Source organism: Isoptericola chiayiensis, from assembly GCF_013149805.1.
GTDB lineage: Bacteria > Actinomycetota > Actinomycetes > Actinomycetales > Cellulomonadaceae > Isoptericola > Isoptericola chiayiensis.
Map to the genome: position 1 here is coordinate 171,257 of NZ_JABEZT010000004.1, position 54,952 is coordinate 226,208.

Sequence of the window (54,952 nt, forward strand, 5' to 3'; positions counted from 1 at the left end):
GGCTCGCTCGGGCCGCTGCAGCGGCACGTGGACCCGCTGGACCTGGACGCGCTGGCGCTGTCCCACCTGCACCCGGACCACTGCTCGGACCTGAGCGGGCTGTACGTGTACCTGCGCTACCACCCCGAGCGGGGGGTGCACCGCACGGGTGCCGCGCGGGAGCTGCCGGTGCACGGGCCCTCGACCACGCGTGAGCGCGCCGCGGCCATGTACGGGCTGGACCCGGGCGAGACCATGGACGCCGAGTACGCGTTCCGCACCTGGGACCCGGCCGCTCCGGTGCAGGTCGGGCCGCTGCGGCTGGAGCCGTTCGCGGTGAACCACCCGGTGGAGGCGTACGGCATCCGCGTGACGGGGCCGTCATCGCAGCGTCCGGGCGAGACGGTCACGCTCGTGTTCTCCGGAGACACGGACGCGTGCGCGAACCTCGTCGAGGCGGCGCGCGGCGCCGACCTGCTGCTGTGCGAGGCGGCGTTCGTCGAGGGACGTGACGACGGCGTCCGCGACATCCACCTGACCGGGCGGCGGGCCGGCCGGGTCGCGGCGGAGGCGGGTGCGGGCCGGTTGCTGCTGACGCACCTGACCGCGTGGACAGACCCGCAGGTCCCGCTGGCCGAGGCGCGCGGCGAGTTCGACGGTCCGGTCGAGCTGGCCGTGGCGGACGGCGTCCACCTGCTCTGAAGGTAGCCTCGAGGGCGTGCAGAAGCTCCCCGCCTGGCCGGCCGCCGTGTGCGACCTGGTCTGCGTCCTGGTGTTCACGCTCGTCGGCACCGCCAGCCACGCCTCGGCCGGGTCGCCCGGCCACGTGCTGGCCGTCGCCGCGCCGTTCCTCGTCGGGCTGGCCGTCGGCTGGCTGGCGGCCCGGGCCTGGCGGGCGCCGGCGCAGCCGTGGCCGACCGGGGTGGCGGTCTGGTTCGCGACCGTCGTGCTCGGGGTGATGCTGCGGCCGCTGTTCACCGGCGGTTTCGCGTGGACGTTCACGCTGGTGACCGCCGGCTTCCTCGCGGTGACGATGATCGGCTGGCGGATGCTGGCGACGGTCGCGCGCCGCCGCGCCGCCTCCTGACGCGTCCGCGCCGCCGGGTTCAGAGCGCGGCGGCGACCGCCGGGGCGAGCGTGCGCAGCGCCTTGCCGCGGTGGCTGATCGCGTTCTTCTCGTCCGCCGAGAGCTCGGCCGACGTGCGCGTCCCCGGCGAGCCGTCCGGACCGGGCGGCTGCTCGGCCGGCACCAGGATCGGGTCGTAGCCGAACCCGCCGTCCCCGCGCGGGGAACGGACCAGCACGCCCGGCATCTCGCCGAGCGCGACCTCCTCGTGGCCGTCCGGGGTCACGAGGGCCGCCGCGCACACGAACGCGGCACCCCGGTGCTCGTCGCGCACGTCGCCGAGCTGGGCGAGCAGCAGCCCCAGGTTCGCGGTGTCGTCGCCGTGGCGCCCCGCCCAGCGGGCCGAGAAGATCCCCGGCGCCCCGCCGAGCACGTCGACGCTCAGGCCCGAGTCGTCCGCCACGGCGGGCAGCCCGGACGTCGCCGCGAGGGCGCGCGCCTTGATCAGCGCGTTCTCGGCGAACGTCACGCCGTCCTCGACGGGCTCGGGTGCGCCGAGGTCGCCGGCGGTGACGACGGCCTCGTCCGGCAGCGTGTCCAGACCGGGCCGGGTGCGCAGGATCGCCAGCAGCTCGACGAGCTTCTTGCGGTTGTGCGTGGCCAGCACCAGGCGGGCGCCGGCCGGGGCCGACGCCGTGGCCGGCACCTCAGGCCTCCTCGGCCAGCGCGGCCCGCTGGATCGCCGTGAGCTCGGTGGTGCCGACCACCGCGAGGTCCAGGAGCGCGTCGAGCTCGTCGCGCCGGAACGGCACGCCCTCCGCGGTGCCCTGCACCTCGACGAACTGCCCGCCACCGGTCGTGACGACGTTCATGTCGGTCTCGGCGCGCACGTCCTCGACGTAGGGCAGGTCCAGCATGGGGGTGCCGTCGATGATGCCGACGCTGATCGCGGCCACCGAGTCCGTGAGCACCTGCTTGCCGCCCTTGATCGCCCCGTGCCGCTCACCCCACGCGACGGCGTCGGCGAGGGCCACGTAGGCGCCCGTGATCGCGGCGGTGCGGGTGCCGCCGTCGGCCTGCAGCACGTCGCAGTCCAGCACGACCGTGTTCTCCCCGAGGGCCGTGACGTCGACGACGGCGCGCAGCGCCCGGCCGATGAGCCGCGAGATCTCGTGGGTGCGGCCGCCGATCTTGCCCTTGACGGACTCGCGCGGGCTGCGCTCGTTGGTGGCGCGGGGCAGCATCGCGTACTCGGCGGTGACCCAGCCCTCGCCGGAGCCCTTCTTCCAGCGCGGCACGCCCTCGGTCAGCGAGGCGGTGCACAGCACCCGGGTCTTGCCGAACTCGACGAGCACCGAGCCCTCGGCGTTCTCGCTCCAGTGGCGGGTGATGGTCACGGGGCGGAGCTGGTCAGGGGTACGGCCGTCAGCGCGAGTGGTCATGGGGCTCACCCTAACGGGGCGGGCCGGGCCCCCACCTGGCTGGCCTCACATGCCGAACCGTCGCCGCAGCTCGCGGGCGTGGCGCCGGGAGACCTCCACGCGGGATCGTTGCCGGTCGTCCATCACGACCACGAGCGAGCCCTGGAAGTCCGGCACGAGCTCGCGCACGTGGTCGAGGTTGACGAGGTAGGAGCGGTGGGCGCGGAAGAAGTGCCCGTGCAGGCGCCGCTCGAGCTCGTTGAGCGACATGGTCACCAGCAGCCGTTCGTCGGCCAGCTTGAGGTAGGAGTACCCGCGGGCTGCGCTGGCGTACACGATCGAGGCGCCGTCGACCAGCACCGTGCGTCCGTCCCGCTGCACGGGGATGCGCACCAGCGGCTCGACGTCGGGCGGCGAGGTGGACGACCGGGCGCCCGACGGCGTTCCCCGGTCGGCGCCGTCCGCCGAGGCGCTGCTGCCCGCCGCGTGCTCCGCCGTCGTGCCCGGCTGCTCCCCGGCGCCGCGCAGCGCCCGGTCCAGCGCGCGCCGCAGCCGCTCGGCGTCGAACGGCTTGAGCAGGTAGTCGACCGCCGCCAGGTCGAAGGCGTCCACGGCGTGGTCGGGGTAGGCGGTGGTGAAGATGACCTTCGGGGGCCGCGACCGCTCGCGCAGCGCCGCGGCGACCTCCAGGCCGGAACCGCCCGGCATGCGCACGTCGAGCAGCACCAGGTCGTAGTCGAGCGACCCGAGCAGCAGCAGGGCCTCCTCGCCGTTCGTGGCCTCGCCGACCACCTGCACCTGACCGTCCGCCTCCAGCAGGAAGCGCAGCTCGGCCCGGGCGGGGGCCTCGTCGTCCACGATCAGTGCCTTTGGTCGCACAGCGGTCACCTTAGCGGGATCCGCAGGTCGACCGTCGTGCCCCGGCCGGGCGTGGAGGCCACGTCGAACGTGTACCGGTCGCCGAACAGGGCGTCCAGGCGCTGGGAGATGTTCCACAGCCCCACGCCCGAGTGCTTCGAGGACTCCGGCAGCCCGGGACGCCCGCCGGCCAGCAGCCGGTCCAGCACCTCGGGCGTCATGCCCACGCCGTCGTCGGACACCCGGATCGACGTGGTGCGCGCCAACGGGTCCACCCGGGCGCGCAGGTGGATCGTCCCGCCCGCCACGGCGTCCGCGATCCCGTGCTTGACGGCGTTCTCCACCAGCGGCTGGATCACCAGCACCGGTACCCGCGTGGTCAGCACCTGCGGGTCGATGTCGTAGCGCACGCGCAGGCGGTCGCCGAACCGGGCCTGCTCCAGCGACAGGTAGGTCCGCACGAAGAAGTACTCCTGGCTGAACTCCGCGAAGTGCCCGTCCTGGCGCACCGCGTAGCGGAAGAAGTCGCTCAGGCGCAGCAGGAGCTGACGGGACTCCTCCGGGTCCGTGCGGGACTTGGACGCGATGGTGTTGAGGATGTTGAACAGGAAGTGCGGGTTGATCTGCGCGCGCAGGGCGTCGAGGCGGGCGTCGGCGGCGAGGTGGCGCTCGCGGTCCATCTCCGCCAGCTCCAGGTGCAGGGACAGCATGGAGGCCATGTCGTCGACCAGCACGCGGGGCGCGGGCTCGTCCTGGGTGCGGTAGACCTTCAGCGTGCCGACCACGCGGTCGCCGATCGCCAGCGGTGCGACGACGGCGGTGCGCAGCGGGCAGTCCGGCTCGGGGCAGCCGATGCCGTCGCGGGCGTGCACGACGACGGTGCGTCCCTTGCCGAGCGCGACGCGCGCGATGCGGGTCTGCAGCCCGCCGCCGACGCGGTGGTGGTCGGCGCCCGGGCCGACGAACGCGAGCACCTGCTCGGTGTCGGTGATCGCGACGGCGTCCCCGCCGAGCAGAGGCTTGATGAGCTGGGCGGTGCGGCGGGCGGCGTCGCGGGTCAGGCCGTTGCGCAGCGGCATCGACTGGCCGGCGGCGGCGATGGTGAGCCCGTCGCGCACCCCGCGGGGGTCCCGGGGGCGGCGGGCGGGACGCCAGCGCGTCCCGCCGCGGGTGGTGGGTGCGGCGCGCGGGCCGCGCAGCGCGGAGGGGTAGCCCAGCACGACGACGGTGCTCACGACGACGCCGGCGAGCACGGTGGCGGCGGCGTCGAGCGCCGGGTCGACGAGCACCTGGGTGACCAGGAAGACCAGTGCCCAGGCCGCGGCCAGCACGCCGGCCAGGAGTCCGCTACCGCCGCGCACGTCGCCACCTCCGGGCGGCCCGCCGTTCGGCGAGCATCAGCCGGGCGATCCGTTCGGCGCGCCGGTCCGCGGCGGTGCCGTGCATGGTCTGCCAGGAGCGTTCCACGTCCGCCGGCGGTGTGGTCCGCCGGGAGACGACGACGGCGGTCACCACGGCGACGGGTGCGGCCAGCAGCGTGGGGGTCACCAGGACCTCGCGCAGCAGCCCGCCGGAGGTGAGCGCCCCGGCGGTGAACATGCCGACCGCGACGACCAGGCCCGCGACCATGCCGGCCACGGCACCGGCCGCCGTCGTGCGCCGCCACCAGATGGCCAGGACGAACACCGGGGTCAGCGCCGACCCGGCCACCGCGAACGCCCACGTGACCATCGTGGCCACGATGGACGGCGTGGCGGCCGCGAACGACTCGGGTCGCATCGCCAGCCCGAGGCCCGCCGCGGCGCACGCCGTGACCAGCGTGGTGACGCGTCCGGCGAGCACCGCCTGGCGCTGGGTCGCGCGCGGGTTGATGTGGCGCTCGTAGACGTCGTGACCCCACGACGCCGCGGCGGCGAGCAGCAGGCCCGCGATCGTGGACAGCACGGCCACGAGCGCGCCGGCGGCGACGACGCCGAGGCCCGCGTCCTCGCCGAAGATGCGACCCAGCACGGGCAGGGCGTGCTCGGGGACCCGCAGGACGCCGTCGACGGTCAGCTCGGCGAGCCACGGCCGGTCCGCGACGGCGGCGGGGATCAGGTCGCGCGCCGCGGTGCCGAGCATGACCGCCAGGGAGTAGAAGATCCCCGCCAGGCACAGCACCCACACCGTGGTGGTGCGGGCGGCCGTGCCCGTGGGGGAGGTGAAGTAGCGGTTCATGACGTGCGGCAGTCCCGCGGTGCCCATGGCGAGGGTGACGATGAGGGCGAACTGGCCCAGGCCGCCGTACCGGGCGCCCGGCTCGCCGAACACCGCGGGCTCGCCGGGGTGCAGGGCGCTCTGCTCGGGCGTGAGTCCGTCGGTCGACCCGGCGGGGTTGTCCAGGGGGACGCTGGAGATGCTCTCGACCGCCTCGCCGTAGTGGAAGCCCTCGGCGACGACGGTCGCGGCCAGCCACACCAGGGCGCCGAGCAGCAGGAGGAACTGCACCGCCTGGGTCCAGGTGGTCCCGCGCATCCCGCCGAACGCGACCAGCACGGTGACGACGGCCGTGGAGGCCAGGATGCCGGTGGCGTACGGGTCCAGGCCCAGCACGCCCTCGCCGACCAGCAGCTCCCACGTGATGCCCGAGCCGACGGTCTGCGGGACCAGGTAGGACAGGATGACCAGCTGCACCACGCCGACGGCGACGAGCCGCACCGTCTCCGAGCCGAGCCGACGGCCCAGGAAGTCGGGGATGGAGAACTCCCCGAAGCGCCGCAGCGGAGCGGCGACGAACAGCAGCACCGGCACGAACCCGGCGGCGAAACCGACCGCGTACCAGGCGCCGTCGAGCCCTGTGGCGTACACGGCGGCGGCGACCCCGAGGAACGACGCCGCCGAGAAGTAGTCCCCGCAGATCGCGAACGCGTTGGTCGCGACCCCGACGCGCTGCCCGGCCAGGTAGAAGTCGACGGTGGAGGCGCCCCGCGGGCGCATCACCACGGCCACGGTCGCCACCAGCGCGAGCGCCGCGGCCAGGGCGAGGGCCGCCGACCCGGTCACGGGAGGTCCTCGCCCGAGCCCGGGGCGTCGTCGTCCACCGGCTCGCGGCTGGTGCCCAGCATCCGGTGCTCGACGGCGGAGGACAGGCTGGCCGCGGCGACGCCGAGCACCGCGAAGAAGACGTAGAGCCCGAACCCGGCCACGAGGAACCCGGGGGACATGCCCCCCACGAGCCGCGAGCTCGACCACCAGTCCAGGGTGAGCGACAGGACCGGGAAGGCGGCCACGGCGAGCAGGAACACGACGAAGTAGCCCACCGCGACCCGTCGCAGGGTGCGGAAGGTCGCGTCCACCTCCGCAGGGGTGTCGCTGGTGTCGACGCCGTCGTCCATGACGTCGCAGACTACGGAGCGACGGCGCCCGGGGGAAGTCCCGGACGCCGGCGCGGTCATCTCGCCTCAGGCGGGCACGGCGGGCGTGCGCAGCAGGCGGACCCCCGTGGCGAGCAGGACGACGGCGCCCCCGGCGGCCATGACCAGCCCGATGCCCGGCATCGCCTGCCCCCACGCGTCGGTGGCGCTGGAGACCTGGACCAGGCGCACGAGCTGCCAGCCGGCCACGAACGCCGTTCCCGTGCCGGCGACGAGGCTGTGGGAGACCGCGACCCAGCGGCGCGGGATCACCGCGCCGGCCACCCCGACGAACCCGGCGCACAGCGTCCACAGTCCGGGACCTCCGGTGCCCGACAGGGTGCCGACCGGCGTGACGACCCAGGGCAGCAGGCTGCCGACGATCACCAGCAGCGCACCCACCAGCATGCCGACGCTGCCCGGGTGCAGCACGCGCTTGCGCGGGGTGGCGGTGCGGCCCCCTGCACGCAGCAGGTTGCCGAGGGCGGAGCTCGTCGTCGAGGCCATGGACCGACTGTAGGCGTCGCGGTCGTCCCGGGGGACCCGCCGGGAGCCGCCGGCTGGACGAGCGGCGCGAACGGTCCCGCGAGCGGTCGGTGCGGGCGCGTGGACGGTCACCGCTGGTGCCCGGACCTCTCGAGGCGGCAGGGCGACCGTTCGCGAGACGGTCCGTACCGCCGGGCCGGTGGGGCCTTGTGACCAGCGACGACGGCGCGGTTCGCTCGGCACGTACGGGTTCCGTACGGCTGTGCCGGACGTGCCCCGGGCGACGGTGCTCGGGGTCCACGCGACGAAGGGAGCGTCCGATGACCGATGCGCGAGGGAGCGCACCCGATCCCGGGCCACCGCCCGGGGCCAACGGGTGGCGCCAGGAGTACTGGAAGAAGAACCTGCGGCTGATGGTCGTGCTGCTGTCGATCTGGTTCCTGGTCTCGTTCGTGTGCGGGATCCTGCTGATCGAACAGCTCAACACCATCGTGATCGCCGGGTTCCCGCTGGGTCTGTGGTTCGCCCAGCAGGGGTCGATCTACACGTTCATCATCCTGATCCTGGTCTACACGCTGCGCATGGACCGGCTCGACGACGAGTACGGGGTGGCCGAGCGCGACGAGGAGGGGAACCGGCTGTGAGCGAGATCCAGATCTGGACCCTCGTCTTCGTGGGTCTGTCCTTCGCCACCTACCTGACCATCGCCTGGCGCAGCCGCGTCAAGGAGACCAAGGGGTTCTACGTCGCCGGCCAGGGCATCCCTGCCGTGGCCAACGGCGCCGCCGTCGCGGCCGACTGGATGTCGGCGGCCTCGTTCATCTCCATGGCGGGCCTCATCGCGTTCCTCGGCTCGGACGGCTCCGTCTACCTCATGGGCTGGACGGGCGGCTACGTGCTGCTCGCCCTGCTGCTGGCGCCGTACCTGCGCAAGTGGGGCAAGTTCACCGTGCCCGAGTTCGTGGGCGACCGGTACTCGGAGTACGTGCGGCTCATCGCCGCGATCGCCGCGATCATCGTGTCCTTCACCTACGTGGTGGGCCAGATGCGCGGCGGCGGCATCGTCTTCAGCCGGTTCCTCAACCTGTCCATCGAGGGCGGCGTGGCCGTGGCGGCCGGGATCATCTTCCTGTACGCCGTGCTCGGCGGGATGAAGGGCATCACCTGGACCCAGGTGGCCCAGTACACCGTGATGATCGTCGCCTACCTCATCCCGGCGTGGACCATCGCCCAGAAGATGACGGGCTTCCCGGTCCCGCAGGTCACGTTCGGCCAGATCCTGGGCGAGCTGGACGCGCTGAGCCAGCAGTTCGGCCTGGAGCAGTACACCGAGGCGTTCGCGGCCCGTCCGCAGCTCGACGTGTTCCTGGTGACGATGTCGCTGATGATCGGTACCGCGGGCCTGCCGCACGTGATCATCCGCTTCTACACCACCAAGTCGGTCCGCGGTGCGCGGTTCTCCGCGTTCTGGGCGCTCGTGTTCATCGGCCTGCTCTACACGACGGCACCCGCCGTGGGGGCGTTTACCAAGCTCAACCTCATGCAGTCGGTCGACGGCGTGGCCGTCGCCTCGCTGCCCGCGTGGGTGAACAACTGGGCCGCGACCGGGCTGGTGTCGGTCTCCGACACCGCCGAGACGATCACGACGCTGAGCAACGACCCGGCCTCGGGTGCCGACCTCATCGTCAACAACGACATCCTGGTGCTGGCCACCCCGGAGATCGCGGGTCTGCCCGCACCGATCGTCGGGCTCGTGGCCGCTGGTGGTCTGGCGGCCGCGATGTCGACGGCGGCCGGCCTGCTGCTGGTCATCTCCTCGTCGGTGTCGCACGACCTGTACTTCCGGGTCGTCAAGCGGGAGGCCTCGGAGTCGCAGCGGCTCCTCGTCGGTCGTATCGCGATGGGCGCCGCGGTGCTGGTGGCCATCTACGGCGGCATCAACCCGCCCGCGTACGTGGCCCAGGTGGTCGCCTTCGCCTTCGGGCTGGCGGCGTCGACCTTCTTCCCGATCCTCGTCATGGGGATCTTCTGGAAGCGGGCCAACGCCGTCGGTGCGGCCTCGGGCATGATCGCCGGTCTGGCGTTCACCGCGACGTACATGATCTACACCCTCGAGGTGTTCGGGACGTCGGCGCACGACCACATCCTGGGGATCTCGCCGGAGGGCATCGGCGCCGTCGGCGCGGTCGTCAACGCGATCGTGACGATCGTCGTCTCGAAGCTGACGTCGCCACCGACGGAGCACGTCCAGGAGATGGTCGAGGGGCTGCGCTACCCCGCGGCGAAGCGGAAGGAGACCTCGGCCACCGAGTAGTCCTGCTCGGGTCGTCCTGCTCGAGCCGTCCTGCTCGCGTCGTCCTGTTCGCGCGTGGGAGGAAGATGTGTCGCGCGGTCGCGCTCACGGGCCCTGGGGGCCCTCCGCTTCCGGTCTGACGACCGCGCGACACATCTTCCTCCCACGCGCTCGTGCGTTCCTGTGCGTCTCGGTGCGGCGACGGTTCTCGCCGGCTCGGAAGTCGGCCGCAGGACCGCAGGGGGTGCTGGGGTGCTGGGATGCGATCAGAGGGTGCCGACGCCGAGGTTGACCGGGCTGCCGGTGATGTTGCCGACGATGCCGCGGATGATGCCGCTGCCGTCGGTGCCGCGCAGCGACTCGTACCAGGCGGCGGTCCGTGCGGGGTCGTACCCGTGGGTCTCCTCGCCGCGGTCGCGGGCCCGCTGGACCAGGTCGGCGGCGCGCTCGGTGCGGCTGCGCTCGTACCGGCGCAGGGAGTCCTCGACGCTCACGGTGTTCGTGGCCAGGCTGATGGCGAGCGCGAAGGAGTCCTCCAGGGCGAGGCAGGCGCCCTGGCCGATGTCCGGGGCCGTGTTGTGGGCGGCGTCGCCGAGGAGGGCGACGCGGCCGCGCACCCAGGTGTGGAACGGGTCGATGTCCCAGATCTCGACGCGGTTGAGCGACCGGGCGGGGTCGATCGCCGCCAGGAGCGCCTGCACGCCCGGCGCCCAGTGGCCGAACGCCTCGTGCAGCGGTGCCGTGCCGTCCGTGGCGGCGTCGTACGGCAGGCCCGAGGGCTGCGGCACGTCGAACCAGAAGTAGGAGCGGCCGTCGGCCACGGGCATGACGGCGGCGCGCTTGCCCTCGGCGACGTACGTGGTCCACTGGTTCTTCGGTCCGACGGCGGTGTCCGCGGCGACCAGGCCGTTGAAGTTCGTGTAGCCCGAGTAGGTGCGCTCGATGCGCTCACCGCCCTCGTCGGCAGCGGTGACGTGGTCGCGCACCACGGAGCGGGCGCCGTCGGCCCCCAGCAGCAGGTCGGCGGTGTCGGTGGAGCCGTCGGCGAACGTGGCCGTGACCTGCTGGCCGTCGTCGGCCACCGACACCAGCCGCATGCCCAGGTGGATGTGCTCGGCGCCCACGGTGTCCATGAGCAGGCGCTGCAGGTCCGCCCTGGCCACGGGGTAGGGGCGCTGGCCGGTGGCCTCAGTCACGGGGGCCAGGCTGAACCGGCACAGCGTCTCGCCGGAGTGCCCGTCGAGGTAGGCCATGTCGTCCATGGCGCCGCCGAGCGCGGCGACCTGCTCGCCCACGCCCAGCCAGTTGAGCACCTTGACGCCGTTGGACCACAGCGACAGCGCGGCCCCGACGGGCTTGTTCTCGCGCATGCGGTCGTAGACGACGACGTCGTGGCCGAGCCGCTGCAGGGCGATCGCGGCGCTCGTGCCGCCGACGCCGGCGCCGATGACGATGATCTTCACGCCGCTCAGCTCCCGCGGTAGGTCGAGTAGGCGAACGGGCTCAGCAGCAGCGGTACGTGGTAGTGGCGGCTGCTCGTGCCGTCGGCGTCGTCCGTGACGACGAACGCGACGGTGACCTGCGGGTAGAAGGTCTCGACGGCGCGGGCCGCGAAGTAGGAGCCCGTGGCGAACGTCAGCGTGTAGGTGCCCGCCGGCAGCCGGTCGGGCCCGACGGCGGCGCGGCCGTCGGCGTCGGTGGCGGCCGTCGCGAGGTCCTGGCCGTGGGCGTCGGTCAGCGTCACCTCGACGCCCGCGGCGGGGGTCCCGGCGGTGGTGTCCAGCACGTGGGTGGTCAGGTGGCTGCTCATGGGGCGGGCTCCCGGGTGTCGGCGCCGTCGGTGACCGCGCCGTGCAGGCGCAGCAGGGCGATCTGGGCGAGCTGGTCGCACGCCTCGGCCACCTCGGTGGCCTCGTCGTTGTCGAGCCGGCGGGCGAGCTCACCGAGCATCTGGTCGGGGGAGCGGCCCGCGGCCCGGATGAGGAACACCCGGCCGAACCGCTCCTCGTACGCCCGGTTGCCGGCGGTCATGAGCGCGGCGACGTCGTCGCCCGCGTCCGCCATGCTCGCCTGCTCCCGGCGGGACGCGGCCGCGTCGGCGCCGGTGCCGGACGGCTTCTCGCCGATCCGCGGGTGGTGGGCCAGCGCCGCGTCCAGCTCGGCCCGGCCCCACCCGGTCGCGAGCTCCTGCGCGCGGGCGGCCAGGGCGTCGGTGGACCCGTACGGTCGTCCGGAGACGACGGCGTCGACCCAGGTCGGCACCGCCGCCCAGACCGCGACCTGGGCCCGTGCGTCCTGAGGTGCCAGGGTGTCGAACTCGTCGATGTGCAACAGAGGCTCCTTCCGTGCGGCGACGGTACGACCGTGCCGGGGCGGCGGTGTTTCACCCGTGTGACGACCGTGTGACCGGGTGCGGGGCCCGGTCGGAGGGGTCCGGTCCGGCGTGCGGCTCGCATACGATGCGGGCAGCCCCCGCCTGACAGGAGACACCGTGGACGAGACCCTGCTGCCCGCGCAGATCGGCACCCGGCTGCGCCGGCTGCGCACCTCCCGGGGTCGGTCGCTGGCGTCGGTGGCGCGCGAGCTCGGGATCTCCTCGAGCGCGCTGTCGCAGCTCGAGAACGGGGTGATGAAGCCGTCGGTGCAGCGGCTGGTCGAGCTGGTGGGGATCCTGGGCGTGCCGGTCTCGGCGATCTTCGACGACGTCGGCGTCTCGGCACCGCGGGTGGACGAGGCCGACGGGGACGTGTCGGAGCCGTTGCCGGGCGTCCTCGTGGCGAGCCGGGCGCAGGACGTGTCGGCGCAGCTGGGGCAGGGGGTCACCTACCGGCGGCTCTCCCCGGCTCCGTTGCCGGGCGTCACCTGGTTCGAGTCGACCTACCCGCCGGGGGCGTCCTCCAGCGAGGACGGCGCGATGCTGGTCCACACCGGCTACGAGAGCGGGCACGTGGTCTCCGGCGAGCTGGTCTTCGAGTTCGCCGAGGGGTCGGTCCGCCTGGGTGCGGGGGACGCGCTGTCGTTCTCGGCAGCCCGGCCGCACCGGGTCGTCAACGACTCCGCGGGCGTCGCGGTGGCGCTGTGGCTCACGGTCGACCCGGCGGCCGTGGACGAGGGCCACGGGGCCTGAGGGCCGCAGCAGGTCCCGAGGTGTAACCGCCACGAAACCCCCGGGATGGCGTTAAGCAATAACTTCACGGCAGGATGGCGCACGACGCCGGACGGCACTCGTCCGGAGCCGTGACCGCCTGGAGGACGCATGCCCGTGAACCCGCACCGCAGCAGCAGCGCCCCGGCGGTGCGCTGATGGCCGCGCGCCAGGTCTTCCGGGCCGAGCGGGCCTACGTCGACGGAGCCTTCCGGCCGGCCGCCGTCGTGGTCGAGGCCGGACGCGTCGCGGACGTGCTGGCCGCAGGTGCGATCGTCGCCGGGTCGCGGGACGTCCCGGTGCCCGACGGCGCCGTCCTGCTGCCCGGCCTCGTCGACTCCCACGTGCACGTCAACGACCCCGGCCGCAGCGACTGGGAGGGTTTCGGCTCGGCGACCGCCGCGGCGGCCGCCGGCGGCGTCACCACCCTGGTCGACATGCCGCTGAACTCCCTGCCGCCGACCACCACCGTCGAGGCCCTGCGGACCAAGCAGACGGTCGCGGCACCCGCCGCGCACGTCGACGTCGGTTTCTGGGGCGGCGCGGTCCCCGAGAACCTCGGCACCCTCGGCGGCCTGCACGACGCCGGTGTCTACGGGTTCAAGTGCTTCCTCGCCCCCTCCGGCGTCGACGAGTTCGGGCACCTCGACGCCGCCGGACTCGACGCGGCCACGGCCGAGGTCGCCCGCCTCGGGTCGCGGCTCATCGTGCACGCCGAGGACCCGGACCTGCTCCACGCCGGCGGTGCGCTCGGCCGCGGCTACGACGCGTTCCTGCGCTCGCGGCCGCCGGCGAGCGAGGCCGCCGCGATCCAGGCCGTCGTGGACGCCGCCCGTCGCCACGGCGCCCGCGTCCACGTCCTGCACCTCAGCGACGCCGGCTCCCTGCCGGTGATCCGCGCGGCCCGCGCCGACGGCGTCGACCTGACCGTGGAGACCTGCCCGCACTACCTGACGATCACCGCCGAGGAGATCCCCGACGGCGCCTCGGAGTTCAAGTGCTGCCCCCCGATCCGCGAGGCCGCGAACCGCGACCTGCTGTGGGAGGGGCTGCTCGACGGGACGATCGACGCCGTCGTGTCCGACCACTCGCCCTCGACGGTCGAGCGCAAACGGGCCGGCGACGGTGACTTCGGGCTGGCCTGGGGCGGCATCTCCGGGCTGCAGGTCGGGCTGTCGGCGGTGTGGACCGAGGCGTCCGCCCGCGGCGTCGACCTGGCCGCCGTCCTTCCGTGGTTCACCACCGGGCCCGCCGCCGTCGCGGGCCTCGACGGCCTCGGCCGGATCGAGCCCGGCGCGCCCGCGCACCTGGCGGTCTTCGGGCCCGACGACCCGTTCCTCGTCGACGCCGGCGCGCTGCTGCACCGCAACCCCGTCTCCGCCTACGACGGCCGTGCCCTGCGCGGCCGGGTCCGCGGCACGTGGCTGCGCGGGGACCAGGTGTACGGCGCGGACGACGGCGGCACCGGCGTCGTCCGCGGCGCCCCGGCCGGACGGCTGCTGACCGCCCGGACGGAGGTGGCGGCATGACCCCGATCCTGCAGCCGGGCGTGGGCGACCTGCCCGGTGACCACTACCTCGCCGCCACGCCCGCCACGGTCACCTGGGGCCGCCTGCCCTGCGCCGCCGACACCCCGGTACTGACGGTCGCCCCCGGCGAGTCCGTCACCGTCGACACCGTCAGCCACGAGGGACTGCTGGAGGACCAGGGCTCCGACCCGCGGGCCTACTTCGGCCGGCACGGCGTCCCGCCCGCCCACGTCCTGGACGACGCCGTCACCATCGCCGCGGAGCTCGCCCGCGACCCGGACCGCGACGGCCCGCACGTGGTCACCGGGCCCGTCCGCGTCGAGGGCGCCGCACCCGGCGACCTGCTGCGGATCACCGTCGAACGGCTCGAGCCCCGCGTGCCCTACGGCGTCGTGTCCAACCGGCACGGCAAGGGGGCGCTCGCCGGCGAGCTGCCCCGCGGGGAGAGCAATGTCTCGGTCTTCTGCGCCGTCGAGGAGCGCGGCTCCGGGCTCGTCGGCACGATGCCCGTCACCGAGGGCGGCCCGCCGGTCGTCGAGTTCCCGCTCGCGCCCTTCCTGGGGATCCTGGGCGTCGCCGTGCCGGGCGACGACCGCCCCCACTCCGTGCCGCCCGGCCCGCACGGCGGCAACATCGACATCAACCTGCTCGTCGAGGGCACCGAGCTCTACCTGCCCGTCCAGGTCGACGGCGCGCTCGTCTACGCCGGCGACCCGCACTTCGCCCAGGGGGACGGCGAGGTCGCCCTCACCGCGCTCGAGGCGTCCCTGCGGGCCACGCTGCGCTTCGACGTCGTCCCGCGGGCCGAGGCGCTCGCCGCGTTCGGCGAGGTGACCGGTCCGCTGGCCCGCGCCGGCGGGTACCTCGTGCCCACGGGGATGCACGAGGACCTCGACGAGGCGATGCGCCGGGCCGTACGCGCCGCCATCGCGCTGCTGCGGGCGCGCTGGGGGATGGACGAGCACCTGGCCTACGCCTACCTCAGTGCCGCGACCGACTTCGACATCTCCCAGGTGGTCGACGTCGTGACCGGCGTGCACGCCCGCATCCGCGAGGCCGACCTGGCCCGGGTGCCCATCGGAGGTGACGCATGACCGAGATCCCCGGCGCCGACTCGGTGCCCGCCGAGCTGTACCAGGCGTTCACGCGCTACGAGGCCGCCGTCGTCGCGAACGACCTCGACCACCTCGACGCCGCGTTCGCGCCCGGCGAGGCCACGATGCGTGGGGACGCCGCCGGGCTGCTCGTCGGGCACGAGGCGATCTCGGCGTTCCGCGGGACACGGGGCGGCGTGGCGCCACGCGTCATCGAACGCGTCGAGCACCGTGCGCTGGGACCGGACGTGGCGCTGCTGGTCTCGGTCTCCCGGTACGACGCCGGCGGGACGGGCCTGCAGACCCAGGTGTGGCAGCGCGTCGAGGGGACGTGGCTGATCACGGCCGCGCACGTCACCCCACGCGCCGCGGCCCTCGACCGGCGGATCTGGCGCACGGTCGGCGACCCGCTGTACCAGGGTGCGTGGGAAGGGCCGCTGGCCGGCCTGACGGTGGCCGTCAAGGACCTCTTCGCGATCAAGGGCTACCGCATCGGGGCGGGCAACCCCACCTACCTGGACGGCGCCAGGCCCGAGCCCTCCACCGCGCCCGCCGTGTCCGACCTGCTCCGCGGCGGCGCGTCGCTGCGCGGCATCGCCCGCACCGACGAGTTCGCCTACTCGGTGGCGGGTGACAACCCCCACTACGGCACCCCGCCCAACGAGGCGCTCCCCGGGGCGCTGCCCGGCGGCTCGTCCAGCGGACCCGCCTCCGCGGTGGCCACCGGCCAGGCCGAGATCGGGCTGGCCACCGACACCGCCGGATCGGTCCGGGTGCCCGCGTCCTACCAGGGGCTGTGGGGCCTGCGCACCACGCACGGGCTCGTCCCGCGGCAGGGGATGCTGCCGCTCGCGCAGTCCTTCGACACCGTCGGCTGGCTCACCCGCGACGGGGGCACGCTGCAGCGGGTCGCCGACTGGTGCCTGAGCTACGACGGCTCGGAGTCCACCGAGTCCGTCTACGGCGCGTCGGACCAGGACCTGCCCTGGCGGTTCGCGGTGCCCACCGAGCTGCTGGCCGTGGTCGAGGCGGACACCCGGGCCGCGTTCGACCGGTTCCTGGCCGCGCTGGCCGGGCGTCCCGACGCGCCGAGGGTCGACCAGGTCTCGATCGGCGACCCCGAGGAGTTCCTGGCGGCCTTCCGCACCGTCCAGGCCGCCGAGGCGTGGCGCAACGACGGGCCCTGGGTCCGCGAGCACCCGGGCGCCCTGGGGCCCGCCGTCGCCGAGCGCTTCCGGTCTGCCGCCCGTATGACGGACGAGGACGAGGCCGCCGCCCGGGCCGCCCTGGCCCCGCTGGGCGACCGCGTGCGCCGCCTCGTGGGCGACGCCGTGCTGCTCCTGCCGACCGCACCCGGCCCGGCACCGCTGCGCACCAGCGGCGGCGAACGGGTCGACGCCGTGCGCACCGCGACGCTGCAGCTCACCACGCCGGCCGCCGTCGCCGGGCTGCCGGCCCTGTCGGCCCCCCTGCTCACCGTCGGCTCGCTGCTCGGCCCCGCGCCCGTCGGCGTGTGCCTCGTCTCGAGCGCCGACACCGACATCGCCCTCGTCCGCCTGGCGCGCCGGCTCGCGCGCGCCGTCGCGCCGGACCACGCCACCGCCCCGACCGGAGGAACGACCTGATGACCGCCGCCCAGCCCGGATCGAGCCTGCCCGGATCGAGCCTGCCCGGTCCCGAACTGCCCGGACCGATCGACCCGCCTACCCGTCTGCTCATGGGCCCCGGTCCCGTGTCGGCGTACCCGAGCGTGCTGCGCGCGATGTCGGCCCCCCTGGTGGGCCAGTACGACCCGTTCATGACGGCCTCCATGACCGAGACCCAGGAGCTCTACCGGCAGGTGTGGGGCACGGCCAACGAGGCGACGATGCTCGTGGACGGCACGTCCCGCGCGGGGATCGAGGCGGCGATCGTGTCGCTGGTGCGCCCCGGGGAGCGGGTGCTCGTGCCGGTCTTCGGCCGGTTCGGGCTGCTGCTCGCCGAGATCGCCGAACGGGCCATGGCCGAGGTGCACACCATCGAGGTGCCGTGGGGGCAGGTGGTGCCGGTCTCGACGATCGACGAGGCGATCCGGCGGGTGCGCCCCACGCTGCTCGCGCTGGTCCAGGGCGACACGTCGACCACGATGAACCAGCCGCTCGACGAGGTCGGGGCGCTCTGCGCCCAGCACGGCGTGCTTTTCTACTCCGACGCCACCGCCTCGCTCGGCGGCAACCCCTTCGAGGCCGACGCGTGGGGGCTGGACGCCGCCACCGCGGGTCTGCAGAAGTGCCTCGGCGGGCCGTCGGGCTCGGCGCCGATCACGCTCTCGGAACGCGCTGTGGAGGTCGTGCGCTCCCGGAAGCGTGTCGAGGCCGGCATCCGCGAGCCGGACGACCCCGAGGCGAGCGACTACGTGCGCTCCAACTACTTCGACCTCGGCATGATCCTCGACTACTGGGGGCCGCGCCGTCTCAACCACCACACCGAGGCCACGTCGATGCTGTACGCGGCGCGCGAGTGCGCGCGGGTGATCCTGGCCGAGGGACGTGACGCCGTCGTCGAGCGGCACCGCCTGGCCGGCGACGCCATGCTCGCCGGCGTGCGGGGGCTGGGCCTGGAGGTGTTCGGCGACGTCGCCCACAAGATGCACAACGTCGTCGCCGTCGAGATCCCCGAGGGCGTGCCCGGCGACGCCGCGCGCGCCGCGATGCTGACCGACTTCGGCATCGAGATCGGTACCTCGTTCGGCCCGCTGCACGGACGGGTCTGGCGCATCGGCACCATGGGCTACAACGCCCGCGAGGACGCCGTGCTCACCACGCTCGCCGCCCTCGAGGCGGTGCTGCGCCGCTTCGGCCGCGCCGTCCCGCCCGGGGGTGGGACCGAGGCCGCCGCCGACGTCTTCCGGGGCGCCTGATGGCGCTGCTGCAGACCGACCCCGGGACGGTGGCCGCGGCAGCACGGCGCGTCATGGCGCGCTGCGACGAGCTCGCCCGGGTCACCGCCGCCGACGACGGCATCGAACGGGTCTACCTCTCCCCGGAGCACGCACGCGTCAACCGCCTCGCGGCGCAGTGGATGCGCGAGATCGGCATGACCACCCGCACGGACGCCGCCGGGAACCAGGTCGGCCGGCTCGAGCGGTCCACGGCGTCCGGCACGCCCGACCCCGACGCACCCGCGCTGGTCATCGGCTCCCACCTGGACACCGTGCCCGACGCCGGACGCTACGACGGGATCGTCGGCGTCCTCATGGGGCTCGAGGTGGTGCGGATGCTGCGCGAACCGGCACCCGACCAGGCCGGCTGGCGCTCCCCGCTGCCCTTCGCGCTCGAGGTCGTCGCGTTCTCCGACGAGGAGGGCACACGGTTCGGCAAGGCGCTGCTGGGCTCCTCCGCCGTCGCCGGGACCTGGGACCCGCAGTGGTGGTCCCTGACCGATGCCGACGGCGTCTCCCTGCGGGAGGCCTTCGTCGAGTTCGGGCTCGACCCCGGCCGCGTGGCCGAGGCGGCCCGCCGGCCCGAGGAGCTGGTCGGCTACCTCGAGGCGCACATCGAGCAGGGTCCCGAGCTCGACGAACGCGGCGAGTCCCTGGCCGTGGTGTCCTCCATCGCCTCCGCGCGGCGGTTCCAGCTCGTCGTCGAGGGGGAGGCCCGGCACGCCGGCGGCACCCCCTACGACCGCCGTCGGGACGCGCTGCTCGGTGCCAGCGAGGCGGCGCTCGCGGTCGAACGCCTCTGCCGGGCCGAGCACCACATGATCGGCACGGTCGGCCGGCTCGAGACCTATCCCGGCGCCGTGAACGTGGTCCCCGGCGAGGCGCACCTCAGCCTGGACCTGCGCGGCGAGCTCGACGGCGAGCGGGACCGCGTGTGGGGTGCCATCGAGCGCGAGCTCGACGCCATCATGGGCCGTCGCGGGCTGCGCTGGCACGCGCGCGAGGTGCACAGCGCACCGGCCGTGTTCTGCGCCCCGCTGCTGCAGGACGTCGTGCGCGAGGGCATCGTCTCGACGCTCGACCGCGGCGTCGACGACCCGGCGACGATCTTCAGCAGGGCGGGCCACGACGCGATGGCGATCGGCTCCGTGACCGACGTCGGCATGCTGTTCCTGCGCAACCCCGACGGCATCAGCCACCATCCTGACGAGGCGGTCTCCGCCGGCGACGTGGCCTACGGCACGCGGGCGCTGGCGGAGTCGGTGCTCCAGCTGGCGGCCGACCGGGCCTGATCCACGGGGAGCGTCCGGGCCGCGTGCTCGGGGCTCCACCAGGTGGGGCCGGCCGCGAGGATCGTCCGGGCGAGCGCCGCGACGTCGGTCTGTGCGCCGTCGCCCACCCAGACGGTGATCGCGGCGACCGTCCCTGCGGCGCAGTGCGCGACGAGCACCCGGCGCGTCACCTCGGGGGGCGCCCCGCCGGGGATGCGCGGCACGGCGGCGGGCGCGGCCGCCAGGTAGGCGTCGAGGCGTGCCGCGACGACGTCGTGCAGGATCTCGCGGATGCGTCCCTCGGTGCTGTCGACGAGTGCCGCACGGTAGACGGGGGCGTGGCCGGCCACGTGCTCGAGCAGCAGGTGGAGCGCGGCGAGGAAGTCCTCGGCGTCGCCGTGCGCGGGCAGGTCGATCTGCTCGAGCTCGTCGGTGAGGACGTCGGCCAGCAGCTCGACCGGACCCGCCGCGTGCCGGTAGAAGGTGTCGCGGGTGACACCAGCGGCCCGGGCGACCTCGGCGACCGTCAGCGACCCGACGGGCTGCCGGGCCGCGAGATCGAGGATCGCCGAGCGGAGCTGCGTCCGGGTGCGCCGCTGTCGAGGGTCCATGGCGACATCGTGCCACGGGGAGTATCCAACACCTGTCAGATTGCGATACTCTCGTCGCGGCCTCCTGGAGGCCGGCGGCCGGCCGGGACCCCCGAGTCCGGCCGGCCGTCCCCTCAGCGCTGCGCGGACGTCATGGCCATGCGGGTCAGCACCACGTTCTCGACCACCTGGACCACGTTGTAGAGCAGCAGCGTGACGATCGTGATGAGCGCGACCGACGCCCACAGGTCGTCGAACCGGGCCGACGCCGTGAACTTCACGATGGACCCGCCGATGCCGGTACCGGTGGACAGCCACTCGGCGAGCAGCGCACCCGTGACCGCCCCCGGGACCGACACGCGTGCCGCGGCGAACAACGACGGCAGGGCGCCGGGGATGTTCACCTTGCGCATCGCCGTCAGGCGGGTGCCGCCGTAGACGTGCACGAGATCGAGGCTCTGCACGCTCGCGCGGTTCAGCCCGAACAGGATCGACGCCAGCGCCGGGAACAGCACCACGATCGAGCCGATGACGGCCACCGACGCCTGGGTGCCGCGGCCGGTGATGAGGATGATCACCGGCGCGATGGACACCAACGGGATGGCGCGCAGCAGCAGGGCCAGCGGCATGACGCCGGCCTCGACCGTCCGCGACAGGGAGAACAGGACGGCCAGCAGCCCGGCGACGGCCATGCCGACCACGAACCCGAGGGCGGCGTCCTGCAGGGTCTGCGCCAGCAGCGGGGTGAGCTCCGTCCGGTTCGCCGCCGCCTCCTGCCCGGAGACGAGGAACTCCCACACGTCGGCGGGGCCCTTGGCGACGTACGGAGACATGCCGGTGAGGTTGACCACGGCCCACCACAGGGCGAGCACGATCACCAGCGTCAGCAGGGCGTTGAGAGCGGCCCGGCCCACCGGGCGCCAGGAGACGGCGTTCATGACGCGCTCCGTCCTGCCACCCACGGCGTGGCCAGTCGCGAGAGGAGGCCGACGACGCCGTAGCCGATGAGGGCGACGGCGGCGGTCAGCAGGAACACGGCCCACACGCGGGCCGAGTCGAGCTCGCCCTGCAGGCGGATCAGGGTGATCCCGACGCCCTGGTCGATCCCGCCCATGTACTCGCCGAGGACCGCACCGAGGAACGCCGACGGCACGGCGATCTGCAGGGCGTTGAGGATCGCGGGCGTCGCGGCGATGAGCCGCACCTTGCGCAGCTGGGTGAACCGGGTGCCCCCGTAGACGCGCACGACGTCGAGGCTGGCGGCGTCCGCCGACTTGAAGCCGAGCAGTGCACCGACCACGGTCGTGAAGAACACGGCCAGCGCCGCCAGGAAGATCGCCGTCGCGCTCGGTTCCCCGGGGCGCGGAGCACCGCCGAGGACGACGATCGCGATGCCGCCGACCGCCACCACCGGCAGGCAGTAGCTCACCACGGCGATCTGCGTGACGACCGTCTCGATGCGCGGAGCCAGGAGCACGGTCGCGGCGAGCAGCAGGGCGATGCCGTTGCCCCAGGCGAACCCGATGAGCGCCTCGGTGATGGTCACGGAGAACACGGGCTGGTACGCCGCCAGGCCGTCCGAGGCGATCGTGGCGAACACGACCCACGGTGAGGGCACCGGCGTGAACGTGGTCCCCGGCGGCGGCTGGAAGATCGTGGCGGAGAAGACCCACCACGCGCCGACCAGCGCGACCGCACCGATCACCCCGGCGAGCCAGGTGGGGATGCGGGAGCGGCGGGACATCAGGCCTCCGCCGCGGCGCCGTGCGACCCGAACAGGATCTCGGAGGCTCGGTCGACGAGCGCGTGGAACTCCGGGGTCCGCATCATCTCGGGCGTGCGCGGCCGGGGGAGGTCGACCTCGATGATCTCCTTGATGCGTCCCGGCCGGGCAGACATCACCGCGACCCGGTCGGACAGGAAGATCGCCTCCGAGATGCCGTGCGTCACCAGCAGCGTGGTGGCCGGCTTCTCGGTCCAGATGCGCAGCAGCTCCAGGTTGAGGCTCTGGCGCGTCATGTCGTCCAGCGCGCCGAACGGCTCGTCGAGGAGCAGCACGGACGGCTTGAGGGCCAGGGCGCGGGCGATGGAGACCCGTTGGCGCATGCCGCCCGAGAGCTGGGCGGGCTTCGCCTTCTCGAACCCGGTCAGCCCGACGAGCTCGATGAGCTCGTCCACGTAGGCCTTGTCGACCTTGCGGCCGGCGACCTCGAAGACGAGGCGGATGTTGGTCAGCACGCTGCGCCACGGCAGCAGCGCGTGGTCCTGGAACGCGATGCCGAGCTCGCTGTCGCGACGCAGCTGCGCGGGCGTCTTGCCGTCGACGAAGACCTCGCCGGCGGTGGGGTGCTCGAGGTCCGCCAGCACGCGCAGGATCGTCGACTTGCCGCACCCCGAGGGGCCGAGGAGGGCCAGGAAGGAGCCCTTGTCGGTGTGCAGGTGGGCGTCCTGCAGCGCGGTGACGGTCTTGCGCCGCCCCGTCTGGAACGTCTTGGTCAGTCCGTCGATGTGGATGCCGGTGCCCCCCGGGGCTGCCGCAGCATCCTGCGGCAGCCCCGAGGGGCGGGCACCCGACGTGGTGTCGTGGCTCATGGGTCCCTACGGCAGGTAGTCGACGAGCTCGGGCTGCTCGGCGTAGATCTCGTCGATGATCGTGGTGTCGAAGAGGTCGTCGACGCTCACGTCCCAGCCGGCGGCGGCGAGGGAGTCGACGGTCTCCTGCTTGAGCTCGTCCGAGATGGTGAACAGGCCGTTCTCCTCGGTCTCCTCGGTGGAGATGAGCTCCTTCTCGGCCTCGAGACCCATCTGCGTCTTCTCGGGGTCCAGCGAGCCGAACGCGGCCTCCAGGCCGTCCTCCGACGACGCGGCGGCCTCGTTGTAGTACTGCTCGACCAGCGCGACCGTGTCCTCGGAGGACTCGGTGAAGACGTCCGTCCACCCCTTGATCTCGGCGGTGAGGAACGCCTTGAGCAGGTCGGGGTTCTCCTCGAGGTACTGGTCGGTGACGCTGAACGTCTCGGCCACGTACGGCACGCCGTTCTCGGCGTAGGCGAGGTTGGTGACGTCGTAGCCGGCGAGCTCGACGGTCAGGGCCTCGTTGGTGAGGTAGGCCATGAACCCGTCGACCTCCTCGTTCATCAGCGGCGTCGGGTCGAAGTCGACGGGCACGACGGTGACGTCGCTCTCGTCGATCCCGTTGGCCTGCAGCAGTGCCGCGAACACGGACGCGTTGGAGTCCTGCACGCCGATCGTCTTGCCGACCAGGTCCTCCGGCGAGGAGATGTCGGCGCCGTCGGCGAGCGACAGGATCGTGAACGGGTTCTTCTGGAACGTCGCGCCGATGATCTTCAGGGGGGCGTCCTGCTCCGCGATCGCCGCGCCGATCGAGGCGGCGTCGCTCAGGGCGACCTCGACCGTGCCGGACAGCAGCTTGGCGACGCCGGTGTCCGGGCCGGAGATGCCGATGACGTCGTCGAAACCGGCCTCGTCGTAGTAGCCGTTCTCGTAGGCGTAGAACTCGCCGGCGAACTCCTCGTTCTTGATCCAGGAGTACTGGACGCTGATCTCGCCGTACGAGGCGTCCTCGGACTCGCCGGAGGTGGTGGCCGGCTCCTCGCCGGCGCAGGCGCCGAGCGCGAGGGCGCCGGCGGCGATCGCGGCGACGGCGCCGACGCGGGCGCGGCGCGGGTGTGTGCTGTGGACTGCCATGGGGTGGGTCTCCGCTCGACCTGGTGCGATGGGAACGAACGGCAACGTAGCCATCGGAGGTTTCGGCGGGACGGTCGCGGCGTTTCAGGAGTGTGAAGCCATCACTTCACCCATGCTCAGGAGCGTTCTGTGACAGCCGCCACACGCGCTCGCGGGTGAAGGGCTGGCGGAACGGCCGCCGGCCGAGTGCGCGGGCGATCGCGTTGCCGACCGCGGGCGCCACCGGGTTGTACGGCGACTCGCTCATCGACTTCGCGCCGAACGGCCCGATCGTGTCGAAGGTGTCGGCGAAGTACACCTCGGTGTCGGGGACGTCGGCCGACTGCGGGACGCGGTAGGTGCGGAACACCGGGTTCGTCACGGCCCCGCGGTCGTCGACCAGCACCTCCTCGTACAGCGCGCTGCCCAGGCCCTGGGCCGCGCCGCCCTCGACCTGACCGCGGCACTGCGCCGGGTTCATGACGAACCCGGCGTCCGCGGCCTGCACCGACTGCAGCACGCGCACCGACCCGGTCTCCTCCTCGACGGTGACCCGCACCGCGTGCACGTTGAACGCCAGGCTGCGCTCCTTGCCGTCGTCGCTGCCGTGGGTCGTCAGCTCGCGGCTCTCCGGGTCCCCGGCGGCGGCGACGATCTCGTCGAAGCCGACGAGCCGGTCGCCGACGCGCACGCCGTCCGCGACGAGCTCTGCCTGCGGAACCGCACCTCCCGCCGGGGTTCCGCCGTCGGACACCTGCCGCGCGACGTCGATCATCAGGCCGCGCAGCGCCGTGCAGGCGCGCGCCAGCGCCTTGCCGGCCACCACCGTGCCCGCCGACGCGAACGCGCCCGTGTCGTGGTCCACCAGGTCCGTGTCCGAGGCCCGCAGCACGATCCGGTCCGGCGTCGCCGCCAGGGTCGAGGCGGCGATCTGCCGGTGCACCGTGCTGGTGCCGTTGCCGAACTCGGCCGTCCCGACCGACAGCGCGAACGTGCCGTCCCGGCGCAGCGAGGCGGCGGCGTGCGCGTGGTGGCCGCCCGGGGCCGCCCCCGCGATGAACGCGATCGCCATGCCCTCGCCGACCCGCCACCCGGACGGTGCCTCGACGCCGTTGCCGCGCCGCAGCGCGTCCTGGGCGAGGTCGAGGCACTGGTCAAGCCCGTAGCTGCCCCACCGCAGGTCCGGCTCGGGCTCGTCGTCGACCGTGAGCAGTGGGTCCCCGTCGCGCACCGCGTTGCGGCGGCGCAGCTCGAACGGGTCGATCCCGAGCCGCTGCGCCAGCATGTCCATCGCCGACTCCACCCCGAGGATCACCTGCCCCAGCCCGTACCCGCGGAACGCCCCCGACGGCACCGCGTTCGTGTACACCGACTCGGCGTCCACGCGCTTGACCGGGCAGCGGTAGACGTTGATCGACTCCGCCACCGAGTGGAACAGCACCCCGATGCCGTGGTTGCCGTACGCGCCGGTGTTGCTCAGCACGTCGACCTTCAGCGCCGTCAACGTCCCGTCCGCTGTCGCGCCGAGCGAGACCTCCACGCGGAACGGATGGCGCAGCGCCGCGCGGCGGAACTCGTCGGTACGGGAGAACTCGTAGGACACCGGGCGGCCGGTGCGCAGCACCGCGAGCGCCACCAGGTCCTCGACGAACATCTCTTGCTTGCCGCCGAACCCGCCGCCCACCCGGGCGGCGTGCACCCGCACGCGGTCCCGGGGCAGGTCGAAGACGTGCGCGAGCTCGTTGCGGGTGAGGAACGGCACCTGGGTGCTGGAGCGGATGACGAGCCGGCCGTCGTCGTCGAGCCGGCCGAGCGCGCCGTGCGTCTCGAGCTGGGCGTGCGCCACCCGCCCGGTCTGCCAGGTCCCGCCGACGGTGACGGCGCTCGCGGCGAGTGCCGCGTCGACGTCGCCTCCGATGCCGGCGTGCAGGCTGCCAAGCACGTTCGGGCGGTCCGGGTCGGCCTGGACGGCGACCGGCCGGTCCGGGTGGACGGCCGGGGCGTCCGGCTGCCGTGCCTCCTCGGCGTCGAGCACGAACGGCAGGGGTTCGTAGGTCACGTCGATCAGCCCGAGCGCGGCGTCGGCGATCTCGGCGGTCTCGGCGACGACGGCGGCGACGCGCTGGCCGACGAACCGGACCGTGTCGTCGAGCACGCGGGTGTCGTCCGGGTCGTCGGTGCGGTGCTCGTGGCGTGCGGTGGAGAACCGCTTCGTGGGGGCGTCGGCGTGGGTGAGGACGGTGACGACGCCGGGCAGCGCGCGGGCGGCGGCGGTGTCGATGGCGGTGATCCGGGCGTGCGCGTGCTTCGAGCCCAGGACGCGCAGCACGAGCGTGCCGGTGGCCTCCGGGGTGTCGAAGGTGTACGGCTCCAGGCCCTGGACCACGCGTCGGGCGGGTTCGGGGGAGACCGAGCGTCCGACGCCGGCCGGTGTGTCGCCGTCGTCCGTCCCGGCCCCCGGGGTCGAGCCCGCCGAGCCCGCCGCGGTCGGTGCGCCGTCGTCGAGGACCTTGCGGATCGCCGCGCGGATCGGACGGTAGCCGGTGCAGCGGCACAGCGAGCCCTTGAGCCGCCGGTCGAGGTCGGGCAGGTCGTCGGCGGTCAGGCAGGACGCGGTGACGCTCATCCCGGGGGTGCAGAACCCGCACTGGAAGCCGAACTCCTCGATGAGCGCCTCCTGCACCGGGTGCAGGTCGTCGCCGGGGGCGAGGCCCGCTGCCGTGGTGACCTGTGCGCCCTCGGCGCGCGGGGCGGGCACGATGCACGAGTGCACGGGCTTGCCGTCCAGCAGCACCGCGCAGGCCCCGCAGTCGCCCGCGTCGCACCCCTTCTTGACCTCGGTGTGCCCGTGCTCGCGCAGCAGGGTGCGCAGGCACTGCCCGGGGCGCGGGTCGGTGTCGTGGCCTGTGCCGTTGACGTGGATCTTCATGCGGGGTCCTCAGGGTCCTTCTCCGGGTCGCCGGCGAGATCCCGGCGCAGCCGTTCGGCGAGGACGACGCTCACGCCGCGCCGCCAGTCGGCCGCGCCGAGGGAGTCGGTGTACCAGCCGTCGAGGTCGCCGACGGCGGCCGCGAGCGTGGCGGCGTCGGGCAGCGCGGCGAACCGCAGCACGGCGGGGCGCTCGACGGCGGCCGTCACCGCGACGACGCACGTGCCGTCGGCGTCGCGGCGGCCCGAGACGACGGCGCCGGAGCGGCCGAGCTCGGCCAGGGCGATCTTGTGCAGCCCGGCGCGCGAGCGCAGGGCGCTCGCGGGCAGCTGGATCGCGCGCAGCACCTCGCCGTGGCGCAGGGCGGTCTCGCCGGGCCCGGTGACCAGGTCCGCGACGAGCGGTCGGCGCGTGCCGCCGTCGGGCGTCCACACCTCGGCGACGCCGTCGAGCGCGACGGCCAGGGAGACCATCGCGGCGGCGGGGAAGGCTCGGCAGACGTTGCCGCCGACGGTGGCGGTGTTCCAGATCTTGAAGGAGGCCAGCAGCGCGTCGGCGGCGTCGGGGATCATCGCGACCGCGGACCAGTCCGCCGGGACGGGGTCGGCGCCGCGGCCCTCGGCCCAGCCGCGCAGGGTCGCGATGGTGCAGGTCGCGGCGATGCGCAGGCCGTCGGCGCTCACCTCCAGGTCGGGCCAGCCGAGCGTGGTCAGGTCGACGAACCCGGTGGTGCCCGGCTGGGGTTCGCTCATCAGCCAGGTGCCCCCGCCCAGGAAGACCTCGCCGGGTTCCAGCGCGAGGTCGGCGCGCGTGCGGGCGGTGCGGAAGCCGGTGACGGACGTGACGTCCATCAGAGCCGCTCGGCGAGCTCGCGCGAGGCCAGGGTCACCTCGTGGGCGAGCTTGCGCTCGTCGGTGGTGGTCAGCGTCGCGTCCTCGACGACGGCGCGCCCGGCGACGTACAGCCGCTTCAGGGGCGGCAGCGCGCCGAGCCCGAGCGCGGCGACGGGGTCGAGGATGCCGGCGTGCTCGACGCCGTCGACCTGCCAGACGGCGACGTCGGCGAGCTTGCCGACCTCGAGGGAGCCGATCTCGTCGCCCCGCCCCAGGACCCGCGCGCCACCCATCGTGGCGGCCCGCAGCCCGTCGCGGACGCTCATCGAGTCCGCGCCGGTGCGCAGCCGGTTCATGAGCACGGACTCGCGGATCTCGACGCCGAGCTGACCGGACTCGTTGGAGGCGGCGCCGTCGACGCCGAGCCCCACCGCCACCCCGGCGTCCAGCAGGGCGCGCACGGGTGCGATCCCCGCGGCCAGCCGCCCGTTCGACGACGGGCAGTGCGCGACGCCGGTGCCGGTGGCGGCGTACCGCGCGATGGCCGGGTCGTCGAGGTGCACGCAGTGCGCCATCCAGACGTCGGGTCCGAGCCAGCCCTGGTCCTCCAGGTACTGCGTCGGGCTGGTGCCGAAGTGCTCGAGGCAGTAGGCGTCCTCCTCGGCGGTCTCCGAGGCGTGGGTGTGCAGGCGCACGTCGAGCGAGCGGGCCAGCGTGGCGGCCTCGCGCAGCAGGTCGGCGGTCACCGAGAACGGCGAGCACGGGGCGATCGCGACGCGCACCATCGCCTCGCGGGAGGCGTCGTGGTACTTCTCGACGGCCTCGGCCGACGCCGCGAGGGCCGCGTCCGTGGTCTCGACGGCGAAGTCCGGCGGCAGCCCGCCCGCCGAGGCGCCGAGGTCCATGGACCCGCGGGTGGCGTGCAGGCGGACGCCGACGCGGGACGCCGCCTCGACGATCCCGCCGACGATGTCGCCCGAACCCTGTGGGAACACGTAGTGGTGGTCGCCCACCGTGGTGCAGCCCGACCGCGCGAGGACCGCCATCGCGCCGGCCGACCCGGTGCTGGTCAGGCCGGCGTCGATCCGGGACCACAGCGGGTACAGCGCGGTCAGCCAGTCGAAGAGGATCGAGTCCTGGGCGTACCCGCGGGTGAGCCACTGGTACAGGTGGTGGTGGGTGTTGACCAGGCCGGGCGTGACCAGGCAGCCGGTCGCGTCGACGACGTCGGCCCCGGCACGCAGTTGCTCCGGCGCGCGGCCCGCTCCCACGGCCACGATGTCGCCGCCGTCGAGGACGACGTGCCCGGCCGTGTGCTCGGTGCCGGTGGCGTCGACGGTGGCGACGTGGCCGTTCTCGATGAGGGTGCGGGTCATGGTCGGGTGCCTCCGGGTCGGGCGAGGGACTGCGCGGGCGGTGCCGGGCACGTGGCGGCCCGGGGGTGGGGCACGACGGCGGAGCCCCGGTGGATCGGACCGCTCGCCTCGCGCAGGGGGCGGCCGGAGCCGCCGTGCCGTGAGGCGACGATCTCGGCCAGGACCGACAGCGCCGTCTCCTCGGGGGTCGAGCCCGCCAGGTCGAGCCCGAGGGGGGAGTGCAGCCGGGCGAGGTCGACGTCGTCCACGCCGGCGTCGCGCAACCGCTCGGCGCGGCGGGCGACGGTGGCCCGGGCGCCCATCGCTCCGACGAAGCCCACCGGCATCGACAGGGCCTGGCCGATCGCGGGCACGTCGAGCCGCTCGTCGTGCGTGAGCACGCACACGGCCGTCCGGGCGTCGGTCTCGTGGGCGGCCAGCCCGGCGAGGTACTCGTGGGGGAGCGCGACGACGAGCTCGTCGGCCGCCGGGAACCGCTCGCGGGTGACGAGCGTGGCCCACGGGTCGCACACGGTCACCGCGAAGCCCGCCGCGGCACCCACGTGGCACAGCGCGGCGGCGTGCTCACCGGCGCCGAGGACGATCAGGCGTGCGCGCGGTGCGCGCTGCAGGACCAGCAGGTCCGCGCCGTCGAGCGCACCGGGCAGGAGCCGGGTCTCGCGGTCGGCCAGGGAGGCCGTGGTCGCGGCGTCCAGCGTGGTCGCGTCCACGGTCAGGCCGGTGTGCGGGCCGGTCGTGACGACCGCGAGGACGGCTGGCCTGTCGGCAGCCGCGCCCTCCAGCGCCCGCATCGTGATCGTGTCCGCCGGGTCGAGGCGTTTCGCGAGGACGTCGACCTGCCCGCCGCAGGCCAGACCGGCGGCGTGGGCGGCGGCGTCGTCGAACCCGAACCGGGCCGACTGCGGACGCCCGGTGGCGAGCGCCGCGTGGGCGAGCACCACGGCATCGGCCTCGACGCAGCCGCCCGAGATCGAGCCGAGCACCGCGCCGTCGCCGGTGACCGCCATCGCGGCGCCGACACCCCGCGGCGCGCTGCTGGCGACGCGGGTCACGGTCACCACGGCGACCGGTGAACCCGACCGGGCCAGGGGCAGCAGGTCGCGGGCGATCTCAAGCATGGGCTTAAGTGTGCCGGGGGGATGTTTCGCGCGGGCTACGCTGCGATGACGCCGCAGCGAAGGGAGTGGCCGTGCGCACGACAGGGCTGGTCCTGGCCGCGGGAGCAGGTTCGCGGTTCGGCGGGCCCAAGGGACTCGCACGCACGACGGCGGGCGAACCGTGGGTGCAGCGGGCCGTGCAGATGCTGGTCGCGGCCGGGTGCGACGAGGTGCTGGTCGCCGTCGGCGCGCGGGGAGCCGAGGTCGCCGCGCTGGTCCCGCCGTCGGGCCGCGTGGTGGTGGTCGACGACTGGGCCGACGGGCTCGCGGCGACGCTGCGGGCCGGGCTCGACGCCGCTGCGCGTCGTAGGGCTGAGGTCTTGGTCGTGACGCCCGTCGACACCCCCGATGCGCCGGCGGAGGCTGTGCGGCGTGTGCTCCGGCGAGCCGGTGGCGAGCGTGCGGCGTCGGCCGGCCTCGCGCGCGCCGTCTACGCCGGACGGCCCGGGCACCCCGTGGTGCTGGGCCGTGCCCACTGGGCCGGGGTCCGGGAGACCCTGGCCGGCGATGCCGGTGCCGGGCGCTATCTCGCCGCCCACGGGGCGGTCGAGGTCGAGTGCGGCGACCTGTGGTCCGGTGCCGACGTGGACCACGGCCCGCGGTGACGGCCCCAGACCTGCGCGACCGTGCTCGGCGAGCCGACTACGGCGTCGTGTCGACGGCGCTCTCGCGGTGCAGCGACCGCGATCTGCGCGAGCTCGTGGAGGCCTCCCTTCCGGTCGGGTCCGGGATCGGCGGGCAGACGCTGCGAACAGAGATCGGCGGCGTACCCGTCTTCGTCAAGCAGGTGCGACTGACCGACCTGGAACGGCAGCCGGAGAACGTCGGTTCGACCGCGAACCTCTTCGGCCTGCCGATGTTCTGCCACGTCGGGGTCGGCAGCATCGGCGGCCCCGGCTTCGGTGCGTGGCGCGAGCTGGCCGTGCATGACCTGACCACCGACTGGGTGCTCGCGGGTGACCACGACGCGTTCCCCCTGACGTACCACTGGCGGGTGCTGGCGGACTCCGGGCGACCGCTGCCCGACGAGCTGGCCGACATCGACCGTGCCGTCGACTGCTGGGACGGAAGCGCCGCCGTCCGCCGTCGGATCGAGGCGCTGCGCGAGTCGACGGCGAGCCTGACGTTGTTCCTGGAGTTCATCCCGCAGACCCTGCACGACTGGTTCGGGCAGCAGGTCGCGGCGGGCGGCGCGGACGCCGAACGGGCCTGCGCGATGGTCGAACGCGAGCTGGAGGCCGGCGTCGCGTTCATGGGCTCTCGCGGTCTGCTGCACCTCGACGCCCACTTCGAGAACATCCTCACCGACGGTGAGCGGCTGTACTTCGCCGACTACGGCCCGGCGGTCTCGTCCGGGTTCGACCTCACCCCGGACGAGGTGGGTTTCGTCGATCGGTTCCGCGGCTACGACCGGGCTTACGCCGCAACGTGCCTCGTGAACTGGTTGGTCGTCGAGCTGTTCGGTCTCGGCCCGGACCGGCGCCCCGCGTTCGTGCGCGACTGCGCGACTGCGCGGCCGGAGAGGTGCCGGCCGGCGTCCCCCCCGGGTGTCGCGGCGGTCCTGCGTCGCCATGCAGCGGTCGCGGCCGAGACGGGGGAGTTCCTCCGTCGCTTCCGGCACGAGAGCCGGGCGACGCCGTACCCCGCCGGGGCGATGTGCGATTCCTTCGACGATGACCCGTCGTCGGGCGCTGACGCGGACCGGCCCGGCGCAGTCGCCGAGCGGCATACTGAGGTATGGCGATGACCACGATCAAGGTGCCGGCCGAGGTGCGTGACCGGCTTCGCGAGCGTGCCGAGGCGCAGGGGATCACTCAGGGCGAGGCTCTGGCCCGCCTGCTCGACGCCACGCCCGCCCCGGATATCGAGTCGTTCCTCGACGACGTCACCGAGCGGTGGGGACCGCTCCTGGACCGCCTCGCGTGACGGGGCTGCCCACGCAGGCCGACACCTTGGCGATCTGTCGGCGGTTCGGATGGCAGGAGCGCGAGCCAGGCGCCCTGGTCCACGCGTTGTCCCGGCCCGCCGGCGTCCGTTTCGGCGTCGAGCTGTACCCGGGAGTGCACGCCAAGGCCGCCGCCCTGATGGACACCGTCAACCGTCTTGATCCCTTGGTCGACGGCAACGAGCGCCTGTCCTGGATCCTCGTCCTGCGGACGTATCGACTGGCGGGTCTTCACGTGGAGGCCGGTGACGACGAGGCGGAGTCGTTCGTCCTGACCGTCGCGGGTCCGCACCTGCCGGTGGAGCAGATCGCGGAGTGGCTCGCGAGCCGCTCCCGTCCCGGTGCATCGATCCGGGGCTGAGGCACCAGGGAATCCACCTAGGCTGTTCCGGTGCATCTCGTTGCCACCGACCTCGCCTTCGCCTACCCGGGCCGGCACGTCCTGCAGGACGTGCAGGTCCGGGTGTCCGAGGGCGTCCGGCTCGGTGTGGTGGGGGAGAACGGGTCCGGCAAGTCGACGCTGCTGCACCTGCTCGCCGGCGACCTGACGCCCTCGGCCGGCGAGATCCGTCGCGCGGGGAGCGTCGCGCTCGTCACGCAGGAGCTCCACGTGACCCCCGGGCGGACCGTCGGCGACCTCGTCGAGGACACGCTCGCCCACCTGCGCGCACTGGTCACCGAGCTGGAGGCCGTGGCCGCCGGGTTCGACCACGACGGCGGGGACCTGGCCGAGCTGTCCGACGTGCTGGCGCGCGTCGAGCACCTGGCCGCCTGGGACGCGGACCGGCGCGTCGACGAGGCGCTGAGCCGGCTCGGTGCGGTGCGCGACCTGACCCGGCCGCTGGAGTCCCTCTCGGTCGGGCAGCGCTACCGGGTCCGGCTGGCCTGCCACCTGGCCGAGCGGGCCGACCTGTTGCTCCTGGACGAGCCGACGAACCACCTCGACGACTCCGGCGTCGCCTACCTGACCGAGACGCTGCAGTCGTGGCGCGGCGGCGTCGTGCTCGTCAGCCACGACCGCGAGCTGCTCGACGACGTCGCCACCGCGGTCTACGACCTCGACCCCTCGATGGACGGGCCACCGGTGCTCTACGGGCAGCCGGGCTACCACTCTTACCGGTTGAACAAGGCGCAGATGCTGGCGCGCTGGCGTCAGCGCTACCGCACCGAGCAGGAGCGCCGGGCGACGCTCGAGTTCCGGCTGGACCGCTCCTACGAAGGGCTGTCCGACGAGTGGCGCCCGCCCAAGGGCTCGCAGAAGCACCGCCGCGGCACCCGTGCGCGCATCCACGTCAAGGCCGCCGACCGGCTCGTGGAGCAGCTCAAGGCCGAGGCGGTGGACGTGCCGCCGCCCCCGCAGGAGCTCGCGTTCCCCGACCTGCCGTCGATGTCGCCGGGGTGGGACGCCGCCGAGGCCCTGGTGGAGCTGCGTTCGCCCCGGGTCGAGGCTCCGGACGGTGCCGTGCGGGTCGACCTGCCCGGCACCCGGCTGGCCGTGCCGCCGTCGGGCCGGCTGCTCGTGACCGGCGCCAACGGCACCGGCAAGTCGACGCTGCTCGGGGCACTGTGCGGCATCCTGCCCCTGGCGCGCGGGAGCCGCACGCTGCGCGAGGGCGTGCGCATCGGCGTCGTCGGGCAGGAGGGGCGGGTGCCCGACGACGGCTCCGACGCGGCGCGGTCCGGTTTCGACGCGTACGCGGCCGAGGCGCTCGAGCTGCTGTCGCGCGGCGAGCTGGACCCCGACCACCTCGTGCCCGTGGCCGCCCTGGGCCTGCTGAGCGAGGCCGAGCTGGAGCGGCCGCTGCGGGAGCTGAGCGTGGGGCAGCGGCGCCGGTTCGACGTCGCGCTCGCCCTGCTGCACGCGCCGCACCTGCTGGTGCTCGACGAACCGACGAACCACCTGTCCGTCGACCTGGTGGACGCCCTCACGCTCGCGCTGCAGCGCACGTCCGCGGCCGTCGTCGTCGCCACCCACGACCGCCGGATGCGGGCCGACCTGGCCGACTGGCACCACCTCGACCTCCACCACCCGAGGTAGGCGAACCCGCCCCGAGGTAGGCAACTTTTCCGCGAGGTAGGCCAACTCCTCGGCCAGGTAGGCAACGTTCTTGTGAGGTCGGCAACTCGGCTGTGCCGTCCGGTGCGTGGCGGTGCTATCTCGGGCCGATGTTGCCTACCTCGCCGAGGAGTTGCCTACGTCGCGGGACCCCGGCCTACCCCGCGGAGAAGTTGCCTACCTCGCGGGGCCGGGCCGGTGCCGCGGTCAGTCGAGCCGGCCCACGTGCGCCATCGCCTGGCGCACCAGGGTGCCCTGACCGTTGACCATCTCGGCCTGCACCGTGTCGCTGCAGGCCTCCTCGGGCGTCAGCCACGCGAGGTCGAGGGCGTTCTGCTGCGGGCGGCAGTCGCCGTTGACGGGCACCACGTAGGCCAGGGAGATCGCGTGCTGGCGCGGGTCGTGGAACGGGGTGATGCCCGGCGTCGGGAAGTACTCGGCGACCGTGAAGGGCTGCGGCGAGGCCGGGACCTGCGGCAGCGCCACCGGCCCCAGGTCCTTCTCGATGTGGCGCAGCAGCGCGTCGCGCACCCGCTCGTGGTACAGCACGCGGCCGGTGACCAGCGCACGGGTCATGGTGCCGAGCGGGGTGGCGCGCAGCAGCAGGCCGACCTCGACGACGTCGCCCGACTCGTCCACGCGCACCGGCACGGCGTCGACGTAGACGAGCGGGAGCTGGGCGCGGACGGAGGCGAGCTCCTCGGGCGTCAGCCAGCCGTTGGCCCCGGACTCGGGGCCCGGCTCGTCGTCAGGGGGGAACTCGGCGGTGTCGGTCACCCCTCGTTTCTACCAGCCGCGTCCCGTGCCGGCCGAGCCGACGCCGCCGATGGAATACCCGGCGGCCCGTCGACGCTGTGCCTGACAGCAACCCACGGAAGGACATCGCATGGCTACCGTCGAGCTCACCGACGACACCTTCGAGCAGACCATCAAGGACAACGACATCGTGCTGGTCGACTTCTGGGCGTCCTGGTGCGGCCCCTGCCGCCAGTTCGCGCCGGTCTTCGAGGCGTCCAGCGAGGACAACCCCGAGGTCGTCCACGGCAAGATCGACACCGAGGCCCAGCAGCGGATCGCGGGCGCGGCGGGCGTGACCGCCATCCCGACGCTGATGGCGTTCCGCGAGGGCGTGCTGGTGTTCAACCAGGCCGGCGCTCTGCCGGGCCCGCAGCTCAAGCAGGTCGTCGACGCCGTCAAGGACCTGGACATGGACGAGGTGCGCGCCCAGATCGCCGCGCAGCAGGACGGCCAGCCGCAGAGCTGACCTCCGCGCACGCACCACGCCACGGACGGCCGCCCGGCACCTCGCCGGGCGGCCGTCCGTCTGTCGTCACTCGAACGGCAGGGTGACCGACGACGCGGACCCGGTCGCGACGGTCGGGGTGCCGTCGCCGAGCACGGACCACAGCTCGACGCGCACCGTGCCGCCGTCGAGGTCACCGAGCTCTCCGTCGGCCGTGGCGAGGCGGCCCTGCGAGCGGTATGTCTCGTCGCCCGGCACGGGGTCGGTGGCGAAGTAGGCGTACGTCTCGACCCGGTCGACGGTGCCGTCCCCGGTCAGGTCGTAGGACACGCGCGCCTGCACGGCCTGCCCGACGGCGTCCCCGGCGTCGACGGCCAGTGTGAACGCGGTGTCGGCTCCGGTGTACGACGCCGTCAGCCCGGTCGCGGTGAGGACGGCCGGCAGGTGCGGGGTGCCGTCCCGGTTGACGCCGTCGGCCGAGGCGAGCTCGATGCGGCCGTCGTCGCCGGGCTCGGGTACGAGCGTGCCGTCCGGGCCCAGGAACACCTCGGCGGCGAAGTCCGGCGGGACCGTCGGGTCGGGCGACGGCGTCGGGCAGGTCGGCGGGTCGGTGGGCTCCGGCGTCGGCTCAGGAGTCGGCGTCGGGTCCGGGGTGGGTTCGCTGGGCTCGGGCGACGGTGACGGCGACGCGGTGGGCCCGCCGTCGCCGGAGCCGCCGGACCACTCGTGCGCCCCGGTCGCCACCGTGCGACCCGGTGGGACCTCGACGGTCCGGCCGTCGGAGAACTCCACCGTCAGGTCCGTGGCCGTGACGTTGGCGGCGACGTAGGTGCGCCCGTCCTCGCCGTCGAACGCCGCGGCCAGGGGGTGGTCGGCGCCGACGTCGGTCGCGAGGGTGCCCAGCGCCCCGAGGTTCGCGACCCAGTGGAAGGTGTGGGCGCGCGTCTCGCCCTCCTCGGGGGTGTACGACGCGCCGTCGAGCAGACCGAGCGCGCGGTCGGCGTCGCCGAGCGCGAGGTGCTGCCACAGGATGTCCTGCCACACGGTGGGCGGTCCGCCGTTGACCTCCTCGAGGTGGTCGTAGGCGGCGCGCACGGTCGCGGGGTCCGAACCCAGGTACAGGTGCGACCCGGTGACGGGCAGGGTGTTGATGCCCTGGATCATCTCGGCCTCGGCGCTGAACCAGGTGGCGTACGAGCCGCCGTCGCCCCAGACCATCCCGACCACGGGGTGCCCGAACTCGTCGGGGTAGACCTCGCCGTCGACGTCGAACCAGTACCGTTCGATCGCCGCGGCCTGCGTGGCGTACAGGTAGACGCCGGCGTCGCGGACGGCGGTGTCGCCGGTGGCTTCTCCCCATTGGATCAGCGCTCCGGCGAAGTTCATGCCCTCCGAGCTGGACTCCTGGTTGTTCCCGGCGGCGAACGCGCCGTGCCCGGAGGCCCAGTCGTGGCCGGCGTAGACGTCGAAGTCGCGCAGGTAGGGGAACCGTTCCTCGCCGCGGTCGTAGCCGTTGGCGTCGCGGATCAGCAGGTCGACCATGCCGCCGTAGTCGGCGGCCCACTGCGGGTCGAAGCGGGCGAGCGTCGCGGCCGCGGCCACGAAGTAGCCGTAGTGGAAGTGGTGGTCGTTGAGCTCGGTGTCCGAGCCGTAGGACCCCGGGTGCCCGACGAGCGTGCCCCAGTCGGCGTCGTAGGCGAACACCTGCTCGGTCTTGCCCGCGGACGCGGTGAACCAGTCCGTGAGCACGGCGCGCACGTCGGCCAGGGCGGCGTCGCGTTGCTGGTCCCGGCCGAGCTGGTCGGCGATCTCGACCACGCGAGTCGCCCGGCCGAGGGCCTTGCCGGTCCAGTAGGTGTCGGCCTCGCGCTGGTCGAGCGGGTCGTCGATCTCGTCGAGCAGCGTCTCGAGCCGCTCCCGGTCGGCGCCCGACGACGTCGCCACCGCCGGGATCTCGGGCAGCACGCCGGTGTACGGGGTCGCGGTGGTGAACTCGGTGGTGCCGGTGAGCACGGCCATGTCGCCGCGCGGGGAGGTGTAGGTGGGTCCGGCCGGCTCGGTGCCGGCGAGGTACGCGCTCTGGTGCGGGTACAGCGCGGCGACCGTGCCGCCGTCGTCGGCGCCGGGCCACGGCGTGGTCTCGATCGCGTAGGTGGTGCGCACGACGGCGTCGTCGGAGTCGTAGGTGTAGTCGGCGCGGGTGCCGGTCACGGGGGAGCGGGCGGCGCCGGTGTAGGCGTCAACGAGCTCGTCGCGGGCATCGGCGTCGACGTCGGGAAGCAGCGCGACCGCGAACCGTGCGGCCGGGGCGCGCAGCGCGTCGCCGTCCCGCGACCAGGAGACGCCCTCGGGGGCCACCGCGAGGTAGTCGGCCCCGCCGACGCTGAGCCCGACGCGTCCGGGCTCGTCGAGCCACAGGTCCGCCGCGCCGTTCAGGGTGAGCAGGGCGTCACCGCCGTCGGCCTCGAACCAGGAGATCGGCAGGCCGTGCCCGATGGTCGCCCGCAGGGTCTGCTCGCCGTCGTCCCAGACGGGGTCGACGGTCCAGTCGGTCCAGCCCCCGACCGCCACGTGCGGCGCGTCGAGGCCGACGACCCCGGCGCGCAGGTCCTCGGCGTACGGGTAGTGGTACTCGGCGACGCCGGTGCCGTCGCCCGTGACGGCGGCCGTCGTGGTGTAGGAGATGCCGAGCCCGCCGGCCGACGGCCGGTACGACGCCGGGTGGGCGTGCAGCGGCTCGCTGAACGCGCAGTCCAGCTTCTTGTACGCCAGCGAGGTCCACCAGTCGTTGGTGGGCAGCGGGGTCGCGGGGGCGTCGTCGGTGACGTAGGCGCGGGGGTCGGCCTCGACGGCGGGACAGGCGTCCGGCGTCGGGCCGACGGTGTCGGTGGTGTAGCTGCCCGACCCCACCTCGACGACGTCGGCGCTGGCGGGAGCGGCGGTCGCCACGAACGTGGCGGTGAGCAGCGTCAGGGCTGCGAGCCCGGCGGTGCGGCGGGCGTGGGCGGGGTCCTTCCAGGACAGGGACATGTGTCACCTCGCGGATCGGTCGCTCCGTCACGACTGCCGTCCGGAAGGCCTCGTCGGCTCCTTTGCCGACTCCGGGTGCGGGCTCGCGGGAGCGGGTGAAATCACGATACGACGATCAGTGACACGTGCAACTGGTAGCGGGGGCAAGCATCTGGCAGGAGCTGAGCGGTCCTTCGGCTACGTGGTCCGGCGCGAGTCGTGCTGCCACTCGTCGCGGTAGTCGGGGTGGTCGGCGAAGTCGGCGGCGCGCTCGCGCATCAGGCCCTCCGCGAGCGCCTCCTCGGCCGGCCCGAACAGCCCCCGCTCGTACCGGTCGGCCGTGTCGTGCAGCTCGCGCAGCCGGGTGACCTCGTCGGTGTCGAGCCCGTGCCGACGTCGGCCGGCGCGGTGGCGTCCGTCGTGGGCCAGCAGCTCTCTGACGCGCGCCTTGACGAAGGCTGCCAACGAAGTCATGAGGCCCGTCCTCTCGCACCCCACGGCGGCCCGCGACGCACGCGAGCCGTCCAGTATCGACGATACGCCTCGCGGTGCCCGCCGTCACGGGTGGTCGCGGGGGACGGGAGACGGGCCCGGCTCCCGCCGGGACGCCGCCCGCGGGTCGGGGCGTCGCCGCATGGTGCGCGAGGTGGGACTCGAACCCACACGTCCGAAGACACCAGGACCTAAACCTGGCGCGTCTGCCAGTTCCGCCACTCGCGCGTGGCCACCCGCATCCTACGGTGCGCCGCTCAGGCGTCGAGCCCGAGCTTCGTGCGCAGCCGCGCCACGTGACCGGTCGCCTTGACGTTGTACTGGGCGAGCTCGACGGTGCCGTCGGCGCCGACCACGACGGTGGAGCGGATCACGCCGACGTAGGTGCGCCCGTAGTTCTTCTTCTCGCCCCAGGCCCCGTAGGCCTCGAGGACCTCGTGCTCCGGGTCGGAGGCGAGCGGGAACGTCAGGCCGTCCCGCTCGACGAACGAGGCGAGCTTGGCGGGCTCGTCCGGCGAGACGCCGACGACGGCGTACCCGGCGCCCTGCAGCGCGTCCAGCGAGTCGCGGAAGTCGCAGGCCTCCTTGGTGCACCCCGGGGTCATCGCGGCGGGGTAGAAGTACACGACCACGCCGCGCTCCGCCTGCCCGCGCAGCGTCGCCAGGGAGACGGTGCCGCCGTCGGCGGTCGGCAGGGTGAAGTCGGGGGCGGTGTCGCCGGCGGTCAGACGCGTCACTGGGGTGCTCCTCGGCAGGGGTCGGTGCGGGCCGGGCCCGAGCCTATCCGGCGGCCGGGCGGACGGGACGACGCCGGTTCTCGCGTAGCGTGGGCCCCGTGAGTCCCGCCGCACCCAGCTCCTCGTCGACGGACGGCACGGCCGAGCCGCTGCCGATCCGCATGCTCCACGACCGTGTCCTCGTGGACCCGGAGATCGACCGCGCGGAGCGGCAGTCGTCTGCCGGTCTGGTCATCCCCGCCACGGCCTCGGGGCCGAAGCGGCTGACCTGGGCCCGGGTGGTAGCCCAGGGTGAGCACGTGCGGCAGGTCGCCGTCGGCGACCGGGTGCTGTACGACCCGGAGGACCGGGCGGAGGTCGACCTGGGCGGCACCGACTACGTGCTGCTGCGCGAGCGCGACGTGCACGCGGTGGCCGAGGTCTCCGGCGAGGCCGGCACCACCGGCCTCTACCTGTGACGTGCCCCGCTCCGGGCCGGTGACCTGCATCCCTGTCGCCGAGGTCACACCCCGCGGCGGTCGATCCGGCTACCGCGCCGGGGTGCGGCCCTGGTAGAGTTTCACACCGCTACGCGCCATTAGCTCAATTGGCAGAGCAGCTGACTCTTAATCAGCGGGTTTGGGGTTCGAGTCCCTGATGGCGCACCAGCACGGCACGGTCACACGCGTGGCCCGCCGTCGCCCGTGGTCGGTCTCGAGCCTCTCGAGGCCGCCGCACCGGCGCCATTAGCTCAATTGGCAGAGCAGCTGACTCTTAATCAGCGGGTTTGGGGTTCGAGTCCCTGATGGCGCACCACCGAGGCCCCCGTCGCACCGCGACGGGGGCCTTCGTCGTCCCCTGCCCGGGCGGTCGTGCCGACGGGCCGTGGAGCGATCTCTCGGGGAGCATCGACGTGATCCGGCACGACGGGACGGTGCGTCCCGCCGTCGCCGGCCGACCGACACGAAGGAGCACCCGATGCAGGACGACGTCCGCGCCGCACTCGACATCCACCCCGCCGCCCCGCCCCGCGACCGGACGATCGACATCACGACCTACGGTGCCTCCAGCAAGCAGCCCCGGCGGATCGAGACCTGGTTCCACCACGTCGACGGTCGGTGGTTCCTCAGCGGCAGCCCCGGCCGGCGTGACTGGTACGCGAACCTGCGGGCCGACCCGCGCCTCGTCGTCCACCTGAAGCACGGGGTGCGGGCCGACCTCGAGGCACGCGCCGTCCCGGTCGTCGACGCCGAGGAGAAGCGCCGGGTGATCACGCTGATCCTCGAGGCGCTGGAGGAGATGGGCGGGTGGACGACCGCCGCTCCGGAGAACGTCGACGCGTGGACGGCAGGGAGCCCCCTGGTCGAGCTCGAGTTCGGCGAGGACCCGGAGGTCGCCGGGTAGGGCGGGTGTGGTGCGGTCGTCCACGGAGGGGCACGATGGAGGGATGATCTCCACCGAGCTCGCCGCCCGCCTGCGCGACGCGGGGCTGGTCTGGAAGCCCGTCGACGGCGACCGCTTCCAGATCGACTCCCCGCAGCTCACCGACCAGGTGTTCACGGTCTCCGCCCTCGTGGTCGAGACCCACCACTACGACACCGGCACGGTCCTGGGCTTCAACGGCACCACCGAGTGGGCGCTGGACTCGGTGGACATCGACGACACGCTCTGGCTGCCGCGCGAGGACCAGCTGCGCGAGCTGCTCGGGGGCACGTTCCGGTCGCTGCGGGACGACGGCGGCACGTTCGTCGTGGAGGTCGAGCTGCTCGGTCGGCCGCGCACCTTCACCGACCCCGACCCGTCGCAGGCCTACGGCGAGGCGCTGCTCGCCCTCGTGGAGCTGTCCGCCGACTGACCGTGCGACGACCCGGCCCCGACTACCCTGGTCCGGTGCCGAACTCAGAGCAGAACCCCGGGGCGACGCCCGCCCCGGGCGACGACACCGTCGACCCGCGCCACCACCGCCGCCCGCTCAGCTACGTGCGCCGGACCGCGCGGCTGACCGCCGGGCAGCAGAAGGCGTGGGACACGCGGCGGCAGCGCTACCTGGTCGACGTCCCCCACGAGCACCGCGAGCTCTCCGTCCACCCGGACTGGCGGTTCGACGCCGCCGCGGAGTTCGGGCGGTCCGCGCCGCTCGTGCTGGAGATCGGCACGGGCCAGGGCGAGTGCATCGTGCACGCCGCGGCGACCCACCCCGAGCGGGACCACCTCGCCGTCGAGGTCTACCGCCCCGGCGTGGCCCAGACGATCGTGCGCGCCGGGCACGCCGGCGCCGAACCCTCGGTGGCGGGCGGCAACCCGGGCCACGAGCTCGACAACCTGCGCATCATGCAGGTGGACGCCGCCGAGCTGCTCGGCCACGGCCTGCCCGAGGCGAGCCTGGACGAGCTGTGGGTGTTCTTCCCGGACCCGTGGCCCAAGACGCGCCACCACAAGCGCCGTCTGGTCACGCCCGCGTTCGCCGAGCTCGCGGCCCGGGCGATCCGGCCGGGCGGTCGCTGGCGCCTGGCCACCGACTGGGCCGAGTACGGCGAGGTCATGCTGGCGGTCGCAGACGCGGCGGAAGGATTCCGCAACGCCCACGGCCCGGGAGGCCGGGCGCCCCGCTTCGAGGGGCGGGTCATGACGAGCTTCGAGCGCAAGGGGCTGGACGCCGGCCGCAGCGTCACGGATCTGGAGTACGTGCGCCTCTGACCGGGGTCCCGGGCCAGGGCCCGGGCCCGGGACCGTCCGGCAACTGCGCGAGCAGCTCAGTCGTCCGCGCCCCGGGCCCGCAGCGCCTCGCCGAGGGCGTCGGCGCGACGGAGGGTTCCGACCACGAGCGGGACGGCCGCGGCGCGCAGGTCCCGTTCCCGGCCGCGTGCCCGCTGGGCGTTCCGCACGCGCTCGACGAGGTCGCCGAGGACCGGCAACGAGCGCAGCGCGAGCGTGAGCACGAGCGCCGCCCGCTCCGCGTCCACCCACCGGTCCAGCGGCCGCAGCCCCCGGCGGAGCGCGTCGAGGATCGCGGTGGTGGACGTCGTGGCGGTCACCAGCCCCGCCAGCGCCACGAGCGCCGCCAGGCGTGCGCAGAGCACGACGGCGTCCGACGGGCCGACGAGCCACCACTGCACCGCCAGCAGGCACGGCAGGAACCAGCGCAGGGGGCGCACGTGCGACCACACCGCCCGCGGGCCGAGCCGCGCTGCACCGTGCAGCGCGAGCACGACGGCGACGGCGACCGCCACGCCCTGGGGCGAGTCGACGGCCAGCAGGGCCACCGAGGCCACGGCGAGCCCCGCGAGCTTCGGGCCCGCGCCGAGCCGGTGCCGCGCCGTCACGCCATCAGCTCGCGGTAGGCGGCCACGGCAGGCTCAGGTCCGTCGTCGACCACCACCCGGCCCTCGTCGACCACGAGCACCCGGTCGTAGTCCGCGACGAGGTCCAGGTCGTGGGTCACCAGCACCACCTGCTGGTCCAGCGTGGCCAGCCGGCGGGCCACCGTCCGGGTATGGCGCAGGTCCAGCAGCGTGGTCGGCTCGTCGGCCACGACCAGCGCCGGCTCGGTCACCAGCACGCTGGACAGCGCCAGGAGCTGCTTCTGCCCCCCGGAGAGCAGGTGCGCCGGGTGGTCGGCGTGCCCGGCCAGGCCGTGACGCTCCAGCTCGTGGGCCACCCGCGCGTCGACCTCGTCCCGGGACAGCCCGCGCCGCCGCAGGGAGTAGGCGACGTCCTCGGCGACGGTGGGCATGACGATCTGGGCGTCGGGGTCGGTGAACACGAACCCGACCCGGCGGCGCACCCGCGCACCGTGGCGCCGGGTGTCCAGGCCGTCCACGTGCACGCGGCCCGACGTCGGCAGCACCAGCCCGTTCAGCAGCCGCGCGAGCGTGGACTTGCCGGACCCGTTGGCGCCGACGACGGCCACCCGCCGCTCGGTCAGCCGCAACGAGACGCCGCGCAGCACGTGCCGGCCCTCGCGGCGCACGTGGACGTCGTCGAGCACGATCGGCGCCGGCCCGGGGCTCATCGCACGACCTCGGCGAGCAGCGCCACCCCGAGGCCCCCCGTCCCGGCGACGGCGGCCACCCCGAGGCTGCCGGCCGGCGCCCCGCCGTCCATCAGCCGGGCGAACAGCCGCACGACGGCGACCGCGCCGCTCGCGCCGAACGGATGGCCGTACCCCAGGGCGCCGCCGTCCGGGTTCCACCGGGGGTCGGCGGGATCGATGCCCAGGTCGTCGGCCACGCACAGCGCCTGCACCGCGAAGGCCTCCACCAGTTCGACCGCCGCCAGGTCGTCGACGGTCACCCCGCCGCGACGGCAGGCGGCACGCACGGCCTCGACCGGTGCCAGCAGCGGCATCGCCGGGTCCCCGGCCGTGGTGACGACGGCCCGCAGCCGCAGCCCGGGCACGCCGTCGGGCACCAGCACGACGGCGGCGGCGCCGTCCGCCGCCGGTGCCGCCGACGCCGCGGTGACGCTCCCGTCGGTGGCGAACGCGCCGGGCAGCCGGTCCAGGACCGCCGCGGCGAGGTCCCGCGCGTGCTCGTCACGCGTCGGACCGCCCGCGACGACCTCGCCGGAGAACCGGCCCGCCGTACGTGCGGCGCGCACGCGCCGGTGCGACGCCGTCGCGTACCGGTGCTGGCGCTCGCGCGGGACGTCGCGCTCGCGGGCCAGGCGGTCCGCGGCCTCGCCCGCCTCCGGGTCGGCCCAGGGCGGCGGCGCGAACGAGGAGCGGACGTAGGCACAGCCGTCGTGGGAGCGTGCCGGTGCGCGGGAGGCCGACTCCACGCCCCCCGCGAGCACCGCGCCGGCCTGGCCGGCGTCGACCAGCGCCGCACCGACGGCCACGGCGGCCAGCCCCGAGGCGCACTGGCGGTCCACGGTGAGACCGGGCACCCGGGCGCCCAGGCCCGCGAGGGCGGCCCGCCGGGCGACGTTGCCGCCGTGCCCCGCCGCGTTGCCGAGGACGACCTCGAGGCCGTCGGGTCCGGCAACGCCGTGGGTTCCGGAGGTGCCGACGGGTCCGGCCGCACCGGCGTCCCGGGCGACGGCGGCCAGGACGCCGGCGGCGAGGACGGTCTCGTCGCGCCGGCCGTGCCCCCGGCCGGGCAGCCCGATCCAGGTGCGCCGCGCGGCCGCGATCGTGCTCACCGCAGCACCTCCAGCCCCAGGTGGACCTCCGGGTCGGTGCCGGCCACGGCGGCGCCGAGCGCGGCGCGGGCGGCCTTGCCGCTGGAGGTCCGGGGCAGGGCGTCCAGGCGGTACCAGCGGCGGGGCCGCTGGGCGGGTGCGAGGCTCGCGCGGGCCACCCGGTCCAGGTGGGCGCGCAGGCCCGGGCGGTCGTCGGCCTCCACGATCCCCACGACGACGGCCCCGAGCCGGCGGTGCGGGGCCCCGGTGACCACGACGTCGCGGACCCCGGGGACGGGGCGCAGCGCGGACTCGACGTCCTCGGGCACCACCGTGGCACCGGCGGTCAGGACCGCGCCGTCGCCCCGGCCCCGCAGCACCAGCGCGGCGTCGTCGCCGGGTGCCGGGGGGTCGGCGAGGTCGCCGACGGTGGCCCAGCCGGCCTCGGTGCGCAGCGGGCCGCGAGCGCCGGCGAGGTACCCGGTGCACGTCCACGGCGAGCGCACCCAGACCTCGCCGAGCCGGGTGCCGTGCTGCGGACGGACCTCGACGTCGACCTCCGGGAAGGGGCGCAGCCCGCGGCCGGTGTCCACGGCGACGAAGCTGAGCTCGACGGCCCCGTAATAGGCGATCACGTGCAGGCGGTGGGCGGCCGCGCGGACCCGCTGGGCGCGGTCGGTGCCGGCGCCCCCGACGACGACGGTGCGCAGCCGGCTCGGCACGCCGGCGTCCAGGGCGTCGAGCAGGTCGTCGAGCCGCGAGGGCACCACGTGGGCGACGTCCGCGTCGGCGAGCGCCGCCGTCGTGCCGGCTCGGCCGTCGACGAGGTGGACGCGGGCGCCGCGGGCCAGGGCGTGCACGGCGGCGAAGCAGTGCAGGGAGGAGGCCAGCGGCCCCGTGACGAGCACGGTGTCGTCGGGGCGGATGCCGGTGAGGCGGTCGACGTGCCCGAAGGAGCCGGTCCACGAGCGGCGGCTGCGCACGACGGCCCGGGGTCGTCCGGTGCTGCCGGAGGAGAATCCGGCCCAGGCGGGGGCGTCGCCGTCGGGCGGGGGGCCGGGGTCCGGGGGAGAGCCGAGCCCGCGGGGCAGGGGGAGGGGCACGACGACGTCGGGCGAGAGCGTGCGCAGGACCTCGGCGCGCTGGTGGTGCCCCCAGGCGGGGTCGCCGACGAGGCCGACGGCGCCGGCACGGTCGGCGGCGAGCAGGGCGACGAGCGTGTCGACGGGGTCGTTGAGCGTCAGGGCGACGAGCTGGCCGGGCCGGGTGCCGGTGGCGCGCAGGTGGTCGGCCCCGGCGGCGACGTCGGCGGCGAGCTCGGCGTAGGTGCGCGACCGGTCGCCGTGGCGCAGGGCCTCGTGACGCGCGGCCGGGCCGGCGCCGTGGGTCAGGACGTGGTGCGCGACCGGCACCCTCAGTCCTCCCGGTGCCGCAGGGCCGCAGGGTAGGCGCGGGCGACGCCGACGGTGACGGCGGCGCAGGCGACGGCCTTGAGCAGGTCGCCGGGCAGGAACACCGCCGACAGCAGCGCCGTCTCGGGCACCGGGACGCCGGTGACGGCGGCCTGGACGGGGATGCCGCAGGCGTACACGACGCCGACACCGCCGACGACGGCGGCCCCGAGCACCCCGAGGAACGTCACGCGGCGCAGCCGGTGCACGAGCAGGCCGACCACCCACGCACCGACGACGAACCCGACCAGGTAGCCCGCCGAGGGGCCGACGAACGCCCCGAGACCGCCCCGGCCGCCCGCCAGGACGGGCAGCCCGGCGGCGGCGAGCGCCAGGAACGTCAGGACCGCGAGCGCGCCGCGGCGCGCGCCGAGGATCGCTCCGGCCAGCATCACGCCGAGGGTCTGCAGGGTCACGGGGACGGCGTTGCCGAGCAGCGGCAGGGCGCCGGGCAGGCCGAGGACGGCGATCAGGGCGGCGAACGTCGCCACGCGCGCGGCGTCGGCGGCGTGCAGGCCGGCGCGCGTGGTGGGGACGGTGGCGGTGGGGTCGGTCACGGTGCTCCTCGGTGGGCGTCGAGCGGGCGGTGCTGCCGGTCCCACTCTGGCGCCCCGGGCCCGGCACCTGCGCCGGGCCGTGGCGCCACCGGGCGGCCGCCGTCGTGCACGGATCCCACAACGCGTTGCCGGATCCACCAACGCCGAGCGGTCGCAGGGGAGGGAACTCTCCAACGTCTCGACCTGCGGGACGCGGCGCGGCGCGACACGATGCCCCCATGGAGCAGACGTTCGACGTGATCGTGCTCGGTGCCGGCCCGGTGGGGGAGAACGCCGCCGACCGTGCGTCGCGCACCGGCCTGTCCGTGGCCGTGGTGGAGGCCGAGCTGGTGGGTGGGGAGTGCTCGTACTGGGCGTGCATCCCGTCCAAGACGCTGCTGCGACCGGGCGCCGCCCGGGACGCGGCGGCGCAGGTGCCCGGGGTCGCCGACCCCGGTGCCCTCGACGCGGGCGCGGTGCTGGCCTGGCGCGACGAGATGACCGGCGAGGGCGACGACTCGGGTCAGGTGTCCTGGCTCGAGTCGATCGGCGTGACGGTCGTGCGCGGGCACGGACGGCTCGTCGCCGAGCGCGTCGTGGAGGTCACGCCCGCCCGGACGGTGGACGACGACGGGCCGGGCGAGGTGCACCGGCTCGCGGCGCGCTGCGCCGTGGTGGTGGCCACCGGCAGCGAGGTCACCCTGCCGCCCGTGCCCGGCCTGGCCGCGGCCAACCCGTGGACGTCGCGCGAGGCGACCTCCGCCGAGACAGTGCCCGAGTCCCTCGTGATCGTCGGTGGCGGGGTGGTCGGCTGCGAGATGGCGACCGCGTACGCCGACCTCGGCGCCCACGTGACGCTTCTGGCGCGCTCGGGGCTGCTCGGCGGGGCGGAGGAGTTCGCGGGCGAGGCCGTCGCCGCCGCGCTGCGTGACGCCGGGGTGGACGTCCGCCTCGGCGCCGACGTGCGGGCCGTCTCCCGGCCCGAGGTCGGCGGGCGCGTCAGCGTCGAGGTGGACCACGACGGCAGCACCGAGCAGGTCGAGGCCGCCGAGCTCCTCGTCGCCACCGGACGCCGGCCACGCACCGGGGACGTCGGCCTGGACACCGTCGGACTCACCCCCGGAGACCCGCTGACCATCGACGACAGCACCGCCGTCACCGGCGCGGGCGAGGACCCCCAGGGACGGCCCTGGCTGTACGCGTGCGGCGACGTGACCGGCCGCGTGGCGACCACCCACCAGGGCAAGTACCAGGCGCGGGTGGCCGGCGACGTGGTCGCGGCCCGCTTCGGTCCCGGGGACGATCCCACCGCGCAGGTACCGCCGTCGGGCACCTGGAGCCCCTACGCCGCGCGCGCCGACCACGGCGCGCAGACCCAGGCGGTCTTCACCCGCCCGCAGGTGGCGTGGGTCGGGCCCACCGAGCGCGAGGCCCGCGAGGCCGGACTCGCGGTGCAGGCCGTCGACTACGACCTCTCCGGCGTGGCCGGGGCGAGCGTGACCTCCCCGCACTACGCCGGCCGGGCGCGCATCCTCGTCGACACCGGGCGCCGCGTCCTGGTCGGGGCGACGTTCGTGGGACCCGACGCCGGCGAGATGCTGCACGCCGCCACCATCGCCGTCGTCGGCGAGGTGCCCCTGGACCGGCTGTGGCACGCCGTGCCCGCCTTCCCCACGGTCAGCGAGGTGTGGCTGCGGTTCTGCGAGGAGTACGGGATGTGAGCGGACCGGGCACGAAGCGCCGCCGAAACCTGCGCCCGCTAGGCTTCGGGCCGTGACCTCCTCGACGAAGCGAGTCGGACTCGCCACCTGCTCCGTCCTGCCCGACCTCGACGCCGACGACCGTCCGATCGTCCCCGCCCTGGCCGCCCGCGGCGTGACCGCCGAGCCCGTCGTCTGGGACGACCCCGACGTGGACTGGTCCGCCTACGACCTCGTCGTCGTGCGGTCCACCTACGACTACTCGCCGCGCCGCGACGAGTTCATCGCCTGGGCGCGCTCGGTGCCGAACCTGGCCAACAGCGCCGACGTCATCGCGTGGAACACCGACAAGACGTACCTGCAGGCCATGGACGACGCGGGCGTGCCCGTCATCCCGACGATCTGGCTCGACCCGGAGCGGCACCTGTCCAAGCGGGCCATCCACACGCGCATGCCCGCCTTCGGCGACTTCGTGGTCAAGCCCGTCGTCTCCGCCGGCGCCCAGGACACCGGCCGCTACCAGCCCGTCAGCTCCGAGTCGCGGGCGCTCGCGATCCAGCACGCCAAGGACCTGCTCGACGGCGGCCGCGCCATCATGATCCAGCCGTACGTGACCAGCGTGGACACCGCGGGCGAGACCTGCCTGATCTTCGTCGAGGGGGAGGTGCAGCACGCGGTGCGCAAGAACGCGCTGCTCACCGGGCCGAGCCGACCCACCCAGGGGCTGTACCGCAAGGAGACGATGCGCGCGGTGGAGGCGACCGACGTGCAGGTGGACGTCGCCCGCCGGGCCCTCGCCGTCGCGCACGAGCAGCTCGGCGTCACCGAGCCGTTCCTGTACGCCCGGGTGGACCTCGTCGGCGGGACCGAGGACGAGGCGCCCATGGTGATCGAGCTGGAGCTGACCGAGCCGTCGCTGTGGCTCAAGCACGCCGGGGACGCCGGCACGGCCGAGAAGTTCGCCGACGCGATCGTCGCCCGCCTGGGCTGACGCGCCCGATCCCGATCGCGACCCGACCCCGGGGCCGACCCTGGGCCGGACCCGCGAGGTAGGCAACAAACTTGCGAGGTAGGCAACAAACGTGCGAGGTAGGCAAGAAACTCACGAGGTAGGCGACGTTCTCGCGAGAACGTCGCCTACCTCGTGAGTTTCTTGCCTACCTCGCGGGTCTCTTGCCTACCTCGCGGGTCTCTTGCCTACCTCGCGGGTCTCTTGCCTACCTCGCGGAGAGGTTGCCTACCTCGCGAGGGGTCACGCCAGGCCGTTCTCGGCGAGCCAGTCGGCCGCGATGTCCTCGCTGGAACGCTGCTCCTCGGTGGACTGCACGTTGAGGTCCACCAGGCCCTCGGGGGTGAGCGCCGCGCTGACCGGGTCGATCACGGCGGCGACGTCCTCGACCACGTCCGCGCCGACCAGCGGCACCACGTTGGAGGCGAGGAACAGGCCCTCGGGGTCCTCCAGGGTGACCAGGTCCTCGGTCTGGATGCGGGGGTCGGCGCTGAAGACGTTCGCGACGTCGACGGTGCCGGCCACGAGGTCCTGGACCGTGGTGTCGCCCGTCGCCTCGAAGGCCACGTCCACGCCGTAGACGTCGGCCAGGCCCTGCGGTCCGTAGGGTCGTTCCTCGAGCTCGGCCGGGCCGCCCACGGTCAGGCCGTCGATGCCCGCCAGGTCGCCGATCGAGGTCAGCCCCTCCGACTCGGCGAAGTCGGCCGTGACGTTGTAGGAGTCCTGGTCGGTGGCGGGGGACTGCTCGAGCACGGCCAGCGACTCGGGCACGGCGTTCGCCAGCTCCGCGTAGACGTCCTCGGCCGAGGTCGCGGTGGTCTCCGGGTCGAAGTACTGCAGCAGGTTGCCGGTGTACTCGGGAATCACCTGCACCTCGCCGTTCTCGAGGGCGGGCATGTAGGCGTCGCGCTGCCCGATCGAGAAGTTGCGCTCGACCGTGAAGCCGTCGGCCTCGAGTGCCTGGGCGTAGATCTCGGCGATGATCTCGTTCGAGTAGTACGCCTGGGAGCCGACGACGATCGTGTCGGAGGCCGTGTCCTCACCGCTGTCGCCGGTGTCCTGCTCCAGCGGGTCGGAGTCACCGCCGCAGGCGCTCAGGGTGAGCAGCGCGGCCGCCGCCCCGGCGACGAGGGTGGTGGTGCGTCGGATGGTGCGCATCAGTTCTGCCTCTCGGAAGTCGTTGCTGCCCGCGGCAGCGGTGTGCGTGCGGGCTGGTCCAGTCAAGCACCCGGTGCCCGGTTCGTCCTGTTGTCTGCGGGGCGTGCCCGGTCAGCGGCCGTCGCGCCCGGCGCGGACGCCCCGCGGGACGACGGCGCGCTCGGCCAGCGCGAACAGCAGGTCCAGGAGCACCGCCAGCACCACGATCACCAGGGCCGCCCCGAGGATCTGCGCGAAGTCGCGGATCTGGATGCCCTGCACGATGTAGAAGCCCAGGCCCCAGCTGCCGACGTAGCCGGCCAGCGTCACCGTGGCGACCACCTGGAGCGTGGCGGACCGCAGCCCGCCGATCAGCAGCGGCAGGCCGAGCGGGATCTCGACCTTGCCCAGCACCTGGGACGAGGTCATGCCCACCGCACGGGCCCCGTCGACGATGCGCCGCTCCACGGCCTCCACGCCCGAGTAGGCCCCGGCGAGGATCGGCGGGATCGCCAGCAGCACGAACGCCGTCGTCGACGCCCCGACCTTGTGCGTCACGCCGAACACCAGCACGAGCAGCAGCACCAGCCCGAACGAGGGCACGGCCCGGGCGGCACCCGACAGCCCGACGGCGATCTCCCGTCCACGGCCGGTGTGGCCCACCAGCCAGCCGGCCGGCACGGCGATCACGGCTGCGATGAGCACCGAGACCACGGTGAAGGCCAGGTGGGTGGCGATCGCCTCGGACAGCGGCAGGGAACCCGACTGCGTGTCGGTGGAGAAGATCCACGCGATCGCCTCGGCGAACAGGTCCATCACGCCCCCTTCCCGGCCCACGGCATCAGGGCCCGCCCCAGCACCACCAGCAACCGGTCGATCACCAGCGCGATCACGACGACGGCCACCACGCCGGCGAGGATCTCGGCGACGATCTGGCGCTGGTAGCCGTTGGTGAACAGGTAGCCGAGGTTGTCGATGCCGATGAGGATGCCCACCGTGCACAGCGAGATGGTCGAGACCGCGGTGACCCGCAGCCCGGCCAGCACGACGGGCCCGGCCAGCGGCAGGTCGACCTGCCAGAAACGACGCCACGCGCCGTACCCCACGGCGTCTGCCGCCTGGCGCACGTGCGGTTCGACGGAGGCCAGGGCGTCGGCCACGAACCGGGTCATGATCGCCACGGCGTAGATGGTCAGGGCGATGACGAGGTTGATCTCCGACAGGAAGCTGATGCCCAATAGCGGCGGCAGCAGGGCGAACAGCGCCAGCGACGGGATGGTGTACAGCAGCCCGACGACGGTGAGCATCAGACCGCGTGTGAGGCGGAACCGGAACGCCAGCCAGCCCAGCGGGATGGAGAGCAGCAGCCCCAGCAGGATGGGCAGGGCGCTCTGTCGCAGGTGCTCCACGGTGAGACGGCCGATGAGGTCGAGGTTGTCGACGACCCAGGTCATGAGCTGCTCTCGACGAGACGCCCCTGGGTGCGGCCGGCGCCGTCCACGAGCACGGTGCCGTGGTCGGTGTGCTTGGTCCGCAGGGCGCGGGCCCCGCGCTCGGTACCGATGAACGAGGCCACGAAGTCGTCGGCGGGGTTCTCGATGATCTCGCTCGGCGAGCCGACCTGGGCGACCTGGGCGCCGGTCGACAGGATCACGACCTGGTCGCCGAGCAGGAACGCCTCGTCGATGTCGTGGGTGACGAACACGACGGTCTTGTGCAGCTCCTGCTGCAGGCGCAGCGTCTCGGCCTGCAGCTCGGCCCGCACGATCGGGTCGACGGCGCCGAACGGCTCGTCCATCAGCAGGATGTTCGGGTCGGCGGCCAGCGCCCGGGCGACGCCGACGCGCTGCTGCTGCCCGCCGGACAGCTGGCTCGGGTACCGCTGCGCCAGCGACCGGTCGAGCCCGACGACGTCGAGCACCTCCGCCGCCTTCTCGCGGGCCTCCTGCTTCGGCGTGCCCTCCAGCCGCAGCACGGTGGCGACGTTGTCGATCACGCGGTGGTGGGGGAGCAGGCCGCCGTTCTGCAGCACGTACCCGATGCTGCGCCGCAGCCGGACCGGGTCGCGCTGCGCGATGGGTTCGCCGTCGATCTCGATGCTGCCGGACGTCGGCTCCACCATCCGGTTGATCATGCGCAGCAGGGTGGTCTTGCCGCTGCCGGACGACCCGACGAGCACGGTGGTGGTGTGCGCGGGGACGACCAGCGAGAAGTCCGCCACGGCGTCCGTGCCGTCGGGGTAGGTCTTGGTGACCGACCGGAACTCGATCATGGGTGTGCTCGCCTCCGGGGCGCTGGGTGGGGGTCCGACGCCCCAGCCGATCACACCTGGCCGCGGTGTGCGAGCGCGACCAGCGGCGGGGCTGCGGAGCGGTCGACCGTCAGTCCAGGAGCTGTACCCCGACGAGCGTCTCGGTGCGTGCGACGTCGCCGCCCGGTGCCGGCTCGGTCAGGTACTGCTCCCAGGCGACCCCGGTCGGCACCAGGCCCTGCGTCGCGACCCAGCCGAAGACGTGCTCGTAGGCGGCGGCCAGCTGGTCGTAGGAGCCGCGCACCAGCACGGTGGCCGCCCGCCCGCCGGGCAGCGTCTCGCCGGTGACCTCGCCGTCGTCGGCGAACGGTGCGGCGACCGGGACCGCGACGGACAGGTCGAGCGTGTCGGCGGGCATGCCGTGGCTGACGCCCAGCGGTGGGGCGACGGGTTCGAGGCCGGCCCGGCCGAGCGCGGCGAAGATCAGGGGGAACGCGCGGTCGAACAGTGCCGGGATGTCGGGCAGGGCGACCTGCTCGCGCACGACCGCCAGATGCAGCTCCGGCCGGGTCTCGACCGTCGGGTCGGCGAACGGCTGCTCGGACATGGTCGGGCTCCCTCGCGTCGGTGCGGTGTTCCGATCGTAGCGAGGACGCCGGGGCTCCGCCCGGCCGTGCGGGAACGACGACGGCCCCGACGTGAACGTCGGGGCCGTCTCGGTGGGGTGGCTAACCGGGCTTGAACCGGCGACCTCCTGGACCACAACCAGGCGCTCTACCGACTGAGCTATAGCCACCATGGCCGCTGCGCGCGGGGCGTTTGCGGCCGTCGAAAAGTGTACATGCTCCGCGCCGCGATCAGGACACCGTCGCGTCCCGGGTGACGGACGTCTCCTTGATCCGGGCCGAGACGGCGCGGGCGGTCTTGGTGTCGGGTCCGGGCTGGGGCACGAACAGCGCCTCGCGGTAGTACCGCAGCTCGTCGATGGACTCGAGGATGTCCGCCAGGGCGCGGTGGCCGCCGTCCTTGGGCGGGGAGGCGAAGTAGACGCGCGGGTACCAGCGGCGCGCCAGCTCCTTGATCGAGGACACGTCCACGATCCGGTAGTGCAGGTGCCCCATGAGCTCGGGCATGTCGCGGTCGAGGAACATCTTGTCCGTGCCCACGGAGTTGCCGGCCAGCGGTGCCTTGCGGACCTCGGGCACGTGCTCCCGCACGTAGGCGAGCACCTGGGCCTCGGCGTCCGCCAACGTGGTGCCGCCGTCGAGCTCCTCGAGCAGCCCGGACGTGGTGTGCATCTCGCGCACGAAGTCGCCCATCTGCTCGAGGGCCTCGGCGGGCGGGCGCACGACGACGTCGACGCCGTCGCCGAGCACGTTCAGCTCGGAGTCGGTGACCACGGCGGCCACCTCGACGAGGGCGTCGGCCTTCGTGTCGAGGCCGGTCATCTCGCAGTCGATCCACACGATGCGGTCGTTCGGGTTGCTCGGGCTCACGGGATCCACCCTACGGTCAGGCGCCGACGTCGGGGGCGCCGGTGCGTGACGGACGAAGGCCCCGGGGTCCGACGGCGGTCGGTCTCCGGGGCCTTCGCGGGTGCGGTGCGCGGACGGTCGTGATGCCGGGCGTCATGCCGGTCGCCCGACGAGCGGACCGTCGGCGAACATCCGGCGCAGGGTGCGACGGACGCGCCGGCGGGACCGGCTCACGGACGGCACGGCCGCCGCGGACTCGCGCTGGCGACGTGCCCGGCGGGCGGACTCGGCGTCCGCCAGGCGTTCTTGATGGACGGCACGCGCGACGGCGTGCGCCTCGAGGGGGTGCATGGTCGTGTCCTTCGTGACGTGGGTCGTTCGGCCCGGGCCAGTGGGCCACCCGTGCGTCCGGCGGGTGCCGGACGACGTCACCGCGGTGTGGTTCGAGCATGACGCGCCGAGGGGTCGGCGCGCACGTTCTTTTCCTGGTCGGAGGGAGATCCGGCGTCGTCGCGTACGACGTGGCCACGACTTCACCCGTGTGTCGGTGCTCCTCCAGGTGACCGGCGACGGCCCGTGCCGTGCAGCGGTGGCTACGATGTCGGAGCGCCTCCATAGCTCAATGGATAGAGCAACGGCCTTCTAATCCGTAGGTTGCAGGTTCGAGTCCTGCTGGGGGCACCGGATCCCCTCGCCGCGCTGCGGGTACCGTCGAACCATCAGCACCCGGTCGAGAGGATCCCCATGGCCAGCTCCGAGCTCAAGCTGCAGGTCGACCTGCCCAC

At 74.1% G+C, this 54,952-nt stretch carries 58 protein-coding genes and 5 tRNA genes (2 of these 63 cut by a window edge); 26 read left to right on the forward strand and 37 right to left on the reverse strand.

The annotated features are described in order from the left end of the window. Both HDG68_RS10050 and HDG68_RS10055 read left to right on the forward strand, forming a co-directional pair. Positions 1–681: the 3' portion of an MBL fold metallo-hydrolase gene (locus HDG68_RS10050; RefSeq protein WP_172151677.1), read on the forward strand. The gene continues 123 nt to the left of window position 1, outside the view; the window shows 681 of its 804 coding nt (coding positions 124–804); its start codon lies beyond the left edge, outside the window; the stop codon is at positions 679–681. A gap of 16 nt (positions 682–697) precedes the next feature. Continuing rightward, entirely contained in the window at positions 698–1,066 is a 369-nt protein-coding gene (locus HDG68_RS10055) for a DUF3054 domain-containing protein (RefSeq protein ID WP_343037528.1), read from the forward strand. A gap of 19 nt (positions 1,067–1,085) precedes the next feature. On the opposite strand, the gene rdgB is transcribed toward HDG68_RS10055, so the two are convergent. The 7 genes from rdgB to HDG68_RS10090 form a co-directional block, all read right to left on the reverse strand. Further along, on the reverse strand, positions 1,086–1,751 hold the full coding sequence (gene rdgB / locus HDG68_RS10060; protein WP_172151678.1) for an RdgB/HAM1 family non-canonical purine NTP pyrophosphatase: 666 nt from the start codon (positions 1,749–1,751) through the stop codon (positions 1,086–1,088). A 1-nt stretch (position 1,752) separates the two neighbouring features. After that, positions 1,753–2,487, reverse strand: coding sequence for a ribonuclease PH (rph, locus tag HDG68_RS10065; protein WP_172151679.1), 735 nt, complete (start codon positions 2,485–2,487; stop codon positions 1,753–1,755). A 45-nt stretch (positions 2,488–2,532) separates the two neighbouring features. Beyond that, on the reverse strand, positions 2,533–3,345 hold the full coding sequence (locus tag HDG68_RS10070; RefSeq protein WP_172151680.1) for a response regulator: 813 nt from the start codon (positions 3,343–3,345) through the stop codon (positions 2,533–2,535). Positions 3,346–3,350: 5 nt separating this feature from the next. Continuing rightward, positions 3,351–4,685, reverse strand: a complete 1,335-nt coding sequence (locus HDG68_RS10075; RefSeq protein WP_172151681.1) for a histidine kinase — start codon at positions 4,683–4,685, stop codon at positions 3,351–3,353. Next, the gene (locus HDG68_RS10080) at positions 4,672–6,366 is read right to left on the reverse strand and encodes a sodium/solute symporter (RefSeq protein ID WP_343037529.1); all 1,695 of its coding nucleotides are present in this window, start codon (positions 6,364–6,366) and stop codon (positions 4,672–4,674) included. Before HDG68_RS10080 ends, HDG68_RS10075 begins: the two co-directional genes overlap by 14 nt. Further along, the gene (locus tag HDG68_RS10085; protein ID WP_172151683.1) at positions 6,363–6,698 is read right to left on the reverse strand and encodes a hypothetical protein; all 336 of its coding nucleotides are present in this window, start codon (positions 6,696–6,698) and stop codon (positions 6,363–6,365) included. The genes HDG68_RS10080 and HDG68_RS10085 overlap by 4 nt, the downstream gene beginning before the upstream one ends. Before the next feature lie 66 nt (positions 6,699–6,764). Next, positions 6,765–7,223, reverse strand: a complete 459-nt coding sequence (locus HDG68_RS10090; RefSeq protein ID WP_172151684.1) for a hypothetical protein — start codon at positions 7,221–7,223, stop codon at positions 6,765–6,767. 299 nt (positions 7,224–7,522) lie between these two features. On the opposite strand from HDG68_RS10090, the gene HDG68_RS10095 reads away from it, so the two are divergent. After that, positions 7,523–7,846, forward strand: coding sequence for a DUF4212 domain-containing protein (locus tag HDG68_RS10095; RefSeq protein WP_172151685.1), 324 nt, complete (start codon positions 7,523–7,525; stop codon positions 7,844–7,846). Further along, positions 7,843–9,516, forward strand: coding sequence for a VC_2705 family sodium/solute symporter (locus tag HDG68_RS10100; RefSeq protein ID WP_172151686.1), 1,674 nt, complete (start codon positions 7,843–7,845; stop codon positions 9,514–9,516). The genes HDG68_RS10095 and HDG68_RS10100 overlap by 4 nt, the downstream gene beginning before the upstream one ends. Before the next feature lie 245 nt (positions 9,517–9,761). Here HDG68_RS10100 and hpxO read toward each other — a convergent pair whose 3' ends face one another. The 3 genes from hpxO to uraD are packed head-to-tail and all read right to left on the reverse strand — an operon-like array spanning position 9,762 to position 11,826. Further along, positions 9,762–10,958: an FAD-dependent urate hydroxylase HpxO gene (gene hpxO, locus HDG68_RS10105; RefSeq protein WP_172151687.1), complete on the reverse strand. Its 1,197-nt coding sequence runs from the start codon at positions 10,956–10,958 to the stop codon at positions 9,762–9,764. Positions 10,959–10,963: 5 nt separating this feature from the next. Continuing rightward, complete coding sequence (uraH, locus tag HDG68_RS10110; RefSeq protein WP_172151688.1) at positions 10,964–11,305, reverse strand: hydroxyisourate hydrolase; 342 nt, start codon at positions 11,303–11,305, stop codon at positions 10,964–10,966. Beyond that, positions 11,302–11,826 carry a 2-oxo-4-hydroxy-4-carboxy-5-ureidoimidazoline decarboxylase gene (gene uraD / locus HDG68_RS10115; protein ID WP_172151689.1) on the reverse strand — a complete coding sequence of 175 codons (525 nt, stop codon included), beginning with the start codon at positions 11,824–11,826 and terminating at the stop codon, positions 11,302–11,304. Before uraD ends, uraH begins: the two co-directional genes overlap by 4 nt. A 160-nt stretch (positions 11,827–11,986) precedes the next feature. Here uraD and HDG68_RS10120 point away from each other — a divergent pair, with 160 nt between their 5' ends. The 6 genes from HDG68_RS10120 to HDG68_RS10145 all read left to right on the forward strand — a co-directional run bounded on the left by HDG68_RS10120 (position 11,987) and on the right by HDG68_RS10145 (position 19,475). Further along, positions 11,987–12,622 carry an XRE family transcriptional regulator gene (locus HDG68_RS10120; protein ID WP_172151690.1) on the forward strand — a complete coding sequence of 212 codons (636 nt, stop codon included), beginning with the start codon at positions 11,987–11,989 and terminating at the stop codon, positions 12,620–12,622. 176 nt (positions 12,623–12,798) lie between these two features. Beyond that, positions 12,799–14,169 carry an allantoinase AllB gene (gene allB / locus HDG68_RS10125; RefSeq protein WP_172151691.1) on the forward strand — a complete coding sequence of 457 codons (1,371 nt, stop codon included), beginning with the start codon at positions 12,799–12,801 and terminating at the stop codon, positions 14,167–14,169. Further along, positions 14,166–15,263, forward strand: coding sequence for an acetamidase/formamidase family protein (locus HDG68_RS10130; RefSeq protein WP_172151692.1), 1,098 nt, complete (start codon positions 14,166–14,168; stop codon positions 15,261–15,263). Before allB ends, HDG68_RS10130 begins: the two co-directional genes overlap by 4 nt. Then, on the forward strand, positions 15,260–16,888 hold the full coding sequence (locus tag HDG68_RS10135) for an AtzH-like domain-containing protein (protein ID WP_172151694.1): 1,629 nt from the start codon (positions 15,260–15,262) through the stop codon (positions 16,886–16,888). Before HDG68_RS10130 ends, HDG68_RS10135 begins: the two co-directional genes overlap by 4 nt. Before the next feature lie 92 nt (positions 16,889–16,980). After that, positions 16,981–18,162 carry a pyridoxal-phosphate-dependent aminotransferase family protein gene (locus HDG68_RS10140; protein ID WP_425483759.1) on the forward strand — a complete coding sequence of 394 codons (1,182 nt, stop codon included), beginning with the start codon at positions 16,981–16,983 and terminating at the stop codon, positions 18,160–18,162. Further along, positions 18,162–19,475 (forward strand): allantoate amidohydrolase, encoded by a 1,314-nt coding sequence (locus HDG68_RS10145; protein ID WP_172151698.1) that lies wholly within the window; start codon positions 18,162–18,164, stop codon positions 19,473–19,475. The genes HDG68_RS10140 and HDG68_RS10145 overlap by 1 nt, the downstream gene beginning before the upstream one ends. On the opposite strand, the gene HDG68_RS10150 is transcribed toward HDG68_RS10145, so the two are convergent. From HDG68_RS10150 to HDG68_RS10190, 9 genes are all read right to left on the reverse strand, one after another. Beyond that, positions 19,418–20,065 (reverse strand): TetR/AcrR family transcriptional regulator, encoded by a 648-nt coding sequence (locus tag HDG68_RS10150; protein ID WP_172151700.1) that lies wholly within the window; start codon positions 20,063–20,065, stop codon positions 19,418–19,420. The genes HDG68_RS10145 and HDG68_RS10150 overlap by 58 nt on opposite strands. Positions 20,066–20,178: 113 nt before the next feature. Then, positions 20,179–20,982, reverse strand: coding sequence for an ABC transporter permease (locus HDG68_RS10155; RefSeq protein ID WP_172151702.1), 804 nt, complete (start codon positions 20,980–20,982; stop codon positions 20,179–20,181). Beyond that, entirely contained in the window at positions 20,979–21,788 is an 810-nt protein-coding gene (locus tag HDG68_RS10160) for an ABC transporter permease (RefSeq protein WP_172151704.1), read from the reverse strand. Before HDG68_RS10160 ends, HDG68_RS10155 begins: the two co-directional genes overlap by 4 nt. After that, positions 21,788–22,636, reverse strand: a complete 849-nt coding sequence (locus tag HDG68_RS10165) for an ABC transporter ATP-binding protein (protein ID WP_172151706.1) — start codon at positions 22,634–22,636, stop codon at positions 21,788–21,790. The genes HDG68_RS10160 and HDG68_RS10165 overlap by 1 nt, the downstream gene beginning before the upstream one ends. 6 nt (positions 22,637–22,642) lie before the next feature. Beyond that, entirely contained in the window at positions 22,643–23,752 is a 1,110-nt protein-coding gene (locus HDG68_RS10170) for an ABC transporter substrate-binding protein (protein ID WP_172151708.1), read from the reverse strand. 106 nt (positions 23,753–23,858) lie between these two features. Beyond that, positions 23,859–26,660 carry a molybdopterin-dependent oxidoreductase gene (locus tag HDG68_RS10175; protein WP_172151710.1) on the reverse strand — a complete coding sequence of 934 codons (2,802 nt, stop codon included), beginning with the start codon at positions 26,658–26,660 and terminating at the stop codon, positions 23,859–23,861. Further along, on the reverse strand, positions 26,657–27,511 hold the full coding sequence (locus HDG68_RS10180; protein WP_172151712.1) for an FAD binding domain-containing protein: 855 nt from the start codon (positions 27,509–27,511) through the stop codon (positions 26,657–26,659). The genes HDG68_RS10175 and HDG68_RS10180 overlap by 4 nt, the downstream gene beginning before the upstream one ends. Beyond that, positions 27,511–28,869 (reverse strand): 8-oxoguanine deaminase, encoded by a 1,359-nt coding sequence (locus HDG68_RS10185; protein ID WP_172151714.1) that lies wholly within the window; start codon positions 28,867–28,869, stop codon positions 27,511–27,513. The genes HDG68_RS10180 and HDG68_RS10185 overlap by 1 nt, the downstream gene beginning before the upstream one ends. Beyond that, the gene (locus HDG68_RS10190) at positions 28,866–29,987 is read right to left on the reverse strand and encodes an XdhC family protein (protein ID WP_172151716.1); all 1,122 of its coding nucleotides are present in this window, start codon (positions 29,985–29,987) and stop codon (positions 28,866–28,868) included. The genes HDG68_RS10185 and HDG68_RS10190 overlap by 4 nt, the downstream gene beginning before the upstream one ends. 71 nt (positions 29,988–30,058) lie before the next feature. Here HDG68_RS10190 and HDG68_RS10195 point away from each other — a divergent pair, with 71 nt between their 5' ends. Genes HDG68_RS10195 through HDG68_RS10215 form a run of 5 tightly spaced genes read left to right on the forward strand, consistent with a single transcriptional unit; the run spans position 30,059 to position 34,009 of the window. Then, positions 30,059–30,631: an NTP transferase domain-containing protein gene (locus HDG68_RS10195; RefSeq protein WP_172151718.1), complete on the forward strand. Its 573-nt coding sequence runs from the start codon at positions 30,059–30,061 to the stop codon at positions 30,629–30,631. Beyond that, complete coding sequence (locus HDG68_RS10200) at positions 30,628–31,773, forward strand: protein kinase family protein (protein ID WP_216648258.1); 1,146 nt, start codon at positions 30,628–30,630, stop codon at positions 31,771–31,773. Before HDG68_RS10195 ends, HDG68_RS10200 begins: the two co-directional genes overlap by 4 nt. Continuing rightward, positions 31,770–31,952, forward strand: coding sequence for a hypothetical protein (locus tag HDG68_RS10205; protein WP_172151720.1), 183 nt, complete (start codon positions 31,770–31,772; stop codon positions 31,950–31,952). Before HDG68_RS10200 ends, HDG68_RS10205 begins: the two co-directional genes overlap by 4 nt. Beyond that, entirely contained in the window at positions 31,949–32,332 is a 384-nt protein-coding gene (locus HDG68_RS10210; protein ID WP_172151722.1) for a type II toxin-antitoxin system death-on-curing family toxin, read from the forward strand. Before HDG68_RS10205 ends, HDG68_RS10210 begins: the two co-directional genes overlap by 4 nt. 30 nt (positions 32,333–32,362) lie before the next feature. Beyond that, positions 32,363–34,009, forward strand: coding sequence for an ATP-binding cassette domain-containing protein (locus tag HDG68_RS10215; RefSeq protein WP_172151724.1), 1,647 nt, complete (start codon positions 32,363–32,365; stop codon positions 34,007–34,009). A 225-nt stretch (positions 34,010–34,234) separates the two neighbouring features. Here HDG68_RS10215 and HDG68_RS10220 read toward each other — a convergent pair whose 3' ends face one another. Beyond that, a complete protein-coding gene (locus tag HDG68_RS10220) occupies positions 34,235–34,804 on the reverse strand; it encodes a DUF4916 domain-containing protein (RefSeq protein WP_172151726.1) in 570 nt (189 codons plus the stop codon). Positions 34,805–34,913: 109 nt separating this feature from the next. On the opposite strand from HDG68_RS10220, the gene trxA reads away from it, so the two are divergent. Then, a complete protein-coding gene (gene trxA / locus HDG68_RS10225) occupies positions 34,914–35,291 on the forward strand; it encodes a thioredoxin (protein ID WP_172151728.1) in 378 nt (125 codons plus the stop codon). A gap of 66 nt (positions 35,292–35,357) precedes the next feature. Here trxA and HDG68_RS10230 read toward each other — a convergent pair whose 3' ends face one another. The 4 genes from HDG68_RS10230 to bcp all read right to left on the reverse strand — a co-directional run bounded on the left by HDG68_RS10230 (position 35,358) and on the right by bcp (position 39,508). Further along, entirely contained in the window at positions 35,358–38,300 is a 2,943-nt protein-coding gene (locus HDG68_RS10230; protein WP_172151730.1) for a glycosyl hydrolase, read from the reverse strand. 177 nt (positions 38,301–38,477) lie between these two features. After that, positions 38,478–38,753, reverse strand: coding sequence for a hypothetical protein (locus HDG68_RS10235; protein ID WP_172151732.1), 276 nt, complete (start codon positions 38,751–38,753; stop codon positions 38,478–38,480). Positions 38,754–38,914: 161 nt separating this feature from the next. Beyond that, positions 38,915–38,999: transfer RNA gene (locus HDG68_RS10240), tRNA-Leu, on the reverse strand. Positions 39,000–39,028: 29 nt separating this feature from the next. Continuing rightward, positions 39,029–39,508, reverse strand: coding sequence for a thioredoxin-dependent thiol peroxidase (gene bcp, locus HDG68_RS10245; protein ID WP_172151734.1), 480 nt, complete (start codon positions 39,506–39,508; stop codon positions 39,029–39,031). Positions 39,509–39,669: 161 nt separating this feature from the next. Between bcp and HDG68_RS10250 the strand changes: the two genes are divergently transcribed. From HDG68_RS10250 to trmB, 6 genes are all read left to right on the forward strand, one after another. Continuing rightward, the gene (locus tag HDG68_RS10250; protein WP_172151878.1) at positions 39,670–39,966 is read left to right on the forward strand and encodes a GroES family chaperonin; all 297 of its coding nucleotides are present in this window, start codon (positions 39,670–39,672) and stop codon (positions 39,964–39,966) included. A gap of 113 nt (positions 39,967–40,079) precedes the next feature. Next, a tRNA-Lys gene (locus tag HDG68_RS10255) sits at positions 40,080–40,155 on the forward strand. A 72-nt stretch (positions 40,156–40,227) separates the two neighbouring features. Continuing rightward, positions 40,228–40,303: transfer RNA gene (locus HDG68_RS10260), tRNA-Lys, on the forward strand. A gap of 162 nt (positions 40,304–40,465) precedes the next feature. Next, on the forward strand, positions 40,466–40,891 hold the full coding sequence (locus HDG68_RS10265) for a nitroreductase/quinone reductase family protein (RefSeq protein ID WP_172151736.1): 426 nt from the start codon (positions 40,466–40,468) through the stop codon (positions 40,889–40,891). A 43-nt stretch (positions 40,892–40,934) separates the two neighbouring features. Further along, entirely contained in the window at positions 40,935–41,342 is a 408-nt protein-coding gene (locus HDG68_RS10270) for a pilus assembly protein CpaE (RefSeq protein ID WP_172151738.1), read from the forward strand. A gap of 35 nt (positions 41,343–41,377) precedes the next feature. After that, the gene (gene trmB / locus HDG68_RS10275) at positions 41,378–42,184 is read left to right on the forward strand and encodes a tRNA (guanosine(46)-N7)-methyltransferase TrmB (protein ID WP_172151740.1); all 807 of its coding nucleotides are present in this window, start codon (positions 41,378–41,380) and stop codon (positions 42,182–42,184) included. Positions 42,185–42,240: 56 nt separating this feature from the next. Here the strand turns inward: trmB and HDG68_RS10280 are convergent, their stop codons facing one another. From HDG68_RS10280 to HDG68_RS10300, 5 genes are read right to left on the reverse strand one after another with little or no spacing between them, the layout of a single operon-like run. After that, positions 42,241–42,810, reverse strand: a complete 570-nt coding sequence (locus HDG68_RS10280) for an energy-coupling factor transporter transmembrane protein EcfT (protein ID WP_172151742.1) — start codon at positions 42,808–42,810, stop codon at positions 42,241–42,243. Then, positions 42,807–43,499, reverse strand: a complete 693-nt coding sequence (locus HDG68_RS10285) for an energy-coupling factor ABC transporter ATP-binding protein (RefSeq protein ID WP_172151744.1) — start codon at positions 43,497–43,499, stop codon at positions 42,807–42,809. The genes HDG68_RS10280 and HDG68_RS10285 overlap by 4 nt, the downstream gene beginning before the upstream one ends. Beyond that, complete coding sequence (locus HDG68_RS10290) at positions 43,496–44,629, reverse strand: thiolase family protein (RefSeq protein ID WP_172151746.1); 1,134 nt, start codon at positions 44,627–44,629, stop codon at positions 43,496–43,498. The genes HDG68_RS10285 and HDG68_RS10290 overlap by 4 nt, the downstream gene beginning before the upstream one ends. Then, a complete protein-coding gene (locus tag HDG68_RS10295; protein ID WP_172151748.1) occupies positions 44,626–46,020 on the reverse strand; it encodes an AMP-binding protein in 1,395 nt (464 codons plus the stop codon). The genes HDG68_RS10290 and HDG68_RS10295 overlap by 4 nt, the downstream gene beginning before the upstream one ends. Before the next feature lie 2 nt (positions 46,021–46,022). After that, complete coding sequence (locus tag HDG68_RS10300; RefSeq protein ID WP_172151750.1) at positions 46,023–46,616, reverse strand: biotin transporter BioY; 594 nt, start codon at positions 46,614–46,616, stop codon at positions 46,023–46,025. Positions 46,617–46,834: 218 nt separating this feature from the next. Between HDG68_RS10300 and HDG68_RS10305 the strand changes: the two genes are divergently transcribed. After that, on the forward strand, positions 46,835–48,316 hold the full coding sequence (locus HDG68_RS10305) for a dihydrolipoyl dehydrogenase family protein (RefSeq protein WP_172151752.1): 1,482 nt from the start codon (positions 46,835–46,837) through the stop codon (positions 48,314–48,316). Between the two features lie 52 nt (positions 48,317–48,368). Further along, on the forward strand, positions 48,369–49,286 hold the full coding sequence (locus HDG68_RS10310; RefSeq protein WP_172151754.1) for an ATP-grasp domain-containing protein: 918 nt from the start codon (positions 48,369–48,371) through the stop codon (positions 49,284–49,286). Positions 49,287–49,547: 261 nt separating this feature from the next. Here the strand turns inward: HDG68_RS10310 and HDG68_RS10315 are convergent, their stop codons facing one another. From HDG68_RS10315 to HDG68_RS10350, 8 genes are all read right to left on the reverse strand, one after another. After that, entirely contained in the window at positions 49,548–50,462 is a 915-nt protein-coding gene (locus tag HDG68_RS10315) for an ABC transporter substrate-binding protein (protein WP_172151756.1), read from the reverse strand. A gap of 111 nt (positions 50,463–50,573) precedes the next feature. Further along, a complete protein-coding gene (locus tag HDG68_RS10320; RefSeq protein ID WP_172151758.1) occupies positions 50,574–51,257 on the reverse strand; it encodes an ABC transporter permease in 684 nt (227 codons plus the stop codon). Next, complete coding sequence (locus tag HDG68_RS10325; protein ID WP_172151760.1) at positions 51,257–51,895, reverse strand: ABC transporter permease; 639 nt, start codon at positions 51,893–51,895, stop codon at positions 51,257–51,259. The genes HDG68_RS10320 and HDG68_RS10325 overlap by 1 nt, the downstream gene beginning before the upstream one ends. Next, entirely contained in the window at positions 51,892–52,713 is an 822-nt protein-coding gene (locus HDG68_RS10330; protein WP_172151762.1) for an ABC transporter ATP-binding protein, read from the reverse strand. The genes HDG68_RS10325 and HDG68_RS10330 overlap by 4 nt, the downstream gene beginning before the upstream one ends. A 109-nt stretch (positions 52,714–52,822) precedes the next feature. Further along, entirely contained in the window at positions 52,823–53,299 is a 477-nt protein-coding gene (locus HDG68_RS10335; RefSeq protein WP_172151764.1) for a GyrI-like domain-containing protein, read from the reverse strand. Positions 53,300–53,412: 113 nt separating this feature from the next. After that, a tRNA-His gene (locus HDG68_RS10340) sits at positions 53,413–53,488 on the reverse strand. A 61-nt stretch (positions 53,489–53,549) separates the two neighbouring features. Continuing rightward, positions 53,550–54,188, reverse strand: a complete 639-nt coding sequence (gene orn / locus HDG68_RS10345) for an oligoribonuclease (RefSeq protein ID WP_172151766.1) — start codon at positions 54,186–54,188, stop codon at positions 53,550–53,552. Between the two features lie 132 nt (positions 54,189–54,320). After that, positions 54,321–54,518 (reverse strand): hypothetical protein, encoded by a 198-nt coding sequence (locus HDG68_RS10350; protein ID WP_172151768.1) that lies wholly within the window; start codon positions 54,516–54,518, stop codon positions 54,321–54,323. Positions 54,519–54,775: 257 nt separating this feature from the next. On the opposite strand from HDG68_RS10350, the gene HDG68_RS10355 reads away from it, so the two are divergent. Further along, positions 54,776–54,848 (forward strand) — tRNA-Arg (locus tag HDG68_RS10355). A gap of 63 nt (positions 54,849–54,911) precedes the next feature. After that, positions 54,912–54,952, forward strand: partial view of a DUF3467 domain-containing protein gene (locus HDG68_RS10360; protein WP_172151770.1) — the 5' portion only. The gene runs 280 nt beyond the window's last position; the window shows 41 of its 321 coding nt (coding positions 1–41); its start codon is at positions 54,912–54,914; its stop codon lies off the right edge, out of view.

Coding starts and splice junctions, on each gene's coding strand:
- HDG68_RS10160 (WP_172151704.1), bottom strand. CDS start 21,788: ATGTCCCGCCGCTCCCGCATCCCCACCTGGCTCGCCGGGGTGATCGGT.
- allB (WP_172151691.1), top strand. CDS start 12,799: ATGGCCGCGCGCCAGGTCTTCCGGGCCGAGCGGGCCTACGTCGACGGA.
- HDG68_RS10150 (WP_172151700.1), bottom strand. CDS start 20,065: ATGGACCCTCGACAGCGGCGCACCCGGACGCAGCTCCGCTCGGCGATC.
- HDG68_RS10090 (WP_172151684.1), bottom strand. CDS start 7,223: ATGGCCTCGACGACGAGCTCCGCCCTCGGCAACCTGCTGCGTGCAGGG.
- HDG68_RS10175 (WP_172151710.1), bottom strand. CDS start 26,660: ATGAAGATCCACGTCAACGGCACAGGCCACGACACCGACCCGCGCCCC.
- HDG68_RS10185 (WP_172151714.1), bottom strand. CDS start 28,869: ATGACCCGCACCCTCATCGAGAACGGCCACGTCGCCACCGTCGACGCC.
- HDG68_RS10350 (WP_172151768.1), bottom strand. CDS start 54,518: ATGCACCCCCTCGAGGCGCACGCCGTCGCGCGTGCCGTCCATCAAGAA.
- HDG68_RS10095 (WP_172151685.1), top strand. CDS start 7,523: ATGACCGATGCGCGAGGGAGCGCACCCGATCCCGGGCCACCGCCCGGG.
- HDG68_RS10085 (WP_172151683.1), bottom strand. CDS start 6,698: ATGGACGACGGCGTCGACACCAGCGACACCCCTGCGGAGGTGGACGCG.
- HDG68_RS10320 (WP_172151758.1), bottom strand. CDS start 51,257: ATGGACCTGTTCGCCGAGGCGATCGCGTGGATCTTCTCCACCGACACG.
- HDG68_RS10235 (WP_172151732.1), bottom strand. CDS start 38,753: ATGACTTCGTTGGCAGCCTTCGTCAAGGCGCGCGTCAGAGAGCTGCTG.
- HDG68_RS10165 (WP_172151706.1), bottom strand. CDS start 22,636: ATGAGCCACGACACCACGTCGGGTGCCCGCCCCTCGGGGCTGCCGCAG.
- HDG68_RS10315 (WP_172151756.1), bottom strand. CDS start 50,462: ATGCGCACCATCCGACGCACCACCACCCTCGTCGCCGGGGCGGCGGCC.
- HDG68_RS10250 (WP_172151878.1), top strand. CDS start 39,670: ATGCTCCACGACCGTGTCCTCGTGGACCCGGAGATCGACCGCGCGGAG.
- HDG68_RS10155 (WP_172151702.1), bottom strand. CDS start 20,982: ATGAACGCCGTCTCCTGGCGCCCGGTGGGCCGGGCCGCTCTCAACGCC.
- HDG68_RS10190 (WP_172151716.1), bottom strand. CDS start 29,987: ATGCTTGAGATCGCCCGCGACCTGCTGCCCCTGGCCCGGTCGGGTTCA.
- HDG68_RS10335 (WP_172151764.1), bottom strand. CDS start 53,299: ATGTCCGAGCAGCCGTTCGCCGACCCGACGGTCGAGACCCGGCCGGAG.
- HDG68_RS10265 (WP_172151736.1), top strand. CDS start 40,466: ATGCAGGACGACGTCCGCGCCGCACTCGACATCCACCCCGCCGCCCCG.
- HDG68_RS10330 (WP_172151762.1), bottom strand. CDS start 52,713: ATGATCGAGTTCCGGTCGGTCACCAAGACCTACCCCGACGGCACGGAC.
- HDG68_RS10230 (WP_172151730.1), bottom strand. CDS start 38,300: ATGTCCCTGTCCTGGAAGGACCCCGCCCACGCCCGCCGCACCGCCGGG.
- HDG68_RS10180 (WP_172151712.1), bottom strand. CDS start 27,511: ATGGACGTCACGTCCGTCACCGGCTTCCGCACCGCCCGCACGCGCGCC.
- HDG68_RS10140 (WP_425483759.1), top strand. CDS start 16,981: ATGGGCCCCGGTCCCGTGTCGGCGTACCCGAGCGTGCTGCGCGCGATG.
- HDG68_RS10325 (WP_172151760.1), bottom strand. CDS start 51,895: ATGACCTGGGTCGTCGACAACCTCGACCTCATCGGCCGTCTCACCGTG.
- uraH (WP_172151688.1), bottom strand. CDS start 11,305: ATGAGCAGCCACCTGACCACCCACGTGCTGGACACCACCGCCGGGACC.
- trxA (WP_172151728.1), top strand. CDS start 34,914: ATGGCTACCGTCGAGCTCACCGACGACACCTTCGAGCAGACCATCAAG.
- HDG68_RS10305 (WP_172151752.1), top strand. CDS start 46,835: ATGGAGCAGACGTTCGACGTGATCGTGCTCGGTGCCGGCCCGGTGGGG.
- rph (WP_172151679.1), bottom strand. CDS start 2,487: ATGACCACTCGCGCTGACGGCCGTACCCCTGACCAGCTCCGCCCCGTG.
- HDG68_RS10205 (WP_172151720.1), top strand. CDS start 31,770: ATGACCACGATCAAGGTGCCGGCCGAGGTGCGTGACCGGCTTCGCGAG.
- HDG68_RS10145 (WP_172151698.1), top strand. CDS start 18,162: ATGGCGCTGCTGCAGACCGACCCCGGGACGGTGGCCGCGGCAGCACGG.
- HDG68_RS10130 (WP_172151692.1), top strand. CDS start 14,166: ATGACCCCGATCCTGCAGCCGGGCGTGGGCGACCTGCCCGGTGACCAC.
- HDG68_RS10285 (WP_172151744.1), bottom strand. CDS start 43,499: ATGAGCCCCGGGCCGGCGCCGATCGTGCTCGACGACGTCCACGTGCGC.
- HDG68_RS10170 (WP_172151708.1), bottom strand. CDS start 23,752: ATGGCAGTCCACAGCACACACCCGCGCCGCGCCCGCGTCGGCGCCGTC.
- HDG68_RS10270 (WP_172151738.1), top strand. CDS start 40,935: ATGATCTCCACCGAGCTCGCCGCCCGCCTGCGCGACGCGGGGCTGGTC.
- HDG68_RS10135 (WP_172151694.1), top strand. CDS start 15,260: ATGACCGAGATCCCCGGCGCCGACTCGGTGCCCGCCGAGCTGTACCAG.